The organism is Oribacterium sp. KHPX15 (assembly GCF_900107835.1).
GTDB lineage: Bacteria > Bacillota > Clostridia > Lachnospirales > Lachnospiraceae > Oribacterium.
The window spans coordinates 21183-78853 of the sequence record NZ_FNRG01000011.1; the positions used below are offsets into that span (position 1 = coordinate 21183).

General features: G+C 45.4%; 41 protein-coding genes. 39 read left to right on the forward strand and 2 right to left on the reverse strand.

Annotation, left to right across the window (positions count from 1 at the left end):
• The first annotated feature begins 244 nt into the window (after window positions 1–244).
• The gene (locus BLV86_RS08405) at window positions 245–1681 is read left to right on the forward strand and encodes a hypothetical protein (RefSeq protein ID WP_090816270.1); all 1437 of its coding nucleotides are present in this window, start codon (window positions 245–247) and stop codon (window positions 1679–1681) included.
• A gap of 182 nt (window positions 1682–1863) precedes the next feature.
• Here BLV86_RS08405 and BLV86_RS08410 read toward each other — a convergent pair whose 3' ends face one another.
• The gene (locus tag BLV86_RS08410) at window positions 1864–2733 is read right to left on the reverse strand and encodes a hypothetical protein (RefSeq protein ID WP_090816272.1); all 870 of its coding nucleotides are present in this window, start codon (window positions 2731–2733) and stop codon (window positions 1864–1866) included.
• A 424-nt stretch (window positions 2734–3157) separates the two neighbouring features.
• The gene (locus BLV86_RS08415) at window positions 3158–4198 is read right to left on the reverse strand and encodes a diacylglycerol/lipid kinase family protein (RefSeq protein ID WP_090816275.1); all 1041 of its coding nucleotides are present in this window, start codon (window positions 4196–4198) and stop codon (window positions 3158–3160) included.
• 252 nt (window positions 4199–4450) lie between these two features.
• Between BLV86_RS08415 and BLV86_RS18255 the strand changes: the two genes are divergently transcribed.
• The 38 genes from BLV86_RS18255 to ftsZ all read left to right on the forward strand — a co-directional run bounded on the left by BLV86_RS18255 (window position 4451) and on the right by ftsZ (window position 57517).
• Window positions 4451–5722, forward strand: a complete 1272-nt coding sequence (locus BLV86_RS18255; protein WP_242873271.1) for a UDP-galactopyranose/dTDP-fucopyranose mutase family protein — start codon at window positions 4451–4453, stop codon at window positions 5720–5722.
• A gap of 123 nt (window positions 5723–5845) precedes the next feature.
• Window positions 5846–6814 carry a hypothetical protein gene (locus tag BLV86_RS08430; protein WP_090816277.1) on the forward strand — a complete coding sequence of 323 codons (969 nt, stop codon included), beginning with the start codon at window positions 5846–5848 and terminating at the stop codon, window positions 6812–6814.
• A gap of 262 nt (window positions 6815–7076) precedes the next feature.
• A complete protein-coding gene (locus BLV86_RS08435) occupies window positions 7077–7808 on the forward strand; it encodes a hypothetical protein (RefSeq protein ID WP_090816279.1) in 732 nt (243 codons plus the stop codon).
• Between the two features lie 593 nt (window positions 7809–8401).
• On the forward strand, window positions 8402–8698 hold the full coding sequence (gene yajC, locus BLV86_RS08440) for a preprotein translocase subunit YajC (RefSeq protein ID WP_031549054.1): 297 nt from the start codon (window positions 8402–8404) through the stop codon (window positions 8696–8698).
• Between the two features lie 188 nt (window positions 8699–8886).
• Window positions 8887–10350 carry a helix-turn-helix domain-containing protein gene (locus BLV86_RS08445; RefSeq protein WP_090816281.1) on the forward strand — a complete coding sequence of 488 codons (1464 nt, stop codon included), beginning with the start codon at window positions 8887–8889 and terminating at the stop codon, window positions 10348–10350.
• A 294-nt stretch (window positions 10351–10644) separates the two neighbouring features.
• Entirely contained in the window at window positions 10645–11724 is a 1080-nt protein-coding gene (locus BLV86_RS08450; protein WP_090816325.1) for a D-alanine--D-alanine ligase family protein, read from the forward strand.
• Window positions 11725–12017: 293 nt separating this feature from the next.
• Window positions 12018–12428 carry a DUF1934 family protein gene (locus tag BLV86_RS08455; RefSeq protein WP_090816283.1) on the forward strand — a complete coding sequence of 137 codons (411 nt, stop codon included), beginning with the start codon at window positions 12018–12020 and terminating at the stop codon, window positions 12426–12428.
• Between the two features lie 541 nt (window positions 12429–12969).
• Window positions 12970–13473, forward strand: a complete 504-nt coding sequence (locus BLV86_RS08460) for a hypothetical protein (RefSeq protein ID WP_044916077.1) — start codon at window positions 12970–12972, stop codon at window positions 13471–13473.
• A gap of 518 nt (window positions 13474–13991) precedes the next feature.
• Window positions 13992–18119, forward strand: a complete 4128-nt coding sequence (gene rpoB, locus BLV86_RS08465) for a DNA-directed RNA polymerase subunit beta (protein ID WP_090816285.1) — start codon at window positions 13992–13994, stop codon at window positions 18117–18119.
• A gap of 12 nt (window positions 18120–18131) precedes the next feature.
• On the forward strand, window positions 18132–21812 hold the full coding sequence (gene rpoC, locus BLV86_RS08470; protein ID WP_044916078.1) for a DNA-directed RNA polymerase subunit beta': 3681 nt from the start codon (window positions 18132–18134) through the stop codon (window positions 21810–21812).
• Between the two features lie 661 nt (window positions 21813–22473).
• Window positions 22474–22893, forward strand: a complete 420-nt coding sequence (gene rpsL, locus BLV86_RS08475) for a 30S ribosomal protein S12 (RefSeq protein WP_029200263.1) — start codon at window positions 22474–22476, stop codon at window positions 22891–22893.
• A 176-nt stretch (window positions 22894–23069) separates the two neighbouring features.
• Window positions 23070–23540, forward strand: a complete 471-nt coding sequence (gene rpsG / locus BLV86_RS08480) for a 30S ribosomal protein S7 (RefSeq protein ID WP_029200262.1) — start codon at window positions 23070–23072, stop codon at window positions 23538–23540.
• A gap of 15 nt (window positions 23541–23555) precedes the next feature.
• Window positions 23556–25676, forward strand: coding sequence for an elongation factor G (gene fusA, locus BLV86_RS08485; RefSeq protein ID WP_031549076.1), 2121 nt, complete (start codon window positions 23556–23558; stop codon window positions 25674–25676).
• Between the two features lie 218 nt (window positions 25677–25894).
• Window positions 25895–27088 carry an elongation factor Tu gene (tuf, locus tag BLV86_RS08490; protein ID WP_031549079.1) on the forward strand — a complete coding sequence of 398 codons (1194 nt, stop codon included), beginning with the start codon at window positions 25895–25897 and terminating at the stop codon, window positions 27086–27088.
• Window positions 27089–27523: 435 nt separating this feature from the next.
• Entirely contained in the window at window positions 27524–28573 is a 1050-nt protein-coding gene (locus tag BLV86_RS08495) for a PspC-like choline-binding domain-containing protein (protein WP_090816286.1), read from the forward strand.
• Complete coding sequence (locus BLV86_RS08500; RefSeq protein WP_090816287.1) at window positions 28566–29543, forward strand: hypothetical protein; 978 nt, start codon at window positions 28566–28568, stop codon at window positions 29541–29543. Before BLV86_RS08495 ends, BLV86_RS08500 begins: the two co-directional genes overlap by 8 nt.
• A gap of 264 nt (window positions 29544–29807) precedes the next feature.
• Entirely contained in the window at window positions 29808–30851 is a 1044-nt protein-coding gene (gene queA / locus BLV86_RS08505) for a tRNA preQ1(34) S-adenosylmethionine ribosyltransferase-isomerase QueA (protein ID WP_090816288.1), read from the forward strand.
• Window positions 30852–30937: 86 nt separating this feature from the next.
• Complete coding sequence (locus BLV86_RS08510; RefSeq protein ID WP_090816289.1) at window positions 30938–31771, forward strand: pseudouridine synthase; 834 nt, start codon at window positions 30938–30940, stop codon at window positions 31769–31771.
• A gap of 12 nt (window positions 31772–31783) precedes the next feature.
• A complete protein-coding gene (gene ligA / locus BLV86_RS08515) occupies window positions 31784–33760 on the forward strand; it encodes an NAD-dependent DNA ligase LigA (protein ID WP_090816290.1) in 1977 nt (658 codons plus the stop codon).
• An 85-nt stretch (window positions 33761–33845) separates the two neighbouring features.
• Window positions 33846–35423 carry an MBOAT family O-acyltransferase gene (locus BLV86_RS08520; RefSeq protein ID WP_090816291.1) on the forward strand — a complete coding sequence of 526 codons (1578 nt, stop codon included), beginning with the start codon at window positions 33846–33848 and terminating at the stop codon, window positions 35421–35423.
• A gap of 171 nt (window positions 35424–35594) precedes the next feature.
• Window positions 35595–37223, forward strand: a complete 1629-nt coding sequence (locus BLV86_RS08525; RefSeq protein WP_090816292.1) for a hypothetical protein — start codon at window positions 35595–35597, stop codon at window positions 37221–37223.
• 11 nt (window positions 37224–37234) lie between these two features.
• The gene (lgt, locus tag BLV86_RS08530) at window positions 37235–38173 is read left to right on the forward strand and encodes a prolipoprotein diacylglyceryl transferase (RefSeq protein ID WP_081828043.1); all 939 of its coding nucleotides are present in this window, start codon (window positions 37235–37237) and stop codon (window positions 38171–38173) included.
• A 129-nt stretch (window positions 38174–38302) separates the two neighbouring features.
• Window positions 38303–41437, forward strand: a complete 3135-nt coding sequence (locus BLV86_RS08535) for a response regulator (RefSeq protein WP_090816293.1) — start codon at window positions 38303–38305, stop codon at window positions 41435–41437.
• 597 nt (window positions 41438–42034) lie between these two features.
• Window positions 42035–43474 carry an RNA-binding domain-containing protein gene (locus BLV86_RS08540; protein ID WP_242840058.1) on the forward strand — a complete coding sequence of 480 codons (1440 nt, stop codon included), beginning with the start codon at window positions 42035–42037 and terminating at the stop codon, window positions 43472–43474.
• 64 nt (window positions 43475–43538) lie between these two features.
• Window positions 43539–43769, forward strand: a complete 231-nt coding sequence (locus BLV86_RS08545) for a hypothetical protein (protein WP_090816294.1) — start codon at window positions 43539–43541, stop codon at window positions 43767–43769.
• A 162-nt stretch (window positions 43770–43931) separates the two neighbouring features.
• Window positions 43932–44162, forward strand: coding sequence for a hypothetical protein (locus BLV86_RS08550; protein WP_090816295.1), 231 nt, complete (start codon window positions 43932–43934; stop codon window positions 44160–44162).
• On the forward strand, window positions 44138–44257 hold the full coding sequence (locus BLV86_RS18760; protein ID WP_139297899.1) for a hypothetical protein: 120 nt from the start codon (window positions 44138–44140) through the stop codon (window positions 44255–44257). The genes BLV86_RS08550 and BLV86_RS18760 overlap by 25 nt, the downstream gene beginning before the upstream one ends.
• 61 nt (window positions 44258–44318) lie before the next feature.
• A complete protein-coding gene (locus BLV86_RS08555) occupies window positions 44319–45044 on the forward strand; it encodes a tyrosine-type recombinase/integrase (protein ID WP_049962260.1) in 726 nt (241 codons plus the stop codon).
• Window positions 45044–46141 (forward strand): redox-regulated ATPase YchF, encoded by a 1098-nt coding sequence (ychF, locus tag BLV86_RS08560; RefSeq protein ID WP_031549117.1) that lies wholly within the window; start codon window positions 45044–45046, stop codon window positions 46139–46141. The genes BLV86_RS08555 and ychF overlap by 1 nt, the downstream gene beginning before the upstream one ends.
• A gap of 738 nt (window positions 46142–46879) precedes the next feature.
• Entirely contained in the window at window positions 46880–47308 is a 429-nt protein-coding gene (mraZ, locus tag BLV86_RS08565) for a division/cell wall cluster transcriptional repressor MraZ (protein ID WP_090816296.1), read from the forward strand.
• Window positions 47305–48249 carry a 16S rRNA (cytosine(1402)-N(4))-methyltransferase RsmH gene (gene rsmH / locus BLV86_RS08570; protein WP_031549122.1) on the forward strand — a complete coding sequence of 315 codons (945 nt, stop codon included), beginning with the start codon at window positions 47305–47307 and terminating at the stop codon, window positions 48247–48249. Before mraZ ends, rsmH begins: the two co-directional genes overlap by 4 nt.
• Window positions 48250–48420: 171 nt before the next feature.
• Window positions 48421–48951 carry a hypothetical protein gene (locus BLV86_RS08575; RefSeq protein ID WP_031549125.1) on the forward strand — a complete coding sequence of 177 codons (531 nt, stop codon included), beginning with the start codon at window positions 48421–48423 and terminating at the stop codon, window positions 48949–48951.
• A 79-nt stretch (window positions 48952–49030) separates the two neighbouring features.
• On the forward strand, window positions 49031–51199 hold the full coding sequence (locus BLV86_RS08580; protein ID WP_242873272.1) for a peptidoglycan D,D-transpeptidase FtsI family protein: 2169 nt from the start codon (window positions 49031–49033) through the stop codon (window positions 51197–51199).
• Between the two features lie 141 nt (window positions 51200–51340).
• Window positions 51341–52297 (forward strand): phospho-N-acetylmuramoyl-pentapeptide-transferase, encoded by a 957-nt coding sequence (gene mraY, locus BLV86_RS08585; protein ID WP_090816298.1) that lies wholly within the window; start codon window positions 51341–51343, stop codon window positions 52295–52297.
• A 22-nt stretch (window positions 52298–52319) separates the two neighbouring features.
• On the forward strand, window positions 52320–53768 hold the full coding sequence (gene murD, locus BLV86_RS08590; protein ID WP_139297900.1) for a UDP-N-acetylmuramoyl-L-alanine--D-glutamate ligase: 1449 nt from the start codon (window positions 52320–52322) through the stop codon (window positions 53766–53768).
• A 131-nt stretch (window positions 53769–53899) separates the two neighbouring features.
• Window positions 53900–55027 (forward strand): FtsW/RodA/SpoVE family cell cycle protein, encoded by a 1128-nt coding sequence (locus tag BLV86_RS08595; RefSeq protein ID WP_090816299.1) that lies wholly within the window; start codon window positions 53900–53902, stop codon window positions 55025–55027.
• Window positions 55028–55192: 165 nt separating this feature from the next.
• Window positions 55193–56011, forward strand: coding sequence for a cell division protein FtsQ/DivIB (locus BLV86_RS08600; protein WP_242840060.1), 819 nt, complete (start codon window positions 55193–55195; stop codon window positions 56009–56011).
• Window positions 56012–56233: 222 nt separating this feature from the next.
• A complete protein-coding gene (gene ftsZ / locus BLV86_RS08605; RefSeq protein WP_031549140.1) occupies window positions 56234–57517 on the forward strand; it encodes a cell division protein FtsZ in 1284 nt (427 codons plus the stop codon).
• The last annotated feature ends 154 nt before the right edge of the window (window positions 57518–57671 follow it).

Sequence of the window (57671 nt, forward strand, 5' to 3'; positions counted from 1 at the left end):
GTCATCCTGAATGGCAGGTCACATTGACTTATATTCTGAATTCTGAGTTTTAAGGTCAATCTGTGGTTCCAATAACTCCGGATGGTGGGGGAAAGAGCCGACCACGGTCTTCGCGAACCATTGCCGGCTGAACTGTCACCAGAGGTTTCTTCCCTTTACAGAAAAGTAAAGAATTATCTGTAGATTTATGAGCCCCAACTGTGTTAATCTTATTAGGTTAGAGAAATAAAAGGAGCATTAACATATGGAAATGGAAATGAGAGACGAAGATGAGATCGATCTTCTTCAGTTATGTTTTTTATGTTTGAGAAAATGGAAGACCATCCTTCTCGCAGGAGTGGTACTTGCACTGGCCCTTGGAGGTTACAAGGGAGCAAGAGAACTCAGTAAGGTGGGAACGGAAGTTGCTGTCGAGGCAGAGGAAACCGCCGAGGAAAAGGTGACTCAGTATGACGCAACATTAGCCTCATATAAGGCACAGTTTGACCGCCTGAGCGAGACCTTTGAGAAGAATCAGGTTTATGAGCAGGAATCCATAATCATGAACATGAACCCCAACAATTACTTCTCAGGCTCAAGCACCTACTATATAAGTACAGATTACAAGATCATGCCTGACATGACCTATCAGGACGTGGACTATTCAGCGGATATCGCGCAGGCTTACCTTTCCTATCTTACAAGCAGCGAATGTCTAGCCTATGTGCAGTCAAAGCTCACCGAAAAGATTTCTGCAAAGTATCTTTCAGAGCTTATAAGGGTTAATGTCACCGGCCGCGTGCTCAACGTCAAAGTTGTGGGAGACACCTCCGGGAGAACTACAGAGATTCTTAATGCTATAAGTGAGGCCATTGATAACTACAAGAAAGAGGTCGACACCAAGATACATGAGCATAAGCTTGATCTCATGGAGTATTCCGAAGTAGAAAACACTTCTTCGACCGACGGCTCTGAGTCCGGCTCCGGAAATGATAACTATGTAGCTGATGTTCAGAAGCAGTTTTCCGACAGCCAGATCAATCTTACAAACCAGATTTCAACCTTCTACGATAAATACACAAAACTTGCGGATACAAAGGTAAGTACAGACAGCAGCGGCAGTGGCATCACAAAATCCCAGGCTGTTAAATCCGGTGTCAAGTTCGGAATCATCGGTCTGATCCTGGGATTTTTCGTAGCAGCAGGCTTTATCGTATTTAAGGCCATAATCGAAGACAAGATCGTAAATGCCGGCGAGATTTCTTATCTGTTCGGCCTTCGTATCTTCGGAGACTACAAGTCCGGTGCCGGGTCAGGAGCATTTGACAAACTTCTTTACAAGCTGTCCTATGGAGATGCATTACCGGATAAAGAGAAGTTCTATGAAGTAGCTGCCGCCAATGTCAAGACCTTCGCCACAGCCTTCAAGGATGAGGATATCAAGGACATCTCCCTTATCGGAAGAATCGATTCCGAAGCCCTTCAGAGCATCGTGAAGTCCATCAACGATATAAACGGCGACGACACCGTTAAGCTGGCCGGCGACATCATCACCGATGCTTCCGCCATCAACGCCATCCGCGATGCAAAGTACACCCTGATCGCCGTTGACCGTACCACCTCCAAAAAGGACCTCCGCACCCAGCTCGAAAAGCTGAAAGGCCTCAAAAAGCACGTCGCCGGAGTCCTCCTGTTCGACTAATTATCATAGATTAATACACCAAGCGCCCAACTTTTGATATGTACCCAGAATCCTGGACACATATCAAAAGTCGGGCGCTTTTTAGTTAAGGCGTTTAAGGCGTGAGCCTGACTTCCAAAACGCCCCCCGATCCGGGTCGACCGGGACAGGGGGCGTCAATTATCACTTGGCTTTTTTTATTATCACTCATCTTCCTCGTCATCACTTTGGTCGTCGTCCTCATACCCGTCACGCTCTACAACGTTGCTTGTCGGGGCATACTCCCTGAGATCTGCGGTAGGAGAGACTGTCTGAGAGGAATAGCTCTTAGGAATATTTCCTCCCGGTCCATAAGAATCATCACTTGTGTTATCAACATCAGGTTCTGAATAGGAACTTGATTTTGTACTGCTTGTGTCCGTTGTGGCGTCTTCTGAATCTGAGTCAGATGAGCTGCTGGATTTACCTGTTCTGTATATCGTTGTGACAATTTCCGATGATGCAACACCGCTGACTTTAGTTGACTTCGAACTGCTTGAGCTTGAACTCTTGCTTGAGTTACTCTTTTTAGAACTCGAGCTATTTGAGGATTTTGAAGTTGTTGAATCCGAATCATCATCCGAGTTGCCTGACGTCTTCTTTTTAGGAGTCGTATACCTTTGTGTGACAAGCTGCATTCCATCAGCTGAATAAACGTAGGAATCATTACCGGTGTTGACATTTGCCCCCATAGGCGTCGGAGCGATGGAAGCCCCATGGATAAATGCTCTCGTCATTGGGACGATACCTTCGTACCAGGAACCGTCCGGCCCCACTACATAGCCGTCCGGCGTCACAGTATTCGTGTAGAGGTAGCCCCTCTCGTCGAAGGCGTAGCACATATAGATCCCGTCGCCGTCATTATCTATCCATTCCCATGCATTTGCGGGATATGTGCCATCGTCGTGAACATACCAGTACCCGGTTTCATTCGCCATCCAGTACCCCGCAAGCCCTGTAAATGCACAGGCAGCGCTCAATGTGATGCACGCCAGTCCGGTCTTTATTAATCTCAATAAACATTGCTTTCTCATTTTTTCTCCCTCACTTGGGGGTCAGACCCCGTTACAAACCCCTTACGACTCAATACGAAATCGTTACATTTAAGCTTGCGCTAAATCTTTCTTCTTTGTGCATACAGCAAGCTTACTTTTTAACTTTATGTTATATAGACTCTGAAACAGGTATCATACTTCTTTGAATCGGCTGATTACAGTGACAAAAAATCTTTGCCTGTGAGTCGTCTCACTGCTTCTGCTTTCTATATATTATTTCGCTTTTTTTCAGACCAAATATAACATTTTCGCCCTTGAAATAAGATGAAATTTAGTTTTCAAAGTCTTAAGGTTTTTGTAGGGCGTTTTAGACTTTTTTTAGGTTTGTATGCGGCTTCATGGGACGATCCTGCAATAAAAAACAACGAAGCCTCGTTGTTTGAGTACTTCGTTGTTTTAGGTTTCAATCCTCCGCATATATCCTTATCGCCTGCGGAATGACCGAAACTGTAACTTCCTTCTTTGCTCCGCCATATTCCCCGTCAATAGTCCAGTCGATATCATTATCCGATCTGAATGTCACTTCACTTGTGCGGAAAATCTTTATATGAGGATTGTCAAAACTGCCGTCCCCGGCCGCCATCAGAATCTCACCGATTTCCTGAAGCGCATCCGGCGCCTTAATGAGGATGACCTCGAAGAGACCGTCGCTGAGGGAAGCATTGGCAAGGGCAGGAGTCTTGAAGCCGCCAACCGATGTTGCGTTGGAAACCGCTCCGAAGACATAATCCCCCTCCTCGGTTATGCCGTCATGGCTCACCTCCAGATGATAACGGGTCTGCAGAGAAACCGGCGCCGAAGCCAGCCCGTTTACGAGATATGCCAGATACCCGAGAAGATTTTTCTGATCCTGAGGTGTGGCGTAGCTGACATTTGTAAAGGCCCCGAAAGCAGCCACATAATTAAAATATTTATCCGAAAAGGTGCCAATGTCCAGACGGTAAACCCGGCTGTGCTCCACCCCGTGAATAACCTTTTCAACATCCCCGCTGAGCCCGAGAGTCTTTGCATAATCATTGGTGGTCCCGCTGGGAATGTAAAGCACCGGCAGACTCGCCTTTTCCTTGTCGGTTGCCGCCATAAGAGCATTGACCACATGATTCAGAGTCCCGTCGCCGCCGACGCAGGCCACCAGCTTCACCCGATTCTTGTACGCCTCAATGATATTCTCTGAAGTGATATTCATCTTCGGAATGATTGGATAAGTAATGACCTCATACCCAAGCTTCACAAGCCCGCTGATGAGTCTGAATACCTTCCCCTTCGCATTCCCCGTCCCCGCATTCTGATTCACCAGAAGGAGAGCCTTCTTGAGAGGCTTCTTCCATTCCTTTTCCTCAGTGCGCGGGTTTTTGGTCAGATTTGTTGAATTGGTTTCATTTGTTCTTGGATTAACGTCAATTTTTTTTGAATTGCTTTCTTTTGCTCCTGCTTCATTATCCATTTTTGCACCTCACAAATCCGGTGGTTCTGTTAGCCAGAGTTGTTTCAACTGTTCAGCTGCTATTATTAATATTCAGCTATTATTATAGATGTTCTATATTTCAAAAAGCAACGTTCTTCGCAGGTGTGATTTTCCCTCCCATTGTGCTATACTACCCTCATCTATAAACGTAGTTTTTTCGCCATTTATTTCTGATACAAATTTGTAGATTTAATTGGCTGTAAAACAACGTAAACTAAGGAGAAAAGAAACATGTCAAAATATGATTATCTCGTAGTCGGATCCGGCCTTTACGGCGCAGTATTCGCTCACGAAGCCGCAGCCGCCGGCAAAAAAGTTCTGGTTATCGACCGCCGTCCGAACATAGCGGGTAATGTCTACACCGAAGACGTAGAGAAAATCCACGTCCACAAGTACGGCGCCCACATCTTCCACACAAATGACGGAAGAGTCTGGGACTACGTTCAAAAATTCGCCACCTTCAACCGCTTCACCAACTCCCCGGTTGCCAATTTCCACGGCGAGCTCTACTCCCTCCCCTTCAACATGTACACTTTCAACAAGATGTGGGGCGTGGTAACTCCCGAGGAAGCCGCCGAGAAGATCGAGTCCCAGCGCCGCGAGGCCGGCATTACCGAGCCGAAGAACCTCGAGGAGCAGGCCATCTCCCTGGTGGGCACAGACATTTACGAGAAGCTCATCAAAGGCTACACCGAGAAGCAGTGGGGCCGCCCCTGCACCGAACTTCCGGCCTTTATCATTAAGCGCCTCCCCGTTCGCCTCACCTTCGACAACAATTATTTTAATGCTCTCTACCAGGGCATCCCCGTTGGCGGCTACACAAAGATGGTTGCCGCAATGCTTGGCGGTGCCGCAGTCCAGTCCGGCGAGGATTTCGGCAAGAACGCAGTTGCAGTTAGCGCCAATGCTCAGCCCGGCAGTGATGCGGCTTCAGTCGCTGCTGATGCCCAGACCTGCGAGAACGAAACAAATGTTGGCTGCGGAAGCATCGAAGTTCACGTCGGCGTTGACTTCTTCGACGAGTCCGGTGCTCCCCGAAAGGACCTCATCGCCCTCGCCGACAAAGTGGTTTACACCGGCGCCATCGACGCATACTTCGGCTACAAGCTCGGCTACCTCGAGTACCGCTCAGTAAGATTCGAGAACGAACTCCTTGACAAGCCGAACTTCCAGGGTAATGCTGCCGTCAACTACACTGACCGTGAGACTCCCTGGACCAGAATCATTGAGCACAAATGGTTTGAGTTCGGAAAGGACGACGAGGGCAATGATATCCCGAAGACTGTCATCTCCCGCGAGTACTCCAGCGAGTGGAAGCCCGGCGACGAACCTTATTACCCCGTTAATGACGAGAAAAACGGAAAGCTTTACGAGGAGTACAAGAAGCTTGCGGATGCCGAAACCGGCGTGATCTTTGGCGGCCGCCTCGGCGAGTACAAGTACTACGACATGGACAAGGTTATCGCTTCCGCTCTTGACATGTGCGAGAGGGAACTGAAGTAGTATTGTGAGCTATGGGGGACAGTATTGTGGGTCAATGTTTAATAGAAAAATCAGTGAGATATGGTGATATTTCCGATCAGCTTATGATTAAAGTAGAAAACATTGAGAAATGGAGATAGTACTGTGAGGTTAGTTGTTAAAAGAAAAGTTTTGAGAATAATTTGTGTTGCATCACTCATCGCGGCCGCCATCCTTCTCCCCGCCTGCGGAAAATCAAACAAAAAAGGAAAAACCGCCAAAAAGCCTTCCTCATCAGCAACCGCTGCATCCCGGGAACGCCGTGTTGAAGTAATAACCGGCACACTTCAGGGTGAAGAGGACGGCTCGGACATGTTGAAGGACAGTTTGGCCGAAAACGGCGGCCTTGACATGTCGGGAAAGACCGGAGGTGCTATCGCCACAGCCGGAAACATTAAAAAAGGAGATAATGCTTCCGACGAAACAGGTGATGGAAAGTCGCACGGTGGCACTGAGGAATCAGCTTCTCCCGAGGAGATTCTTCCCATCAACCCCGACGACATGATTGAGTTCACCACGGATTACGGCGACGTGCAGCTCATCCACGACGAAGGCGCCATCAACAACCTGACGGGTGAAGTCGGCGAGGAAAGATACCACGACGGGGACTTGGGATTTTATTACAATGCAAAAGCCGGGATAAAGGCATTGGTCCCCGGGTACTACAATTACTACCAGACAGACGAGCTGGGCTACGATCACTTCTACGTTTTCAGCAATTCCTCCTACCCGCAGATTTCCTTCATGAGCTTCACCGAAGGGGACGGCGAAGAGCTGACGGCCGGTAATTACAAGAGCTATCAGGACAAAATCCTTGACGCCTGCCAAAAGGAGCTGGAGGGCTTCTATCAGGAACGGGCCCGCACCAGCTTCACTATCGGCGATTTCAAGCTGCGTGAATCCGTGTTCAGGGGCCAACGCGACGGAAAAGCTGTCACCGCCTGCTTGGAACTTTTGTGGAATGCTGACGACCGGTCCATCCTCGGAATCAGCTTTTTCGAATACGATACCGACGGCCAGGCCTACATGGATGACTTCGTAACCATGATTACGGACCATCTGTCTAAAGCTTAAAAATGATGGGCTTTTTGCTGCTTTTTAAAAGAATGGATAGAGTTTCGTTATTTTATATTAATTTTGATTTTGCAAATATCGCTGAATGACGCGGTAATATACGCTCAGATTTCCAAAAATCTAAATTTGCTATAAAATTAAATACAAAGAATTTTAATATTTTCACAATTGAAAATGTCATACTCTTTTGAAAAAAAGGTGGTATAGTATGTCTACGTAAAGGTTATTTGCTAAAACAAAACCGAATTTATGGAGAGAAAAAATGAAGAAAATGAACTTAATCAAAAAAATAGTAGCAACCGCAACCATAGCAGCACTCAGTGTTTCAATGTTCGCAGGAACAGTTATTGCAGGACAGTTTAAAACAACTGAAAAGGGAATCTGGTATGAGAATGATGACGGATCATGGCCTGCAAGTGTTTGGAAGTGGATCGACGAAGATGGAGACGGAAAGTTCCTTTGCTATGCTTTTGATGAGAACGGTTACGTTTATTCAGGCACAACAACACCTGATGGTTTCACAACCGCAGCAGATGGTTCATGGATTAAGGACGGTGTCGCTGTAGTTCGTGATAAATTAGAGAACCTTGATACTACTGCTATAGCAAGTGCAGCTGCACAGACAGCTCAGATGCTTGCAAACGGTGATTCAAAGGCAAGCCAGGAAGAAATTGACAAGCTTAATGGTATACAGACAATTCAGACTTCAGAGACTAAGCAGCTTAGTCTGACTCGCCTTACTGCAACAAATGTTGATTCAAGCGAGATTGTTAAGACAAAGTATATTTCAAAGAAAACAACTGTAGGTGCAACAGGTGCAACAACAAGCACAGAGGACGACGGTCCTGATATGAGCCAGACAAGCTTTGATACAAACGGTCCAAGCGTTCCTGAAGGAGCAGCAGTAAGCTCAGCAGCACCTCTTACAGACACTTCAACTATCAACTTCCCTGGTCCTGACGGAAAGTATTCAGATGGTTCTGACGAAGAGTGATAGAATACGCAAATTAGTCTTTACAAGGAAAATTAAATAGGTATTTTGAGTCCATCAACCATCTGCGACAGCACAGAAATGGTTGATGGACTTTTTTGGGTCAGAAGGGATAAAACCATAGATAAACAATGATAATCATATGCATGTACAGAGAAAACAAAGCATCTATATCGAACAAAACTCCCATGATAAAAAGAAGATTATATTGATGCAAAGGAAAACAAAGCATCTATATCGAACAAAACTCCCATGATTTAAAGAAGATTATATACATGTAGTTGGAAACAGTTTTTCTGTAAAATCAAATAGCAGGATGACCGACACCGGTCAACCTGCTATTCGGAAGGGAGTTAATTACTAATGAAGGGAATTGAGGCCGGGATTGATGGGTTCCCGCCTCTTAATTAATAGTATTCACAAGTATCTTTGAAATAAGAAGTTGGCGTCATTCTTATTTCCATTTCTCTTTTGTTGACTTAAATATAACTCATCAATCATCACAAAAGTGTCACAGATTTTACTGGATATTTGCTTATCTCTATGTTAGAATTTCTCCTTGTGAGTTATATATTTGAAACTACGGAGGATGTTTTATGAACGCAGTGGGCTGGATAATCTATGTTGTTGCAATCGTTGCAATGTTTTATTTTATTGGTGTCAGACCTTCACAGCAGGAACGTAAAAAGCAGCAGGAGCTTCTTGCATCTGTAGCTGTAGGAGATACAGTTCTTACAAGCTCAGGTTTTTACGGAGTTATCATTGACATGACAGATGATACAGTTATCGTAGAGTTCGGTAACAATAAGAACTGCCGTATCCCTATGCAGAAGGTTGCTATCGTTCAGATAGAGAAGCCAAATTCAGGTTCTTCAAGCGACGACAAGAAATAAGAATCGGCTACAATTGAATAATAAAGAAATGAAGGCGAGCAGCACACGGATCGATCCGTCAGCTGCCCGCCTTTTTGCCGTCATGACCGAAATTCGTAATAAATACGTAAAACGTAATTGATTGTTACTATACGTCAAATAGCGTAACATAGGACTTAGATAGATTTAGTGATTTTGAGGCGGTGGTGATGAATCTTAAGACTCTTAGAGAGCTGAAGGGAATAAGTCGAAAAGAGCTTGCGGATATGACGGGGATATCTTTCCGCTCGATACAGGATTATGAGCAGGGACATAAAGAGCTTAGTTCGGCAAAGGCGGATACGATCCTGAAAATGGCAGGGGCACTGGGCTGCACCATGGAGGATCTTATCTCGGATTTTGACCTCAGTTCCTTAAAGCCAAGCGAGCTTAAAGAGATGGTATCAGACGAGAATCAGAAATCCAGAGTACTGAGTGCACAGGGTGAAGGTTCATACATTCTAATGCATAAAGACCGGGAAGTAGCCGGCCTTGTACTCGAGTCTGAGACGGGTTCGATCGTTTCGGTGACCCGTGTTATGGATGAAACCCGTATGCCTATAGGAACGGTCGGGGAGGACCGCTTCCTAAAGGCATGGTGGTACCACAGAGCCGCACCGGTTACCCAGGGAAATCTGGCGTCAACATTGGAAAAACTCGGATTCCTGTCGCCTCAGGCATATCTTCTCAGGAACCTGGGACTGTCCCTCAACGACGACTACTGGCTGAAACCCCAGGGCAGCAGTCTTACATGGGACGATGTGAACCTTTATAACAATGAATTCGACGATGTTGTTGGTGCAAGCCATTTCACCGGTCTCCCCGTTGATGAGGATTTTGCTATTACGAAGGAGCTTTTTCCAAGCGGGTCAACCAAGGGTAATGTTCCCAAATCCTGGGTTTGCGTGGAAGGGAAGAGATATCTCGTCAAGGGTACCGAGGGCAACAAAACCCAGCAGATCTTCAACGAAGTCGTAGGTGCCTACATTCACAGAAAGCAGCAGAAGTTTGATTTCGTGGATTATGAGTTCTACACCATAGATTACGGTCATGGCAAGAGACTTGGTGTGAGTGCCGAAGCATTCACCTCCGCGGATCTCGAGTTCGTATCTGCACGTGAACTTATCCGGGCAGGAAGAAGGATGCACAAAGGCGCATCGGATTATGACATTTTTGTTAATGCTTGCGAAGATGGCGGAATCCCTAAATCTGATGTGGAAGCATTTCTGGATTATCAGATCCTGACGGACTTCATCATTTCCAATACTGACAGAAACTATGACAATTTCGGAGTGCTGAGAGATGCGGAGACTCTCAAGTTTGTAAAATTAGCACCCATATTTGATTCGGGAAACTCCATGTTCTACGATCTTGACATGAACCATGGAACCCTCGAACTCAACAATATCCCGGTGGACAGTTTCGCCGAGAATGAATTCGGCCTGTTGAGACTGGTCAAGGATCCTTCCATAGTTGAAGTGGATAAGCTCCTTACCAATGACGAGCTCAGCAAGGTTCTGGCGAGCTCCAATCGTACCCCCGAGCAGGTGCGAGTGCTTCTTTCCATCTACGACCGAAAGAAGGACATGCTTTTCAAATTAAAGCGCGGCGAGCTTGGCTGGCTGAAGAAGTAACTTTGAGCTTTTCGACCGAAAACAGACATGCAAGAACATACCTAAAACCTCTTTTTCTCCAAGCGCTGAGATCTGAGCCTTTCTCCTACATGATCTCAGCGCACTTTTTTTGTTTAGTGTTAGTCTTTAAATAGGTCTCTTTTTTTATATTTAGCCAAGATGTGATTTGATGAAAGCCTACGGCTGAAACTCCGTCTTGCATTAACGCTCCAATGTAGTAAAATCTCTTTAAACATTACCCTTTAGAAAGGAAAGCTCCGGTCGCAACCCTGCGTCCGGATGGCATCTGAAAATATGAAGCAGACATTAATGGCGGTTTTCGGAGGAAGATCAACAGAACATGAAGTTTCCTGCAAATCCGTAGTAAACATTGTAAAAAATATAAATAAGGAAAAATACGACGTGCTCCTGGTGGGTATCACCAAAGAAGGAGAGTGGCTCCTTGCTGAGTCTCTCGATCAGATCATCGACGAAAGTTGGTACAAATCCGGCATCAAGGCCTGCCTTCTTCCCGACGCAAAGCTTCAGTCACTTCTTATAAAGGACAAGTCCGGAGCCATTTCCCTCAGAAAGATCGACGTGATCTTCCCGGCTCTTCACGGCAAAAACGGTGAGGATGGCACCATTCAGGGACTTTTCGAGCTGGCTAAGATTCCTTACGTTGGCTGCGGCGTTCTCGCCAGCGCGGTTTCCATGGACAAGCTTTACACCAAGATCATTTGCAACGAGCCTCTCAGGAAGGTTGGCGTTCGCCAGGCGGAGTATGTTTCCGTTGTCGGCAACGAGATCAAAGATATGGACGAATGCGTTCGCCGCGTTGAGAAGGCATTTGAATATCCCGTTTTCGTCAAGCCCTCCAGCGCCGGCTCCAGCTGCGGCGTGACCAAGGCTTACAACCGCGAGCAGCTCATCGAGGGCATCAAAAAAGCCTACGAGGTTGACTACAAGGTTCTCATCGAAGAGACCATCATTGGCCGCGAAGTTGAGTGCGCCGTGTTCAGAGACATTGACGGCAACATCAAGGCCAGCGGCGTCGGCGAGATCAAGGCAGCCGCCGATTTCTATGATTACGATGCGAAGTACAACAATCCGCAGTCCGAAACCGACACTGACCCTGATATTAATGAAGATGACCGGGAACTCATCCGCAAAGCCGCAAAGGTGGTTTTCGATGCAGTTGACGGATTCTCACTTGCCAGAATCGACTTCTTCCTTACGGTGAACGGCCCGGTTTTCAACGAGCTAAACACTCTTCCCGGCTTCACCGCCATCTCCATGTATCCGATGCTTTGGGGCGTAAAGGGAATCGATAAACCGAGACTGGTGCAGGCGCTTATAGATACTGCTTTTACCCGACCGACTACGCAGGGTTAACGACCCTAAGAAATTCTTAACTTTTACTTTTGGATTCCTTCAAACACTTTCGTGCAGCCGGTGCTATATTATCTACATAATAAATGTACGAAATACACAATCCTTTATCCTTTTAAATGTTTAAGATTTCAGATAGCCCCGGTCGTTGACCGGGGTTTCTTGTTACCCATAGACCGTAAGAATTCTGCAAGGGGGTCTACCCCCCTTACAGACTCCTCACGGGGGCGGCTCTTGCCGTAAGATTTTTGTAAAGGGGTCTGCCCCCTTGCATTGTGAATAATTCTGGAGGAAAAATGCGGGTCAGAATAGAGATGAAATCCCGCCAGACAGTGGATGGCGATACAGATATTTTTGATACAGTTTCCGATGGCATCTTGAGAGAAGTCGGCGACGGCACACAGATCCTGACCTATTTCCAGGACGGAGTCCACAATGAAATGCGGGTGGATACAGCCGGAAAGGAAGTGACAGTGGTCAGAAACTGGAAGCATGACAACGCTTTCCGTTACAAGGAAAACACCAAGCATGTCATGAATTACGAAACCCCCATGGGCTACATGGAGCTAGGTTTCGATACAAAACGCGTCGAAATCGACCGTGTCCATGCAGAACTTGTGATGAACATCTTCCTTTCCTACAGCATCACCCAGTTCGGAAATCAGGTTTCGGAAAATGAGATAGAGATAAGGATCGCTAAGGCGTAGGCGGTGTAGTCCTAAGAATCATAATTGCTAGAACAGTACCGACTCTTGCATAAAGCTAAAATGGACAAAACCATGACTCGGATAGATAAAAATCCGGTTTAGGTCATATAAAGAAACCCACGGGGATGACTCATATTGAAAAATACATGATTTAGGTCATATAAGAAGCCCACTGGAATGACTCATATCGAAAAATACATGATTTGGGTCATATAAAGAAACCCACTGGAATGACTCATATCGAAAAATACATGATTTAGGTCATATAAAGAAACCCACGGGGATGACTCATATCGAAAAAATACTTGATTTAGGTCATATAAAGAAGCCTACGGGAATGACTCATATCGGATAAATATTCAATTGAGGTCATGTAAAAGAACTTTCGAGTATGACTCGCATTAGAAAAAAGCTGAATGCGGTCAAACGATTGCGGTCAAACAGATGGTTTTTTCCTTGCATTTTAACAGCTCAAATAGTAATATTAGGTTCGGCGGTTTATCCGCCACCATGTATTTTTTGAAAGTCGAGGATTTAATATATGTTTTTAATGGCTATATCAATAGGTACCGTAGGAAAGGTACTTCTCATCATACTTCTGATTCTTCTTGTTATTCTTGGAGTTCTTTACTATTTTGGACGTAAGATGAGTCAGCAGCAGGCAGAACAGCAGCCTATGATCGAAGCCAATACTCAGAACGTTACAATTCTGGTTATAGATAAAAAGAAGATGTCTATAAAGGAAGCTGTAGCAGCAGGACTTCCCAAGCAGGTTGAGGAGCAGACTCCTATGTACTTAAAGCTCAGCAAGCTTCCGGTAGTGAAGGCAAAGGTTGGCCCTCAGATCATGACACTTATGGCTGATCCAAGCGTATTTGACCAGATTCCTTTACACAAAGAGTGTAAGGTGGCTGTTGCCGGAATCTATATCCGTAAGATCCTTTCAGTTCGCGGCGGCGCAATTCCCAAGGCACCTGAGAAAAAGGGCTTCATGGCGGGCCTCAGAAAAAAGGCTGAGCAGCAGCTCAATGAATCAAAGAAATAAATAAAATCATACAAAGCGGTTCACTTTCCGGTGAGCCGCTTTTTTTTAGCCCCTTCTCGACACAATGAAAAACCTCCAACCCATTGCAGTGGGTCGGAGGCTTTCATAAGGAAGTAATTATGAGATTTGTTTATGAAAAATGCTATGCATCTATCTGGCTAAGGTTAGTACATTGCTTTTTCTTTCTTACATGTATAAGTTATCACGAGTAATGTCACAAAAGTGTCACAGATTTTGTATATTTATGAGAAAATTATTTTTTTAAATGCACCCCTTGACTTGAGTCCGCTTCCTGCGATAATATGTATGATACCTATTTTGGGGCCCTAGGCGTATTGCGCCCATTTTTCGGCTTTCAAAATACATGTAACTATTAGGAAACATTTAACCAGATTCATTGAAATGTTGATACATCGAAATACAATGCTCGTAACGATGAATGCACATTTTGAGAACATCCACATCTTTCTATGAATCACAAAGATCAAGCGGGTTTCCCGCAATGGGGTGAACGGTCAATGGAAAAAAGCAAGATGCGTGTCGTTAAAAACGGCAAAAACGTCAGAATGACATTTGCGCAGCATGAAGAAGTGCTGGAGATGCCAAACCTGATTGAAGTCCAGAAGGATTCCTACGAGTGGTTCCTTTCAGACGGCCTCCGCGAGGCATTTGATGACATCTCTCCGATCCAGGATTTTGCTGGACACCTTTCCCTTGAGTTCGTAGGCTACAAGCTCTGCGAGAACGAGAAGAAGTACAACATTGAAGAGTGCAAGGAGCGTGATGCAACTTACGCAGCACCTCTCAAGGTAAAAGTACGTCTTATCAACAAGGATAAGGAAGAGATCAACGAACATGAGATATTTATGGGCGATCTGCCTCTTATGACAGATACCGGCTCATTTGTTATTAACGGTGCAGAGCGAGTTATCGTTTCACAGCTCGTTCGTTCTCCGGGCATTTACTATGGTGAAGATCACGATAAGATTGGTAAAGAGCTTTACTCATGTACAGTTATCCCTAATCGTGGTGCATGGATCGAGTATGAAACAGATTCCAATGACGTATTTTTTGTACGTGTAGACAGAACCCGTAAGGTTCCTGTATCTGTATTTATCCGTGCCCTTGGTGTCAGCTCCAATGCCGAGATCATTGACCTCTTCGGTGAAGAGCCTAAGCTCATGGCTTCTTTCGAGAAGGAGTCACCTGAGGCTCAGAACTACGAAGGCGGTCTTCTTGAACTTTACAGAAAGATAAGACCGGGTGAGCCGCTTTCAGTTGATTCAGCAAGCTCACTTCTTAATGGCATGTTCTTTGATCCACGCCGTTATGATCTTGCAAAGGTAGGACGTTATAAATTCAATAAGAAGCTTCACTTCAAGAATCGTATCAAGGGACATACTCTTGCTGAGGATGTTATCGATGAGACAACAGGTGAAGTTATCGCACAGGCAGGAGAGGAGATTTCCCGCGATAAGGCTATCGAGATCCAGGATGCAGCAGTTCCTTATGTTTGGATCGATGGTCCTACACGTAAGGTGAAGGTTCTTTCTGCAATGCAGGTAGACCTTAACAAGTACGTTACTTTCGACGCTTCAGAGATCGATTACGATGAGGCTAAGGAGTACGAGCACGTTAAGGAGTACTTTGAAAAGCAGGCTGACCGCACACATGCATCATTAAGCGAAGAGGCTGAGAAGAAGCTTTGGGATGCCCTTACTCTCGAGGAGAAGCAGGCACTTATCGACCAGGATAAGCCTGAGGAACTCGTTTACTATCCTGAGCTTGCAAGACTTATGGAGGAGAATGCTGACGATCAGAGAGCTCTCCGTATAGCCATCATGAAGGATATGCATGAGCTTGTTCCGAAGCACATCACTAAGGAAGATATCTTTGCTTCCATTAACTACTGCATGCATCTTGAGGAAGAGATCGGAACCAAGGATGATATCGATCACCTCGGAAACCGTCGTATCCGTGCTGTGGGAGAACTTCTCCAGAACCAGTACCGTATCGGTCTTTCCCGTATGGAGCGTGTTGTCCGCGAGCGTATGGCAACACAGGACATCGAGGAGATCACACCTCAGAGCCTCATAAACATTAAGCCAGTAACAGCTTCTGTTAAGGAGTTCTTCGGTTCATCACAGCTGTCACAGTTCATGGACCAGAACAACCCGCTTTCAGAGCTTACACATAAGCGTAGACTTTCAGCCCTCGGACCGGGCGGTCTTTCAAGAGATCGTGCAGGATTTGAGGTTCGAGACGTACACTATACTCACTATGGACGTATGTGCCCTATCGAGACACCTGAAGGACCTAACATCGGTCTTATCAACTCTCTCGCATCCTATGCACGTATCAATGAGTACGGATTCATTGAGGCTCCATATCGTATGGTAGATAAGTCTGATCCACAGAACCCTAAGGTTACCAGAGACGTTGTTTACCTTGCTGCAGACGAAGAGGATAACTACGTAGTTGCACAGGCAAACGAGCCCCTTGATGCAGACGGACATTTCCTTCATGACAATGTTTCCGGCCGTTTCAAAGAGGCTACCCAGGCATTCCCTAAGGCCTCTATCGATATGATGGACGTATCACCTAAGATGGTATTCTCAGTTGCTACTTCCATGATTCCGTTCCTCCAGAACGATGACGCTAACCGTGCCCTCATGGGATCAAACATGCAGCGTCAGGCCGTACCTCTTATGGTTACCGAGAGAGCCGCAGTTGATACAGGTATCTCTGCCAAGGCTGCCGTTGACTCGGGTGTTTGCTGTGTTGCAAAGTCTGATGGTGTAGTTGAGATCTCTGCTTCAAACAAGATCATCATTCGCCGTGACTCCGATGGAACTCTTGATGAGTATAAGCTTACAAAGTTCATGAGATCCAACCAGTCCAACTGCTACAACCAGAAGCCTATCGTATTTGCAGGTGACCATGTAAAGAAAGGTGATGTTATCGCCGATGGTCCTTCAACCTGTCAGGGTGAGATCGCTCTCGGTAAGAATCCTCTTATCGGATTCATGACATGGGAAGGTTACAACTACGAGGATGCGGTTCTCCTTTCAGAGAAGCTCATCCAGAATGATGTTTATACATCTATTCATATTGAAGAGTACGAATGTGAAGCCCGTGACACCAAGCTCGGACCTGAGGAGATCACTTCCGATGTTCCCGGCGTAGGTGACGATGCATTAAAGAACCTTGACGAGCGTGGAATCATCCGCATCGGTGCTGAGGTTCGTGCCGGTGACATTCTTGTTGGTAAGGTAACTCCTAAGGGAGAGACAGAGCTTACCGCTGAAGAGAGACTTCTTCGTGCTATCTTCGGTGAAAAGGCAAGAGAAGTTCGTGATACTTCATTAAAGGTACCTCACGGCGCATACGGCGTTGTTGTGGATGCCAAGGTATTTACAAGAGAAAATTCAGACGAACTCGCTCCGGGAGTTTCAGAGTCGGTTCGTATTTATATCGCACAGAAGAGAAAGATAGGTGTAGGTGATAAGATGGCCGGCCGTCACGGAAACAAGGGTGTATGTTCAAGAGTTCTCCCTGTTGAGGATCTTCCATACCTTCCTAACGGACGCCCTCTCGATATCGTGCTTAACCCTCTCGGCGTGCCTTCACGAATGAACATCGGACAGGTGCTTGAGTTACACCTTTCTCTCGCTGCAAAGGTTCTCGGCGTAGATGTTTCTACACCTATCTTTGATGGCGCTACAGAGCCGGATATCAGACAGACTCTCATCCTTGCTAACGATTACGCTAACAAGTCATGGGAAGAGTTTACAGAATTACACAAGGAAGAGCTTGATCCTGAGGTTTATGAGTATCTCGGTGCTCATCTCGATCACAGAGAGGAGTGGAAGGGTGTACCTATCGGAACCGATGGTAAGGTACAGCTCCGCGATGGACGTACAGGACTTCCGTTCGATGGCAAGACATCTATCGGATTCATGCATTACCTTAAGCTCCACCACCTTGTAGATGATAAGATCCACGCACGTTCAACCGGTCCGTACTCACTGGTTACACAGCAGCCACTTGGTGGTAAGGCACAGTTCGGTGGACAGCGTTTCGGAGAGATGGAAGTTTGGGCCCTCGAGGCTTACGGTGCTGCATACACACTTCAGGAGATCCTTACCATGAAGTCCGATGACGTTGCAGGACGTGTTAAGACCTATGAGGCTATCATAAAGGGACAGAATATCCCTGCTCCGGGTGTACCTGAGTCCTTTAAGGTTATGCTTAAGGAACTTGAGGCACTCTGCCTTGACGTTCGTGTACTTGACGATCAGCAGAATGAAATCGAGATCACAGAGGATCTCTACGATGCTAACCAGGATATGCACCGTCTGCTTTCAGGCGGAGACAACCGTTATGATAAGAATGAGAACCTCGGCCAGTATGGCTTCGCAGCTCAGGAATTCAAGAACGGTGAGCTTGTTGACGCTGATGAAAATATGTCTGCACAGGGTGTAGAGATGTTCTCGGATGGTGACGATGAGCTTGTGTCAGCATTAGGCGCAGATCTCATGGATGATGGTTTCGGGGATGATTCTTCAGAGGAAGATGATTTCTTTGAGGATAGTGAAGATATCGTTTCGGAGTCTGACGATTTCTCAGACGACGATGAAGTATAATAGGAGGAATACATGGCACAGCTTGATAAAATAAATGAGCCTGTTCAGTTTGATTCGATCAAGATCGGCCTTGCCTCTCCGGAGAAGATCCTGGAGTGGTCTCATGGTGAAGTTAAGAAGCCTGAGACGATCAACTACAGAACTCTGAAGCCTGAGAAGGATGGACTTTTCTGTGAGCGTATCTTTGGACCGGTTAAAGACTGGGAGTGCCACTGCGGAAAGTACAAGAAGATCCGTTATAAGGGTGTTGTTTGTGACCGCTGCGGTGTTGAGGTAACAAAGTCCTCCGTAAGACGTGAGAGAATGGGACACATAGCTCTTGCAGCACCTGTTTCTCATATCTGGTATTTCAAGGGTATTCCTTCAAGGATGGGTCTGATACTTGATATCAGCCCCCGTGTCCTTGAGAGAGTTCTCTATTTCGCAAGCTATATAGTACTTGATAAGGGTGAGACACAGCTTGAATACAAGCAGGTTCTTTCCGAGAAGGAGTACAGAGATGCGGTTGAACAGTACGGCTATGGTTCCTTCCGTGCAGGAATGGGTGCTGAGTCTGTACTTGAACTTCTTAAGAGCATTGACCTCGAAAGAGAGTATACAGAATTAAGACAGGAGCTTGATGACGCTTCCGGTCAGAAGAGAGCAAGAATCGTAAAGAGACTTGAGGTTGTTGAGGCATTCCGCTCATCAGGAAACCTTCCTGAGTGGATGATCCTTACACAGCTTCCTGTCATCCCGCCTGATCTTCGTCCTATGGTACAGCTTGACGGCGGACGTTTTGCAACATCTGATCTTAATGACCTTTACAGAAGAATCATTAACAGAAACAACCGTCTCGCCCGTCTCCTCGAGCTTGGCGCACCTGAGATCATCGTACGTAACGAGAAGCGTATGCTTCAGGAGGCTGTTGATGCTCTTATCGATAACGGTCGTCGCGGACGTCCTGTAACAGGTCCCGGAAACAGAGCTCTGAAGTCACTTTCAGATATGTTAAAGGGTAAGCAGGGACGTTTCAGACAGAACCTTCTCGGTAAGCGTGTTGACTACTCAGGACGTTCTGTTATCGTCGTAGGACCTGACCTTAAGATCTACCAGTGCGGTGTTCCTAAGGAGATGGCTCTCGAGCTTTTCAAGCCTTTCGTAATGAAGGAGCTTGTAAATACAGGTAAGGCACACAACATTAAGAATGCCAAGAAGATGGTCGAGAGACTCGATCCTATGGTTTGGGATATCCTTGAAGGCGTTATCAAGGGACACCCGGTTATGCTTAACCGTGCTCCGACCCTTCACAGACTTGGTATCCAGGCATTCGAGCCAACCCTCGTAGAAGGCAAGGCTATCAGACTTCATCCGCTCGTTTGTGCAGCGTTCAATGCTGACTTCGATGGTGACCAGATGGCTATCCACCTTCCGCTTACACAGGAAGCTCAGGCAGAGTGCAGATTCATGCTTCTCGCACCTAACAACCTGCTTAAGCCTTCAGACGGTGGTGTTGTTGCGGTTCCTTCACAGGATATGGTACTTGGTATCTACTACATCACACAGGAGAGACCCGGTGAGCCTAACGAGGGAATGTTCTTCAAGAGCATTAACGAGGCTATCCTTGCAAAGGAAAACGGCTACATTACCATGCACACAAGGATCAAGGTACGTATCAAGAAGAACCTCAAGAACGAGGACGGTACCGAGAGAACTGTTGAGGGCGTTATCAATACAACTGTAGGTCGTCTCATATTTAATGAGATCATCCCTCAGGATCTCGGATTTGTTGACCGTACAATTCCGGGCAATGAGATCCTTCCTGAGATCGATGAGATAGTTAAGAAGAAGAACCTCAAGAAGATTCTTGAAAAGATAATGGACGTTCACGGTGCTACACAGACAGCACTAAGCCTTGACGACATCAAGTCTATGGGTTACAAGCAGTCTACAATTGCAGCCATGACCGTTTCCATTTCAGATATGACAGTGCCTGCATCAAAGCAGCAGCTCCTTGATGAAGCTCAGAAGACTGTAGACAAGATCGCACGTAACTACCGTCGTGGTCTCGTAACAGAGGAAGAGAGATATCAGGAAGTTATCGATACATGGAAGAAGACCGATGATCAGCTTACTCATGACCTTCTCAGTGGTCTTGATAAGTACAACAACATCTTTATGATGGCTGACTCCGGAGCCCGTGGATCCGATAAGCAGATCAAGCAGCTTGCAGGTATGCGTGGACTCATGGCAGATACAACCGGACGTACCATCGAGCTCCCTATCAAGTCAAACTTCCGTGAAGGTCTTGACGTACTGGAGTACTTCATTTCCGCACACGGTGCTCGTAAGGGACTTTCCGATACTGCGCTCCGTACAGCCGATTCCGGATACCTTACCCGTCGAATGGTTGACGTTACACAGGATCTCATCATCCGTGAGCTTGACTGTTCAGCAAATAAGGACAAGATCCCGTTCCTTGAGATTTCAGAGCTTTCTGACGGACAGGAGAAGATCGAGTCACTTCAGGATCGTATCACAGGACGTTACATCGCTGAGGATATAGTAGATCCTGAGACAGGCAAGACTGTTGTTAAGGCTGACCACATGGTTACACCTAAGCGTGCACCGCGTGTTATCAAGGCTCTTAACAATATGGGCAGAAAGACCATCAAGATCAGAACCGTACTTACCTGCCGTTCAAAGAATGGTGTATGTGCTAAGTGCTACGGTTCAAACCTTGCAACAGGTCAGCCGGTTCAGATCGGTGAGGCAGTAGGTATCATCGCTGCTCAGTCAATCGGTGAGCCGGGTACACAGCTTACCATGAGAACCTTCCACACCGGTGGTGTTGCCGGTGGTGATATCACACAGGGTCTTCCCAGAGTTGAGGAGCTTTTCGAAGCTCGTAAACCTAAGGGACTTGCAATTCTTACAGAGATCCCGGGTGTGGTTGAGATCAAGGAAACCGCTAAGAAGAGAGAAGTTGTTGTTACTGATGATGCTAATGCTCAGTCAAAGACATACCTTATTCCATACGGTTCCAGACTTAAGGTACAGAACGGTCAGGTTCTTGAGGCCGGTGATGTACTTACAGAAGGTTCCATTAACCCTCATGATCTCCTGAAGATCAAGGGCACCAAGGCAGTACAGGATTACATGATCTCTGAAGTTCAGAGAGTATACCGTCTCCAGGGTGTTGAGATTCAGGACAGACATATCGAGATGATCGTTCATCAGATGATGAAGAAGGAACGTATCAACGAAGCAGGTGATTCACACTTCATTCCTGGTACAACTGTTGATCGTCTTGATTTCGAGGATGAGAACGAGAGGCTTATCGCAGAAGGCAAAAAGCCGGCAGAGGGAACAAGAATCATGCTTGGTATCACCAAGGCATCTCTTGCAACAGACTCCTTCCTGTCAGCAGCATCCTTCCAGGAGACAACCAAGGTTCTTACCGAGGCTGCCATCAACGGAAAGAGAGACAACCTTGTGGGACTTAAGGAGAACGTTATCATCGGTAAGCTCATTCCTGCCGGTACCGGCATGAAGCGTTACAGAAATGTAGAGCTTTCACAGGATATTGAGGATATCGAGGACGAGACAGAGCAGCTCTTCACACCTGATGAGGCATTCGACATCGATGCTGAAGGCGTTGAGAGAATCGCAGCCCGTCACAGAATCGAGAACCAGAAGAATAATGTGCTGTAAATAGTTCTGACTGATGAAGTGTTTAACACTAAACAGTCCGTAACCAAACAGTAATAATAGAAGAAAGGGATCGCGGCTTGCTGCGGTTCCTTTTCACCTATATTCACAAAAAAAGAATATGGGTCAAGTAATCCCCGATACTCAAATGACCTATATCAGCAAAAACGCAATATGAGTCAAGCCCTGACTCAATACTCAATGACCTTAATCTTTAAATACGGAATATGAGTCAAGCCCTTTCCTGATACTCAATGACTTAAATCCTCAAAAACGTAATATGGGTCAAGACTATACCTGAAGCTTAATGACCTAAATCTCCAAAATTGAAATTAGAGTCAATACTTTACCCGGTTTTTAATGACCTATATCCTAAAAAAGGATAAATGAGTCAAGATTTGGACTGATTTTTTATGACCTATATATTTTAAAATGTGATTATGAGTCATGTAGTCTCAGGTTTCACAATGACTCATATCACAAAAAACAGATTATGAGTCAGTTAATAGTGTGGTTTCTTTTGTTATATGAAAATTATATAAATTTGATTGACAATAAAATGTGGTTGAAGTATAGTACTTAGGCGTGCGTGAAAAAACACGCCCTGTTTGGTATTTCAGGTTAAAAAATATACATATTATAAATCTATTGAAAGGAGAACCAAATGCCTACATTTAACCAGTTAGTAAGAAAGGGCAGAACTTCTCAGAAGAAGAAGTCTACCGCACCTGCACTTCAGAAAGGATTCAACTCTTTAAAGAAGGTGGCAACTAACATTTCCGCTCCTCAGAAGCGTGGTGTATGTACAGCTGTTAAGACAGCTACACCTAAGAAGCCTAACTCAGCTCTTCGTAAGATCGCCAGAGTAAGACTTTCAAACGGTTTCGAAGTTACATCATACATTCCGGGAGAGGGACATAACCTTCAGGAGCACTCTGTTGTTATGATCCGTGGTGGCCGTGTTAAGGATCTTCCTGGTACAAGATACCATATCATCCGTGGAACACTGGACACAGCCGGCGTTGCAAACAGAATGCAGGCCCGTTCAAAGTACGGCGCAAAGAGACCTAAGGCTAAGAAGTAATTTAGATTACCTTAGTAAGATTCAGTAATTAAGACATGGTTAAAATGACGGATAATGGAACTCATTATTTATATAAGGTGTGTCCTTGTCCGCATGAACTCGCAAAACACTACAATTAAGTAGCAGTTGCGTAGAGTACCGATGATCTAAAACAAATTTTTAAGGAGGGAAGTAACGTGCCACGTAAAGGACATACTCTGCACAGAGACGTTCTCGCAGACCCAATCTACAATTCAAAGATTGTAACAAAGCTTGTTAATTCCATCATGCTTGATGGTAAGAAGGGTGTTGCACAGAAGATCGTTTATGGTGCATTCGACATCGTCGCAGAGAAGAGCGGCAAGGAAGCTACAGAAGTATTTGAAGAGGCTATGAACAACATCATGCCTGTTCTTGAAGTTAAGGCTAAGCGTATCGGTGGTGCCACATATCAGGTACCTATGGAGGTTAAGCCTGAGAGACGTCAGACACTTGGCCTTCGTTGGCTTACAGAGTTCTCACGTAAGAGATCTGAGAAGACTCAGGCTGAGAGACTCGCTAACGAGATCATGGACGCTGCAAACAATACCGGTGCAGCTGTTAAGCGTAAGGAAGAGATGCATAGAATGGCTGAGGCTAACAAGGCATTCGCGCACTACAGATTCTGATAGGAGGAAAACACTTTGGCTACCAGAGAATATTCACTTGAGCATACAAGAAATATTGGTATCATGGCACATATCGATGCCGGTAAGACTACACTGACAGAGCGTATCCTCTTCTACACAGGTGTTAACCACAAGATCGGTGACACACACGAAGGAACAGCAACCATGGACTGGATGGCACAGGAGCAGGAGCGTGGTATCACTATCACATCCGCTGCTACCACATGTCACTGGACACAGGAGTTCGAGCACAAGAAGATTGAAGGTGCTCCTGAGCACAGAATCAACATTATCGATACTCCGGGTCACGTAGACTTCACAGTTGAGGTTGAGCGTTCCCTTAGAGTACTTGACGGTGCTGTAGGTGTGTTCGACGCTAAGTCCGGCGTTGAGCCACAGTCTGAGAACGTTTGGAGACAGGCTGATACATATCACGTACCAAGACTGGCATTCATCAACAAGATGGATATCGTAGGTGCTGATTTCTTCCATTCTGTTCAGACTATCGTTGATCGTCTTGGTAAGAACTGCGTTATGGTTCAGCTTCCTATCGGACGTGAGGACACATATGTAGGTCTCATCGACCTTATGGAGATGAAGGCTTACTACTATAGAGATGACAAGGGCGAAGACATCGAGATCACAGCTGTTCCCGATGATATGAAGGATCAGGCTGAAGAGTACCACACAAAGATGGTAGAGCAGATCGCTGAGCTCGATGAGGAACTCATGGAGAAGTACCTTGAGGGTGAGGAGCTTACTATCGAAGAGATGAAGAAGGCTCTTCGTAAGGCTACAATTGCAGGTGATGCAATTCCTTGCCTCTGCGGTACAGCTTACAGAAACAAGGGCGTACAGAAGCTTCTTGATGCTGTTATCGATTATCTCCCGGCTCCTACAGATGTTCCTGATGTTACAGGTACAGATATGGACGGAAATGAGGACACAAGACCTTCATCAGATGATGCTCCGTTCGCAGCTCTTGCATTCAAGATCATGACTGACCCGTTTGTAGGTAAGCTTGCATATTTCCGTGTATATTCAGGTACACTTAAGACCGGTTCTTACTGCCTGAACTCTACAAAGGATAAGAAGGAGAGAGTTGGTCGTCTTCTTCAGATGCATGCTAACAAGAGACAGGAACTTGATGAAGTATTCTCAGGTGATATCGCAGCTGCAGTAGGATTCAAGATCACTACAACAGGTGACACAATCTGTGACGAGCAGCACCCTATCATTCTTGAGTCTATGGAATTCCCTGAGCCTGTTATCTCTGTTGCTATCGAGCCTAAGACCAAGGCTTCACAGGGTAAGATGACAGATGCTCTTGCAAAGCTTGCTGAAGAGGATCCTACATTCCGCGTAAGAACTGATGAAGAGACAGGACAGACAATCATTTCAGGTATGGGTGAGCTTCACCTTGAGATCATTGTTGACCGTCTTCTCCGTGAGTTCCACGTAGAGGCTAATGTTGGTGCTCCTCAGGTTGCTTACAAGGAGACATTTACAAAGGCTGTTGATGTACAGGGCCGTTATGTTCACCAGTCCGGTGGTTCAGGTATGTACGGTGATTGTAAGGTTAAGTTCGAGCCGATGGATGCAAACGCTGAAGAGACCTTCAAGTTTGAGTCTACTGTTGTCGGTGGTTCTATCCCTAAGGAGTACATTCCTGCTATCGAGAAGGGTATCAGAAACGCAGCTCAGTCAGGTATTCTTGCCGGCTATCCTGTACTTGGTATCCATGCTAATGTTTATGATGGATCATACCATGATGTCGATTCTAACGAGCGTGCATTCGAGTTCGCCGGTTCAATCGCATTCAAGACAGCTATGGAGAAGGCAGATCCAGTTCTTCTTGAGCCTATCATGAAGGTTGAGATCGTAACTCCTGAAGAGTACATGGGTAACGTTATCGGCGATGTAAACTCTCGTCGTGGACGTATCGAGAGCATGGAGGACATCCCTTCAGGCAAGCAGGTTAACAGCTTTGTACCTCTTGCAGAGATGTTCGGTTATGCAACAGACCTTCGTTCAAAGACACAGGGTCGTGCAAACTACTCAATGTTCTTCGATCACTATGAGAAGTGCCCTAAGAACGTTCAGGATGCTGTTCTCAAAGAGAAAAAAGGCAAATAATTAAAAATATTTAAAAAAAGTCAGTATTTTTGGGCTAAGATAAGCATCTGAATGCCCAAAAATACTTGATAAAATAAACTAACAATGATAAAATCATGTTTGCTGATTGCAAGGAGATACTTTGCGATTGGCTTAATGTACTGCACGGAGCATGCGAGCGCATGCATGGTGCTTGACATGATATTCGTTGTATTACATTTTCCAGGAGGAATTGAAAAATGGCAAAGGCACATTTCGAAAGAACTAAGCCACATGTTAACATCGGTACCATCGGTCACGTAGACCACGGTAAAACAACTCTTACAGCTGCTATCACAGCAGTTCTCGCTGACAGACTTGGACTTGATCCAGCTGTTCCTTTCGATCAGATCGATAAGGCTCCGGAAGAGAGAGAAAGAGGAATCACTATCAACTCTGCACACGTTGAGTATGAGACAGAGAACCGTCACTATGCTCACGTTGACTGCCCGGGCCACGCTGACTATGTAAAGAACATGATCACTGGTGCTGCTCAGATGGATGGTGCTATCCTCGTTGTTGCTGCAACTGATGGTGTTATGGCTCAGACAAGAGAGCATATCCTTCTTGCTCGTCAGGTAGGTGTTCCTGCTATCGTTGTATTCCTTAACAAGTGCGATATGGTTGACGATCCTGAGCTTCTTGAGCTCGTAGAGATGGAGGTTAGAGACCTTCTTAACGAGTATGAGTTCCCAGGCGATGAGATTCCTGTAGTTCAGGGTTCAGCTCTTAAGGCTCTTGAGGATCCTAAGAGTGAGTGGGGCGACAAGATTCTTGAGCTTATGAAGCAGGTTGATGAGTACATTCCTGCTCCTGCACGTGAGACAGATAAGCCTTTCCTTATGCCTGTTGAGGACGTATTCACAATCACAGGTCGTGGAACTGTTGCTACAGGCCGTGTAGAGCGTGGTGTTCTTCACCTTAACGATGAAGTTGAGGTTGTAGGTATTTCTGAGGAGACTCAGAAGACTGTTGTAACCGGTATCGAGATGTTCCGTAAGACTCTTGATGATGCTCAGGCTGGTGATAACGTAGGTCTTCTCCTTCGTGGTATCAACCGTGATCAGATCGAGAGAGGTCAGGTTCTCTGCAAGCCGGGTTCAGTAAAGTGCCACAGCAAGTTCACTGCTCAGGTATACGTACTTACAAAGGATGAAGGTGGACGTCATACTCCTTTCTTCACAAACTACAGACCTCAGTTCTATTTCAGAACAACAGACGTTACAGGTGTTTGCCACCTTCCAGAGGGTACAGAGATGTGCATGCCTGGTGATAACACAGAGATGAGTGTAGAGCTCATCCACCCTGTAGCTATGGAAGAGGGTCTTCGTTTCGCTATCCGTGAGGGTGGTAGAACAGTAGGATCTGGAAGAGTTGTTTCTATCACAGAGTAATTCTTCGATTCCTAGTTTCACTAGATGAATTTTCAAAAGAGCGTAGAGATTTTCTCTACGCTCTTTTTTTGAACAATATTATTCGTAAACATCAATTATTGTTTTCTCATTTGACTTATCTTGAGGAAATGGAGTTTAGAGTCATAATAATAAAACCTGACATATTGTAGTCAACCCAAGAATCGTCATACGTTAGATTAATAAATTAATAAGGGGAAAGTAAAGAAAGCGACATGACTTTAGCCTTTTTTCTTATAGTGGGATATTGTAAACTATATGTGTAAAACTATGTATATTTGTAGTTTGTCTCATATATCAATACTGTTAAATCCTGCTGGTTTTGATAGGCAGACTGGTATAGGATAAAGCCGGAGGTATTGACAGCGGTATGTCATAATATAACGGCGAAATACCTTTTTTACAGAGGAGTAGCGTATGAAATTAATGAAGAGGGCTTTAATTGTGGCAGCAGCTATGAGTGCCATGTTTTCATTTTTGGCCTTTGCGGGAGATACCCCAACAGGCGTTACCATCGATAAAAGCGGAAGTGATCTTACAATTTCATGGAATGCACCTGATTTTGATGGAATTGATAAGTACCAGGTTCAGCTGTATAAAGTGAAAAATTCTGAAAATTTGAATAGTAATGATTCAAAATCAGGATCTGCAAAAACTGTAGATGGTGATGACACAAGCGTAGAAATAAGTGTTAGCAGTAAGGGATATTACTATGCGAAAGTCAGAATGAAGGATGTAAATAATAAATGGCATTCATGGTCTTCTGCAAGTGATCATGTTACTGTTACAAGTGATGATATAGGAAATTCAGGATCTCACCCTGGTGGAGGCTCAGGATATACTTCCAATGTCAGTCCCAGCGGCACAGGCACCGTTATCTATACAACAAATTATACCGGTGGAAATACTGCTTATAACAGCGAAGGAACCTTATACAATACAGCAACTTATGGTCCCATGGCAGGCAACCTTGCGGCAACAGGTCTGACAAAACTCGGTGATCCGAATGCCATGAACCCAACAACCAATAATGTTTACAGTTCTTCATCAACTGTTGCCAACACTAAGTATGTGTCAGCATTTACATATCTTAAAACCGGGTGGCAGTTCGATCAGGCGGGCATGTGGTATCTTTATGATGACGGTACTTATCCCGTTAGCTGTTGGAGACTAATAGACGGAGCTTACTATCATTTTAATCCTTCAGGATATCTCGAGGTTAATACCTGGGTGCTTGAGGCCAATGGATGGAGATATGTTGGCGCTGATGGAAAGATGTGTACCGGATGGTACATGATGAATAATAAGTGGTATTATTTCAATACAAATGATGGCGTTTTACAGGGACCTGGAATCATTGCAGTTGATAACAAATTCTATTATATCCAGCAGGACGGTTCCAGAGTTCAGAACAACTGGGTAAACGGATATTACTACGGAGCAGATGGAGCATTAACAAATGGATAAGAAGCTTAGAGACCTTAACGATGTCGATAAGGTGCTTAAAGAAAAATCGGATGATGAAAATATTGAGCCAAGAAAAGGACGTCGACATACGGCTATGCACAATGATGTTTTTGACATCGATGAGCTGAAGGGAATGCTTGTTATTCCGGCTATCGTGATCGTTTTGATGATCATCATAGTGATACTTGACAGAGATCCGTCCACAGAGGTAAAGGCAGATAATACTCCAAAACCACAAACTGAAACAGCAGCTGTTCCCGAGACTACAGTGGAGGAGACTGAAGATCCGACAATAGTTCGTGAATATCATGATGAATATCTGACTGCATTTTTTGAAAAGTTTTTCGATGCACGCCTGAATTCGGACGTAGATACTCTTTACGAATTGACGGGAGTCACCAATCAGACTCCTGAACAGAGTGAGCTTCTGAAATCCCAGCTTCAGACTCAGGCAGGCTACATTGAATCCTACTCAAACATAAGGCAGTATGCCGTAAATGCTCTTGAAGAAAATTCACGACTTGTATTCGTGACCTATGATGTGAAATTCAGAAGAGTCGATACATTGGCACCGGGAATCATGTACTGCTATGTTAAAGTAAATGATTCCAACCAGTTCGAGATTATCGAGAACCTGAGCCCGGATCAGACAAAGTTTGTAAATGAATATATTACAAGTCATGAAGAAGTTCAGGAGCTGATCAATACAACAAACTCAAATCTCCTTCAGGCAATAACAAGCGATGAGCGTCTGGCAGTAATCTATGACGCTTTCCAGAGCGGTCGTATCTACACCGACAGCCAGGAAGCCATCGACAGCCAGGTTTCCCTCATTGCCATCGACGGCAACGAAGTAGTCACCGAACCCGCAACAGAAGCCGCCGAGGAAACTGAAGCGGAGAATGAGGCTGGTACAGAGACTGGCGCAGTAATTGAGAATACTTCTGAAACAGAAAGCCAGAGTCAATAACAGAAGGGATTACAAGAGTTTAGCTGGGTTTTCAAAGTTATTTAGCTTTAGACATTAAACTGACCACCCTGGAGTTAGTCCGAAATCTAACGATAGGGTGGTCGGTTTTTTAGTGGCAAGATGCCGCCATGTAGTATATAATATATTGAATTTGTCGTGAGACTGTTGTGGCAAGTTTCCGGAGGAAACTTGGCATGTAGCGTCAGCCGTCGACGAAGTCGAATTTAAATCGGCTGACGTTCCCATAACAAAGGAGATTTAGAAATGGATACAAAAGATTTTTACTATGACCTGCCGGAAGAGCTCATCGCTCAGGACCCGCTTGAGAAGCGTTCAGACTCAAGGCTACTGGTGATGGACAAGAATACCGGAGACATTGAACATAAACACTTTTACGATATAATCGATTACCTTCAGCCGGGAGACTGCCTTGTCATCAATGATACAAAGGTTATCCCCGCAAGACTTCACGGTGTCAAGGAGGAGACCGGAGCTCATGTTGAGGTACTGCTTTTACAGAGAAAGTCTGCCACAGACTGGGAGTGCCTCGTAAAGCCGGGAAAGAAAATGAGAAACGGTGCCAGAGTTTCCTTCGGTGATGGACTCCTGAGAGGTGAAGTCATTGAAACGATAGATGACGGAAACAGAATCATTCGCTTTGAGTTTGACGGAATCTGGGAAGAGGTTTTGGACAAGCTTGGGGAAATGCCTATACCGCCATATATTCACCATCAGTTAAAGGAAAGAGAAAGATACAATACCGTTTACGCAAAAAATGACGGATCAGCAGCTGCACCTACAGCAGGTCTGCATTGGACCAAAGAGCTGTTGGATGCGGTGAAGGATAAAGGCGTGGAGATTGCCCACGTTACTTTGCATGTGGGTCTCGGAACCTTCAGACCGGTCAAGGCCGAGAAGATCGAGGAGCACCACATGCACAGCGAGTTCTACATTGTGGAGCAGTCTGAGGCTGACAAGATCAACAAGGCCCACGCCGGGGGACACAGAGTCATATGCACTGGGACCACTTCCTGCAGAACCGTTGAGTCTGCGGCACTTCCCGACGGGACCATGCCCGCAACTTCCGGATGGACCAATATCTTCATCTACCCGGGCTACAAGTTCAAGTGCATGGATGCCCTTATCACAAACTTCCATTTGCCGGAGTCTACGCTTGTGATGCTGGTGTCAGCATTTGCCGGAAGGGAGCATGTGCTTAATGCTTACAATACCGCTGTGAAGGAGAAGTACAGGTTCTTCAGCTTCGGCGACGCTTGCTTCTTCGCTGATCTTAGAGATAAACATTAAGGTGTATGACACGCAAAAGAACGATAGAAGGTAGTCTGCGTGTCTAAACAGAGTTGTTTAAAAAAACAAGCAAAATAGGAAATAAAATGAGAATAAATAAACGATTATCGGAGCTTGGCGTTTGCTCCAGAAGAGAGGCAGACCGTTTGGTGGAGGCCGGACGTATCACCGTGAATGGAAAGCCGGTGGAGATGGGACAGCAGGTTACGGAGGCGGATTCCATCGAGCTTGACGGAACCTGCGTGAATCCCCATGCCTTAAATGCCAATGCCAAAAATCCGGAGGAGCGTTTCCTTCTGGCCACTGAATCTACAAAGATGATGGAGAGATACGGGGAGCAGATTTCCAGGGACGGCAAGGACTATGACAAGCCTGAGCCGGTGCTCCTTGCCTACTATAAGCCTCGCGGGGTTGTCTGCACAACCTCCGACAAGGATAAGGCCACCAATATTATAGAAGCCATCAACTATCACACCCGTGTTTACCCTATAGGAAGACTTGATAAGGAGTCCGAGGGACTTATCCTTCTGACCAATCAGGGGGATCTGGTGAACCGCATTAACCGTGCCCGGAATTATCACGAAAAGGAGTACGTGGTTACCACCGACAAGGCTCTTACAAAGGAATTCCTGGACAAGCTTGCGGACGGAGTTTATCTTAAGGAGCTTAATGTTACCACCCGGCCCTGTGAGGTTTGGCAGGACATGACATTGGCACCGAAGGTAAGACAGCATGAGTTCCACATCGTCATAACCCAGGGGCTGAACCGCCAGATCAGAAGGATGTGCGCGGCCTACGGCTATAAAGTTAAGAAGCTTAAGAGGATCCGTATCATGGATCTCACTTTGCACGGCTTAAAGCCCGGGCAGTACAGGGAGATCGAGCTCAGTGAAGTGACGGATGATCTTGAGAATTTGTGATGGAGGAAAGGTATGGCTGATTCAAACCAAAGAATGAAGGACCTCATCAAAACCCTGAACGAAGCAGCAAGAGTCTACTATGTTGAGGGAAATGAGATAATGTCCAATTTCGAGTACGACCGTCTTTATGACGAGCTTCAGGCTCTTGAAGAAGAGACCGGAGTTGTGCTCAGCGGTTCCCCGACTCAGAGGGTAGGATACGAGGTTCTTTCGGAGCTTCCAAAGGAGGCCCACAAAAGCCCCATGCTTTCTCTCGATAAAACAAAATCCGTGGAGGACCTTGCGGCATGGCTTCAGGACAAGGAAGGTCTTCTCAGTTGGAAGATGGACGGACTTACCGTAGTTCTTACCTATAGAAATGGTGAGCTTGAGAAGGCTGTCACCAGAGGAAACGGCGAGATAGGTGAGGTGGTTACTCAGAATGCAAAAGCATTTGACAATGTCCCCACCAGGATAAGCTTCAAGGGAGAGCTGGTTCTGAGAGGCGAAGCAATCATCAGCTACTCTCATTTTAATGAAATAAACGAGACCATTTCCGAAGCGGACGCAAAGTACAAGAACCCGCGAAATCTCTGCTCGGGATCGGTACGTCAGCTTGACGCAAGAGTAACGAAGAGCCGCCATGTGGAGCTGATGGCATTTGCACTGGTAAGCGCTGTGGAGGCGGATGGCTCAGAGGTGGATTTTGGAAACTCAAGGGAAGCCCAGTATCTGTTTTTGAAGAAACTCGGATTCGATGTGGTGGACTATAAAAAGGTTACTAAGGATAATATTTCGGAAACAGTGCAGTGGTTCTCCGAGGAGATAAAGACCAATGACTTCCCCTCCGACGGCCTGGTTCTGATTTACGAGGATATCGCCTACGGCCTCAGTCTCGGCCGCACAGCCAAGTTCCCAAGAAATGCCATTGCCTTCAAATGGAGCGACGAGCAGGCGGAAACCACCCTTCGTGAGGTGGAGTGGTCCCCAAGCCGTACGGGACTTATCAATCCTGTGGCAATCTTTGACCCGGTGGAACTGGAGGGTACAACTGTTACGAGAGCCAGCCTTCACAACATTTCCTATTGTGAGGACATGGACCTGGGAATCGGCGACAGGGTGACTGTTTATAAAGCAAACATGATCATCCCTCAGATTGCGGATAACCTTACAAAAACCGGAGGTCTGGAGCCGCCGAAGATGTGCCCGGCCTGCGGTCACGAAACCGAGATCCGCATGGACAATGAGGCGAAGTTCCTGTATTGCCGGAACCCCGAGTGCCCTGCCAAGAAGATAAAGAATTTCTCCCTGTTTGTGAGCCGGGATGCTCTTAATGTTGACGGCCTCAGCGAGCAGACATTGGAAAAATTCATCGGCCACGGATTCATTCACACCTACAGCGACGTTTTCCATCTCGACAGATACCGTGACGACATCGTTTCCATGGAAGGCTTCGGCGAGAAGAGCTATGAGAATCTCACAAAGGCCGTTGATAACTCAAGGAATACCGAGCTTTACAGACTGATTTACGGTCTCGGCATCGCAGGTATCGGTCTTGCCAATGCTAAGGTCCTGTGCAGATTCTTCGGGAATGACATTGACAGACTCCGGAAGGCTACGGTGGAGGAGTTACTCGAGATCGAGGGCATCGGACAGGTTCTTGCGGAGAACATTGTAAAGTACTTTGGAGATGAGAAGAAGACTTCGGAGCTTCAGGGGCTTTTACAGGAGCTGACTATCCAAAAGCAGGATGAGAGTGATGATACCCCTAAGACTCTTGAAGGAATGTCTGTGGTTATCACCGGGTCACTCACACATTTCTCGAACCGTAAGGAGCTTCAGGACTTGATAGAGAAGGCAGGCGGCAGAGCAGCAGGTTCAGTTTCCGCAAAAACCGCATATCTTGTGAATAACGATATAACCTCAACCTCCGGCAAGAACAAGAAGGCGAAGGAGCTGGGGGTTCCGATTGTTACTGAGGAGGAATTCCTGAAGATACTCGGAATATAATAGTTGATAAGAAGGATGCTGTAACAGAAAAGCAGTTCCCGTAGGTATTCGGTAAACAGTAAAAGATGTGTAACGGGAGATTCACATGGTTTTTAACTCACTGGGATTTCTGGTATTTTTCCCAATTGTGCTGATCATATATTATATAGTGCCCAAGGGGGTTCAGAATTTCTGGCTGCTTCTTTCGAGCTACTGGTTTTACATGAGCTGGAATCCGCGGTACGGTCTTTTGCTTTTGATCTTCACCATCTTCACCTATATATGCGGGCTTGTCTTGGGGAAAGATTCAGGAGCAGCCCGGGCTAATCCGGGAGAGATCGGAGTGACAGAGGTCGGCCACGGTATGAAGGGTGTGAATTCGAAACGGAAGCGGATCCTGGCATTTTCCTTGTTTGTGGTTTTCGGCCTCCTTGCATTCTTCAAGTACACGAATTTCCTGTTGGATAATGTCTCCGGCCTGCTTGCAAGGCTTTCCGTCAACCTGTCTGTGAACCATCTCAGCATCGTGATGCCCGTTGGCATTTCCTTCTTTCTGTTTCAGTCGGCGGGGTATCTCATTGACGTTTACAGGAAAGAAATACCGGCTGAGAAGAATTTCATCAACTACGCCCTTTTCGTAAGCTTTTTCCCTTCCATTCTTTCGGGTCCCATCGGACGGGCGCCGGCTTTGCTGCCCCAGTACCTTAAGCCCAGGAGCTTTGACTGGGACAGTGTCTCGGAAGGTTTCCTTCTCATGCTTTGGGGATTTTTCCTGAAGCTGGTGATTGCGGACCGTGCAGCAATCCTGGTGAATAATGTTTACGCCGGGTATCATAACATTTACGGCTCAGCCATAGTGGCAGCCACAGTGATATATGGAATCGAGATTTACTGCGATTTCTGCGGTTACTCCACCATAGCAACAGGCGCTGCAAAGATGCTTGGCGTCCGGCTTATGGATAATTTCAACTGTCCTTACTTCAGCGTTTCGGTTCAGGATTTCTGGCGCCGCTGGCATATATCCTTATCAAGCTGGTTCAGGGATTATCTGTATTTTCCCCTGGGAGGAAGCCGCTGCAATATTTTCAGACGCTACTTCAATATCATGGTGGTGTTCATCGTCAGCGGTCTCTGGCACGGAAGCCAGTGGAGCTACATTGTCTGGGGAGCTTTAAACGGAATTTACCAGATCATCGGAAGCCTTCTTCTTCCTATAAGAATTAAAGTTTTGGGTTTATTCGGCTTTGATAAAGATGTTCTTGATCCAAATAAAAACCCTGCTTTTATTGATTTCAAGATGACTTTGCTGAAGCTTATCAGAATCCTCATCACCTTCTGCCTCATCGATTTTGCCTGGCTCTTTTTCAGGGCAGCAGGACTTAGGGATGCTGTTATGATGCTTCAACAGATACGCTGCAATTTCGGAGCATCTCAGTTCAGCCTTCAGTACCTTTACTCTCTGGGACTTGACATGAAGAATTTCCTGCTTCTGATTTTCGCCACGGTTATCCTTTTCATCGGAGATTTTGTGAAATATCGCGGAGGCTCCGTAGGAAAGTGGGTTCTTCAGAGGCCAATGATTCTGCGGGAGCTTATCATTGCCCTGTTCATACTTTTTATTCTGATCTTCGGAATATGGGGTAATGCCTACAATGCGTCAAGCTTTATTTATTTTCAGTACTGATACAAGATTTGAATGCTGGTCCTGTTTTAGAGCCGAAAAGAATTACGGCTATTTGTAAGAAATTACGGTTGGAAAACAGCTAACTAATTGTGCTATACAGATGGGGAGAGGACACCTTGGAACTATCAGGTATCTGTTTGTATTTGGGATTATAATGCCAAAGGTGACGGAATGGGTATTAATATGAAATATTTCAAACGGGTTCTTTCCGTTATTTTGGTGGTGGTTCTGGTCTTCGGAGGCATTTTCCTTGCAGACAAGGTAACCGAAAGATCGGTGAGCCGGAAAAAATATAGTAAGTTTTTTTCTGAACAAAAAGAATATGATGTACTGTTTTATGGCTCCAGTCATGTGCTGAGCGGTATACAGCCCATGGAGATATGGGATAAGTACGGCATAACCAGCTATAATCTGGCGGGACATGCGGCATCCCTTGGGATGTCTTACTGGGTGCTTCGGGAGAGTCTTCAGTACCATAAGCCTAAACTTGTGGTTCTGGATATTTACGATATGTATGCATTTGACCAGCCATACATGGATGTGAGTTTTATGCATTATTCATTGGATGCCTATCCCATGAACAGGATTAAGTTTGAGGCGGTTCGGGATCTTTTGAAGGGAAGATCCACAGGGGAAATGACGGAGCTGTTTTTTCCGTTTTCCGTTTATCACAGCAGATGGAATGAGGTTAACGAACAGTCCCTTAAAGAATCCTTCAGTGATGATTATTTCAATACCAACTACGGCTCCGAAGCAAGATATGGTGTGGCCGTTCCCCTGGACATCGACAGAGTCCCGGTTTCAGATGTGACAGAAGGATCCGTGGGAGCTGACGATTACATCAGAGGCTTTGTAAAGATATGTGAATACGCGGGGGTTCAGGTTTGTTTCATGAGGATGCCTTATCCGGCATCGGTTGAAAACCAGCGTGCTGAAAACAGAGTTATGAAGCTGGCGGAAGAACTGGGGGTTGAGGTTATTGACATGATGTACGATGTGGAGGGACTCTCCGGCGATTCAACAGGCATCGGCAAAGAGCAACTGACAGTGGATAATTTATTTGGAACCGGAAATGAATCCGTTCAGGTTGAAAGTGCAGGTGTAATACAGCGTAATACAGATTCAGCCGGAATCGAAGCTGAGGTAAACAGCAGGAAACTCAGTTCCATCGTGGTTGACTGGGACACTGATCTGGTGGACCCCAATGCTCATCTTAATGCTTATGGCGCATACAAGGTAAGCATGTTCATGGGGGAATGGCTGAAGAGATGTTACGACTTCTCAGACAAGAGAGAGGACCCCGAATACGCGAACTGGAATGAAGATTTTTCAAAGTTTTATCTTCCGGCTCTCAATATGGATCTGGCGCTTCAATCGGATTTCAAGACCTGCCTGATGCTCTCGGCCTATCCTGAATATGAAACAGAGTTGCAGGTGACAGAGCATTATAAGCCTGATGAGGTTTGCGAGAAACTCATAAAGGAACATGGCGACCTCATAACCATAGGTACCTTTAGGAAAACGAACTGCGAGGATGGTGCTGAAGCAGAAGAAACAGATTCCACTGAAATCGGTGAAGCTGTTTCCGATAAACCAGAGGAAGCCGACGTCACCGGAACAGGAGAAACATTCGAAGGCTTTATATTAGAACCCGGGCAGACGGCATGTTTCTATGATCTGGACGGGCAGACCCTGGGAACAGAACCGGACGCATCAACCCTTACAACCCCTGTGGCAAGGATTTTTGTAAAGCTTCGTGACACCGGCGAAGTGGTGGCTGATAAAGTATTTCTTCAATAGAAAGGACATCAATGAATACTGACAACTTTGACATATTTTTTCCTCACCTTGGGGTGGGAATCGAGCATCTGAAAAATGACATTCACATCTTTGGGTTCCGTATAGCTTTCTATGGAATGATCATTGGCTTCGGAATGATTCTGGGATTTCTTATTGCAAGCATTGATTACAAGCGACGGGGCCTCAAAGTGGATGACATTCAGGACATGGGACTTTACACTATCGTTTTTGCTATCCTGGGTGCGAGAGCCTACTATGTTGCCTTTGAGTGGAAGTATTATTCACAGCATATTAATGAGATTCTGAACATCCGTCAGGGTGGACTTGCCATATATGGCGGAATCATTGTAGGCATTATCGGCTGCACACTTTTCTGCAAGCTAAAAAAGATCAATGTCCTCTCCATGATGGATTCAGCGGTTCTCGGACTTCTGGTGGGCCAGAGTGTGGGAAGATGGGGCAATTTCTTCAACACCGAGGCCTTCGGCGGATACACAGATTCTCTCTTTGCCATGAGGATAAAGGAGTCTATCGTAAACTCCAATATGCTGAATCAGGATGTGCTGGAGCATGCAGTAAAAATCGGAAACGAACTGTTCATCCAGGTTCACCCCACATTCTTCTACGAGTCAATGTGGAACCTTTGTACAGTTATCATCTTCTTCCTGATGGCACCCAAAAAGAAGTTTACCGGACAGATCATATTCCAGTACCTTCTCACCTATGGGATCGGACGATTCTGGATCGAAGGACTTCGCACGGATTCCCTCTACCTCTGGGGAACCAACATCGCAGTATCCCAGGCATTGTCCGCCTTCATCGCCATCCTGGGCGCCGGCCTCCTGATTTACAACTTCGCAAAAGTCAAAAAGCAGGGCCCCGACAAAGTGCTCCTGGCCGAACGTGCAGCCCTTGCAGCAGGCGAAGTAAAACCCGAACAGAGATCTTAGTCAGAGAAGTTCTCGGCTGCTTTTTTTATCCTCATACAGCATTATATCATCACCCAAAACGCCGACATTTAATGTAGATAAGCTGCATTATGTCCGGCGTTTTTTGCCGCCCTCGAATACGGAGAAACCATGATCCAGAAGACCTTCATCGTACATGACGAAAGTGAGACCTTTGAATTACTTGCAAGCGCAAAGCTGTATTCCCTTTACCAGAATGCCAGGAGTACCTTTGCCTTTTTAAGCTGCTCCAACGCGACGCACATCCAGATTCAGCAGGTAGGCAGAGTGCTGAAAAGCGCCTACCCGGGAATCAAACTGATAGCGGGATCCCAGGCAGTAAATGATGGCATAAATGGAAGGTGTACAGTAAGGATAAGCTTCTTTTATTTTGATGAAGCCGAAGTGGAAACCTGTACCCTTGACTATAACAGCTTAAGTCGGGAGGAAGCCATAAGCCGTGCGGTGGAGTTTCTTAACTTACATGAAAACCTAAAGGGTGTCTGCGTCATGTCTATAGGCGGAGACATAGGAAGCAGATATTTTTTGGAGAAGGTTTCCGCACCCTTCCCGGGGGTGCCCTTCTTCGGAGGCCTTGCGGGAGAACCGGTGGAGTCTAAGCTTCCGGAGGATCAGTCAGGCTTTATCATGACAGATCATATGACAGACAGAGGCATTGCTCTGGCTGCATTTTTCGGTGAGAACCTTCATATCATGATGAACCAGCAGCTGCCATGGAAGGCGGTAGGTCGTGAGCTTACCGCAAAGATAGACAAAACCAAAAAGAATAAACTTGCGGATATCTGCCTTACAAGTCTTGATGATCAATCTCCGGTTGATATTTACAAGCATTACCTCGGGGTGGAGCTTAATGATTATTTCCTTCAGAACGTGAGGGAATTTCCACTTATCGCAAACCATAATGAGGAAAAGAATATATTCATCCCTATGGATTTCAATGACTCCGGAGAATTGTTTTACAACGGCGGCATACGTGATGGTGACAAGCTGAGGCTTGGTTACGGAAACCCGGAGGACTTTCTCAGAAAAGCAGATGCCGGCAGTAAGATAATTGATTCCTTCGGTGCGGAGGGGCTTCTTATTTTCGTGTGCTATATCCATAAGATGATACTTAAGGATAAGAGTGGTGAAGAAATAAAATGTTATCTCAGAAACTGTGTGGGACTTAATTATTATTATGCAATGGGTGAGATCTGCGGTTTTGCAGGGAACGGAGAGATCCAGAACGGAACACTGGTGGCAGTTGCCATGAGAGAGGGAGAAAAGAATGCGGAGGTTAAGAATGATCTTTTCAAGCTCCAAAGTGACTATGGCAAACGGGACATAGTCCCCCTTAATGAGCGACTTCTGAATTTCCTGGAGGTCACCACCAACGAGTACGACGAGATGGCCCATATTGCAGAGCAGGCCAACAAGGCAAAGTCGGATTTCCTGTCCAACATGTCTCATGAGATTCGCACCCCTATCAATGCTGTCCTGGGAATGGATGAGATGATCCTCAGGGATACCGAGGAGCCAAAGACCCGTAAGTATGCCGAGAACATCCAGGATGCCGGCAATATCCTTCTGTCTCTGGTGAATGACATACTTGATTTCTCGAAGATCGAAGCCGGAAAGATGAACATCATCCCGGTGGAATATGATTCCAGATCCGCTCTGAATGATCTTCTCAACATGGTGAAAAAGCGTGCCCAGGACAAGGGCCTCGACCTGAGAGTCCAGGTGGATCCCAGAATTCCCTGCATCATGCGCGGCGATGTCATCAGGCTGAAGCAGATCGTTCTCAATATAATTAACAATGCAATTAAGTATACAAACTATGGCTCAATCCTGATTCGCGCGGTTCTCCTCAATATGGATCATGATGCCGGCACAGTTATCCTTAGGTGTAATGTTATCGACAGCGGCGTAGGCATCAAGCGGGAGGATATCCCCAGGCTTTTCAATGCCTTTGACCGCATCGAGGAGAAAAGAAACCGGGGCGTGGAGGGAACGGGCCTCGGCATAAACATTACCCAGAAACTCCTTCAGGCCATGGACAGCCATCTGGAGGTGGAAAGTATCTATGGCATCGGGTCAATCTTTAGCTTCAATCTGAAGCAGGAGGTTGTGGACTGGTCACCGGTGGGTAACTTTGCGCTTCTTATCAGTAAGGACAGACGCCAGAATCAGGTTTACAAGCCGGGCTTCACTGCGCCCAAGGCCAGGATTCTGGTGGTGGATGATGCCCCCATGAATCTTCATGTGGTGGAAGGGCTTCTGGACGGAACGGAGATTCAACTCGACACGGCGGTCAGCGGGGCGGACTGTCTCATCTGGATACAGCAGAACCGCTATGACCTGATACTGCTGGACTACCGCATGCCGGAGATGGACGGCATCGAAACCCTGCATGAGATTCGGAAGCTCGGGGACTGGAGGGCTACGGTTCCGGTTATCTGCCTTACGGCCAATGCCATGACCGGCGCCCGTGAGCAGTACCTGAAGGCAGGTTTCGACGACTATGTGACGAAGCCTATCAAGCCTCAGCTTCTTGAAGAGGCCATAATCCAGTATCTTCCCAGGGAGCTTGTGAACCTTAAGGATGCTCCGGCAAAACCTGTGGACGAAGAGGGCAGATCTGCCGAGATCAGAACGGATGGTCAGGGTAATGTTTCCGGCCCGCCGTATCCGGCCTCCCTTTTCATGAATGAGGAGCTGGACATTTACCATGCTCTCAATGCCTGCGCCGGCCCCAAGATGTTTGTGAGGAGCCTCAAGGAGTACATCAAGAGATTCCCCGCTGCTGTGGAAGAGATACAGGCACTTTATGACAGCCGGGACATCAAGGGCTTCACCATCAAGGTTCACGCTCTCAAGAGCTCTTCCTTCCTGGTTGGCTTTGTGAGACTGAGCCGTCTCTGTGCCCTTCTCGAGAAGGATGGGGACGCGGGAGACATTGCCGACATCGACGAAAAGGTACCGGAGCTCTTCCTTCTTGCAAAGAAGATAATGTCCTATGAGTATGACTTTGAAGAAGGAAAGACCGGAGGCATGGGAGAAATCGATCCCGCAGGTCTTCAAAAAGCCTATGGCGCCATAAAGGAAGCTATAGAGGAGTACGATTTTAACAAGCTCACCGGCATACTTGAATCCTTATCCAGATATAACCTGCCGGAAAAGGAAAGAGACAGAGTAAAGCGACTCTCTGATGCAGCAGACGAGTTCGAGTGGGAACAGATGAGCGAAATACTAAACGAATCGTAATGGGGTCAGCCCCCCATTACTGTTACCACAAGACAGCTCGTCGACGACGGCGTCTACCACAAACATATTTTGAGTCATATAGGACTCTAAGATGTACAAATTAGCTCTGACATGGTACACTAGGTGCGCTGTATCAGGGCTTCTTTGAATTAGAGAAGCTTGGATTATATGGAAATTCAACACTTTTTAAGGAGATATAAATTATGAAGCTTGGAATCGGCGTCAGTGCCTGATTTCACGTATCTCTCCATAAGTTCTTAAGCCTTATTATTTCGGAATTCCCAAATATCATAAATTTCACATAAATTCCCATATCTTCATAAAAAATATAAAATATTAGCGTAGCGATAGCGTAAGTACTGGCGTAGTTCGGTAGACTTGGCCATGATGATAAGTAAGTGATAATAATAGTTACTTCCCAAAATGAGCCTTAGTGCATACGCGCTTATTCATGAGCGCCTTGATAAATACAAAACAAACCCTTCCGGGTATGTCATTAGATGGATAATTACTTCTGCTATTTGACATGAACTGCGGAGGGTTTGTTTTTTTAGATCTAACCGATTTATTTACCAACTTATTTACCAATGTGATATAATGAATCTGGTTGGTAAATACATTGGTAAAAAGGTTGGTAAATCTATGAGTTTGACAGATAAGATTATCGAGCTATGTTCTTATGACGATGAACAAGAATGGTTTGAATTTAAAGAGAACTGGTTTCAGCCGGAAGAGCTTGGAGAATATGTTTCTGCGTTGTCGAATGCAGCAGCATTTCATTATCAGGAAATGGCGTATTTTATTTGGGGTGTTAATGATGATACTCATGAGATAGTTGGAACCAATTTTAATCAGTACTGTGACTATAACAAAGAACCGTATCAAAATTACTTGGCTAGAAATCTTTCTCCAAGTATTAATTTTTCTTTTGAAGAGGTAGAAATCAACGGTAAAAGAGTAGTTGCATTACTTATTCCACCGGCAACGGAAATCCCCACATCTTTCCGTGAAACTCGTTTTATCAGAATTGGATCTTCAAAAAATAATATAAAGAAATATCCAAAACGTGAAATCCAGCTTTTTAAAATTTTGGACGGGCGTATAGAAACTATAGAGACTATTCCAGCAAAATATCAGGACTTAACCTTTAACAAACTGTTTGGATATTATGGCTCAAAAGGGATAGTTCTTAAAGAAGAAACGTTTGAGAAAAACTTAAAACTTAGAAATAAAGACGGTGAGTATAATATGCTTGCCCAGCTTCTATCAGATAATTCTCATATACCGCTCAGAGTTTCAATATTTGAGGGGAAAACGAAGAGTGCGCCTTTGTTTTCTGTTCGAGAATTTGGCAATAATTGTATTCTTTATTCGTTGGATAGTTTGCTCCAGTATGGAGATGTTTTGAATATTATACAAGCGGATGAAACAGACAGAGTCGTTGAACGCAAAGAAGTACCTTTGTTTGATAACAAAGCATTTCGCGAGGCTATTATTAATGCAGTACTTCATAATTATTGGGTGTCCGGAAATGAACCGATGATTTCAGTTTATTCTGATAGAATCGAAATATTATCCAGAGGGACCTTGGCACCGGCACAGACAATGGAAGGGTTTTATCTTGGTGAGTCTGTTCCGGTTAATGAGAAATTATCGGAGATATTCTTGCAACTGCATATTAGTGAAAAGTCTGGAAGAGGAGTTCCTACCATTATTGACACATATGGCAAGGATGCTATTACCTTTAGAGAAAATTCAATTGTGGTTACGATTCCGTTTAACAGGCTTAATGAAGTTGGTAAAAAGATTGGTAAAAAAGTTGGTAATTCCGATGTGGATAGACCTATATTAAATCCCAGAAGGCAGACAATCCTGTTAGAAATCAAGCAGAATCCATATGTAACAAAACACGAACTTTCAGAAATAATAGGTATAAGTACTACAGCCATTGATAATAATATTGCTTATTTGAGAAATAATGGTTTTATTGAGAGAGTTGGTAAAACTAAAGGTGGATATTGGGAGGTTATTGAGTGATTAAACCAGATTAGAAATTAAAAAATACTAAATGGTAAGGAAAGTGGAAAAAAGGAGTGCTATTATGACAGAACAATTCAAATGGGTAGATTATTACGAGGAGTTTGCATCAAAGCTTCTTGAGTATAGGAACAACAGAAAAGAACTTATAGATAAAATTGTAAAAGTTTATGATATCCTGTTATTTTTTTTGATGCAAAATGCGCAGATGTTCTGCAAGCGCAATTATTTTGCAGAAACGCATATATACAGACTTTATGCTTCTAGAATGCATCGCAGGAAATCTGCATGGTAAAAAAGCCGAAAAGCCATACCTGTTTTCATGCCGCAGACTATCTGCGGTTTTATTTTGCACTTTTTTATTTTCTTGTTTCGGATTAGCCAATATCTTGTCCCACATACAAGATGAAAGGCAAAGAAGCTTCAGCCAATATTAATGCAGGACAGGAGGATTGCAATGAGTGATTACACTGATGAGAAATTTGTGAAGATATTGAGGCATCTGGCATCACAATTGCCGGCGTACTGGGTTGTGAGTTGTGAAGGGGGAGTGAATTCCAAAAAACTTAAGGAAGAGCTGATGGATGAATTTAAAATGCCTGAGTCCAGTGCCAGAGCGTGTGTGAATGTGGCAAAAAGTAATAGTATCGGACTGATTTTGTATTGTATGTTGGGAAGAAAACTTTAATCAAAAGAGTGCCCTTCGAAGAGTACATAAACCGCGCTACAGAGGTGCGATTCGCCTTTTTGACTTTACGCCAATATATTGATAAAAGAGCCTGATTGTGGTAATGTATTGCTTGCACTTAGGCTCTTTTTCGGAAGAAGGAAAGGAGCTGATCGTATGGGTAGAGATCTGAAAGGTAAAGAACTTGGACCTGGGGTCATGCAAAGGAAAGACGGAAAATATTCCGCCAGATATACAGGTGCAGATGGTAAGCGACATGAGAAATACTTTGATAAAGTATCAGAAGCAAAGAAATATGTCGCTTTGGGAAAACTGAATAATGATGAGGATGTGGACGGCAGAGTAGAGACTCTTACTGTTGATCAGTGGTATCGGTACTGGATGAGGACTTTTAAATCCTCATTGGCGCCAAACACACAAAGGAACTATCGTGACAGGTATGAACGTGATATCAAGCCTCGTATAGGTAAGATGAAGATTACGGATGTCAAAGCTATGCATTGTCAGCAGATCATAAATGCGATGTCTGGTAGATATGCCACAAGCACAATCTATCAGACTTATATTTGCATGGGTTCAATGCTGAAAAGTGCTATGATGAATGACATTATTCCCAAGCAGCCGATTAATGGTGTTGTGATGCCTAAGGATAAAAAGAGAGGTGTGATACACTTCCTTACTATCGATGAGCAGGACCGTTTTGTTGAAGCTGCTAAGAAGACAAGGAATGCGCCGCAGTTCCTGCTTGTTTTACAGACAGGCTTGAGAACGGGAGAGCTTATTGGATTGACATGGGTTTGCGCCAGTTGGCGTAAAATTGGCGTAAACCTCCGAAATAAAATACAAGAAAAGCCCGTAAATTCGGGCATGGAGGAAATATAATGAAATTAGGAATCGTGGGATTACCGAACGTTGGTAAGTCAACACTTTTTAACGCAATAACAAAGGCAGGAGCTGAGTCTGCAAACTATCCTTTCTGTACCATCGAACCGAATGTCGGCGTAGTAGCAGTACCGGATGAGCGCCTCGACAAGCTGGCTGCTCTTTACAACTCACAGAAGATCACACCGGCGGTTATCCAGTTCGTGGATATCGCAGGACTTGTAAAGGGAGCATCAAAGGGTGAAGGTCTCGGCAACCAGTTCCTTTCAAACATCAGAGAGACAGATGCCATCGTTCACGTAGTCCGCTGCTTCGATGACGGCAATATAGTACACGTAGACGGTTCCGTTGATCCTATCAGAGACATCGAAACCATCAACCTTGAGCTCATCTTCTCCGATCTTGACCTCCTTGACAGACGTATGGCAAAGACCAAGAAGCTAGCCAACAACGACAAGGATGCCAAGGCCGAGTACGCCCTCCTCGAGGAGCTTCACGCACACCTCGAGTCAGACAAGCTCGCCATCTCCTACGACGCCGGTGACGACGACAAAAACGCCTTCGTAGATTCCCTCGACCTCCTCACCAGAAAGCCTGTAATCTATGCGGCAAATGTTGACGAAGATTCCGTTGCTGACGATGGCGCTTCCAATGCCTACGTCCAGAAGGTTCGCGAGTATGCGAAAACCAACAACTCCGGAGTATTTGTTATCAGTGCCAGAATCGAAGAGGAAATCGCAGAGCTTGAAGACGACGAAAAGGCAGAGTACCTCGAAAGCCTCGGCATGACAGAGTCCGGTCTCGACAAGATCGTCCGTGCCTCCTACAGCCTTCTTGGCCTCATGTCCTTCCTGACAGCCGGCGAAAAGGAAACCAGAGCCTGGACCATCAAAGTGGGAACCAAAGCTCCTCAGGCCGCCGGCAAGATCCACTCCGACTTCGAAAGAGGCTTCATCAAAGCCGAAGTCATAAACTATCAGGACCTTCTCGATTGCGGCTCCACCTCCGCCGCCCGCGAAAAAGGCCTTGTAAGAATGGAAGGTAAGGAGTACGTCATGCAGGACGGCGATGTTGTAGAATTCAGGTTCAACGTATAAAGCGCATTGCAAACTCCCGAACTTCCTGTAGTTTTAAAAAAGTGAGATTAGAAGCAGTAAAGTGTACAAAGCACTTTGCTGCTTCTTGTATTTTTCGCATTTGTATGCAAAAAAGGTGATTTTAGTAGAGAAACTAATGTTTAAGAATATGCTACTATCGCCTTATACAAAGTGAGGAAAATGGAAGGGATGTGTGGCTAGGCTTGCGAACTGAAAGAACATCTCGAGTGGTTTGTCCGAATGGGGCGCACGTCAGTGCGATCCAGGCGGACAAACCACTCGAGATGTTCTTTCAACTTCGTGAGCCGTCACGCGTCCCTTCCATTTTCCGTACCATTTCAAAAAAACGGTGGAGAAAAATCCCAAAATCCTGGGATTTCCCTCCACCTTATTTTTTTGCGATTTTTACCCCGAAAAAAGATACTATTCTTACATCCCCCACTATCCACCACCAAAGAACCGGTCGCACTGTTCAAGGGCCGGCACGTCAACCGTGCCACTCAAAAACCCACGCAATTCCGCCAAAATTCTGTAAAAATTTCGAAAACTCCATATTAAAATAATTAAAAATCCCGGAGAAAAAACCCTAAAATAATATAAAAATATCCTAAAAATTTATTATAAAATTCAGGAGCTTTACCCCCATTATTACGGTATCTTAGCTTGACACCGATGGTAAAAAATTGCATTATATTTATAGAAGTGGTAGAAAGTGGTAGAAAGTGGTAGGAAAGGGATATGTCATTTACAGGAGAATATCACCACAACCTAGATGCCAAGGGCAGACTTATCATTCCCGCCAAGTTCAGAGACCAGCTCGGAACGGAGTTCACGGTTACAAGAAGCTTGGATGGATGTCTTGCTATGTATGCGTCTAATGAGTGGGAAATCCTTGAAAACAAGTTAAATGCTCTTCCTATGACAAATGAGAAGGCCAGAGGCCTTAAGAGATTTCTCCTCGGTTCTGCCAACACCTGCGAGTTAGACAAGCAGGGAAGAATCCTTATCCCACCGGTTCTCAGGGATAAAGCGAACCTTGATAAGGATATTACATTACTCGGTGTGGGAGATCACATAGAGATATGGAATGCTGATCTTTACAACGAAAAGTACAATTTTGATGATGAGGAAGCTCTTGAAGCCGACTGGGAAGGTCTTGGTATCTGATGTTTAAACATTATTCCGTTCTTTTACATGAAACAGTAGATGGACTCAACATTAAACCGGACGGAATCTATGTAGACGGAACCCTGGGGGGCGGCGGACATGCATCACTTGTATGCGAAAGGTTATCATCGGAAGGAAGACTCATCGGTATAGATCAGGATAAGGATGCCATAGCGGCAGCCACAGAAAGACTGAAGGACCACAAGGACAAGGTCACCATAGTCAGAAGCAACTATGAAGCCATCGACAAGGTGCTTCAGGATCTTTCAATCAGCAAGGTCAATGGCATTTACCTAGACCTCGGAGTTTCAAGTTATCAGCTTGACACCGCAGAGAGAGGCTTCAGCTACAGGGCGGATGCGCCCCTTGATATGAGGATGGACGACAGGAATCCCATAACTGCAGCTGATATCGTTAATGATTACACCGAGTCTCAGCTCTTTCACATGATCAAAAACTATGGGGAGGATAGATTTGCACAGAATATCGCTAAGCATATCTGTCAGTATCGTGAGAAAAAGCGCATAGAGACAACCTTTGAACTGTCAGAGATCATTTCGGGAGCAATTCCCGCAAGGATCAGAGCGACCTCGGGACATCCCGCAAAAAGAACCTTTCAGGCGATACGAATCGAGCTGAACCGGGAACTGGATGTTCTTGAGGACTCCATCGACAAGATGATCGATGCCCTGGAGGAAGACGGAAGACTTTGCATCATCACCTTCCATTCCTTAGAGGACAGGATAGTAAAAAACAAATTCCGCACAGCCGAGAAGCCGTGCGTTTGCCCGCCGGAGTTTCCGATCTGCACCTGCGGAAGGAAATCAAAAGGCAGGGTTATCACAAGGAAGCCGATACTTCCGAGTGAACAGGAGCTTTTGGAGAATTCCAGATCCAAGAGCGCAAAGCTCAGAATTTTCGAGAAACACACAGACTTATAAAACGGACAGCAGAGTCACAACATGTAGACATTAGCATCAGACAGAAACACGAGGCACCGGCCGAAGGGCAGCCTTTGGCCATGGATTGGTCGCACAGCCAGGGATGGCTTTTACATAGTTCCTGTTATATGCGGTAAGAGGGACCGTTAGGAATTCAGGGGAGGAGTAGTTATGGCACGAGTACGTAAGGGTGCAGCGACAACATCTAGAATAGCCAGAACTTATGTAGATGGAAATACTGTACGTAAGGTACAGGACAGACGTCAGGAGGCGCTGCGTCAAAAGCAGAAAAAACAGAAGGCGCTTGAGCGCGAAAAGATATTACAGGATCGTGAGAAACAGTACAGAGCTCAGCAGGAGAGACTCAGAAACAAGACAGTGGAGATGGATGCGCCATTTATCGCAACTCTTGCTATAGCCCTTACATGCACACTTTTAATGTGCTTTTCTTACATTCGCCTGCAGACAAATATTAATACGAGGATTCATTCCATAGAGCTTATGAAGCAGGAGCTTGACAAGCTTAAGTCCGAGAACGACGCTCTTCAGAACAGTATCGACACTTCACTGGATCTTGACAGGATCTACCGTGTTGCAACTCAGGAGTTAGGTATGGTTTATGCTGATGACAGTCAGACCATCTTATATGATAAGACTGAAAGCGAGTACGTAAGACAATATGAGAACATCCCAAAATACTGATAATGAAAGAAAAGTCAAAAGGGGAAAGATTCTTTCCCCTTTTATGCAGAGAAAGCTAGCCGTCACACTTGGTGTGATAATGCTAGCTTTAATTGCCCTTATCGTGGCGATATACATGCTGGTAAAAAATAACAGTGAGGAGTACAACAAGATAGTTCTGTCCCAGAGACAGGCTTCCTATGACTCCCGAACCATTCCTTTCCGTCGTGGAGACATCATGGACAGGAACGGCACTGTGCTTGCCACCAGCCAGAAAGTATATAATCTTATACTGGATCCCAAGGTCATCCATTCCGGTGAGGGAGACAGATATGTGGAGCCTACTATTCAGGCTCTGGTATCCTACTTTAGTTATGATGAAAGTGAACTCCGGACACTCATCAAAGAGAAAGCCGACAAGTCTTATGTTAAGTATAAGAAAGAGCTTTCCTATGATGAAAAGTCGGGGTTTGAAGAGTATATCAAAAATCAGAACGCGGTATATGTGAAAAAGGGTGATAAGGCCCGTATCCGCGGCATATGGTTTGAGGATGAGTACAAGCGAATGTATCCCTACGGCTCACTCGCCTGCAATGTCATCGGTTTCTCCAGTGCTGACGGTTCAGTGGGAACCGGCGGTGTGGAACAGTTCTATAATGATACCCTCATGGGCGTTAATGGCCGTGAGTATGGTTATCTTGACAACGATACAAAGCTTAAGTCTGTTCTTAAGGAGCCGACAGATGGTGATACTGTGGTTACCACCATCAATACAAACATTCAGATGTCCCTTGAGAAATATCTCAATGAGTGGCAGCATGATGATGTAGGTTCCAAGGTGGCAGGCGCCATCGTTATGGACCCGAAGACCGGCGAGATCCTGGCTATGGGTTCCACCAACCAGTTTGATCTTAATAATCCGAGAGAACTGGATGAATCACAGTACACAAACTCTGAGCTTATGGAGCTTGGAAGAAAAGAAGCGGTGGGAGTTTACAAGAGACAGAATCCCGATGCCGAAAAGATTTCCGTGGATGAGGTCGGAAAGTACTTTTCGGAGGATGAAATACTTTCTTTCGGTAAACAGGTTGCCTGGAACCAGGTTTGGAGAAATGTTGTCATCTCCGACACATATGAGCCGGGTTCAACAGCCAAGTCCATTACCCTTGCGGCAGCCCTTGAAGAGAGAGCCATTACCCCTTCAACAACCTTTGACTGTGAAGGTTTCATCGCTCTCAGCGACGGCATCCACACATGGAGGATCCGCTGCCACAATCATGACGGTGACGGTGTTATCGACGCACAGACAGGTCTTATGAGATCCTGTAATGTCTACCTCATGAACACAGCATTTGCACTTGGAGCTGAAAATTTCGTTAAGTACCAGCATATTTTCGGTTTTGGAGAGAAGACAGGTATCGATCTTCCGGCTGAAGCTGATACTTCAACTCTTGTTTATCCGGCAGAGAGTCTCGGACGTACGACTCTTGCTACAAACTCTTTCGGTCAGAACTACAACGTTACCATGGTTCAGATGGCTGCGGCTTACTGCAGTATCGTGAACGGCGGTAATTATTATAAGCCTCATGTGGTTAAGCAGATCCTGAACGGAAACGGCACAGTGATCCAGGATGTGAAGCCTGAGCTGCTCAGAACCACCTGCTCAAAGTCCACCAGTGATTTCCTCAGGGAAGCTCTGTACCAGACTGTTGAAGGCGGAACCGGTACCAAGGCGAAGATCCAGGGCTACCATGTAGGCGGAAAGACCGGAACAGCCGAGAAGATCCCCCGTTCCGCAAAGAACTATCTTGTTTCCTTTATTGGCTTTGCGCCGGTTGAGGATCCACAGGTTGTAGTATATGTTATAGTAGATACTCCGAATCTTGTGGGAGAGGCACAGGCAACAGCATCCTTCGCGATTTATATTGAAAGAAAAATCATGAATGATGCTCTTCAGTTCCTGAATATTCCTCCGGTTAGTGATACTGATCCGGAAGATAACATTAACAAGAAGCTTTCCGGAGGTTCTGAAGGTATCAACGATGAAGCCATGGGTGAACAGGTAACCTCAGGTTCAGATAACGAGAATGGCGAGTCTGAGACAGTTGAAACTGACGATGAGGGTAATGCTGTCGTTCGTACTCAGACACCGCCCGTTACTGATGAGGTAATCTCAGGTGATGATGAAGGCTTTGAACTTCCGGATGCGGTTCCCAACAGCGGTGAAGGTTTGGAAGAACAGCCGGAAGAAGCTGAAGAAGAGGACTGAATCTGAGCCGGGTCCGATGAACCTGTTGCGTGGCGTCAACCTTTCGTGCAGAGTATTAAAACAGGCCGGAATTGCCGGCAGCTGTAGCGCAAATCGGTCGGACCTCGAATTTTTGACATTATATATTTTGTGGAGAGTAAAATGTATCTTGATCTGGTTATTTCAGTAATACTGGGCTTTGTGATAGTTGCGGCTGTCATGCCCTTTGCCATACCCGAACTTCACAAGCTGAAGTTCGGACAGCAGGTTCGTGACGACGGACCTGAGTCACATCTTAAAAAGCAGGGTACTCCAACCATGGGAGGCCTGGTTTTTGTGCTGGCCATCATTATCGTAAGTGTGTTTTTCGTAGGGCGATATCCAAAGATAATCCCTGTGCTGCTCCTTACAGTGGGCTTTGCCATCGTTGGATTTATAGATGATTATTTAAAGGTAGTTAAGCACCAGTCTGAAGGATTCAATCCGAAACAGAAATTTGCCTGTCAGTTTGTATTCACGCTGATCTTCGGCATTTATCTTTATATTTCTCCGGATTATGAAAATCTCATGAGGGTACCCTTTACGGATTTCTATCTTGACCTTGGGTGGTTTTATGTGCCGGCGCTTCTATTTATTGTGCTTGGAACCGATAACGGAGCCAATTTTACGGACGGCATCGACGGACTTGCAAGCTCTGTTACATCTGTGATAGCAATGTTTATTGCCTTTGTAAGTATGTTTAAGGGCGATGGTGAGCTTGTGCCCATCGCAGGTGCGGTTTGCGGCAGCCTTTTCGGCTTTTTGGTATACAACAGTCATCCGGCAAAGATATTCATGGGAGATACCGGTTCTCTCGCTTTAGGTGGTTTTGTGGCGGCGGCTGCATTTGAAATGGAAATCCCGCTTTTTATACCGTTTTTTGCACTGATTTATCTCGTGGAAGTACTGTCAGTCATTATTCAGGTGACTTATTTTAAGGCAACTCATGGCAAGCGTATCTTCCGAATGGCACCGATACATCACCATTTTGAGTTGGGCGGATGGTCTGAGACTAAGGTCGTGACAGTATTTACAATTATTACAATACTGCTTTGTCTTATTGCTGGACTTGGGATGTAAAGAGTGAGTGTATCAGGGTTTAATGCTGACTGCCTGCGGGCTGAAGGACGCCCTGAGGGATTCCTGTAAACAAAAAAATAAGATTAAGCGTATATTATTAGGCGGGGTGAGTGAAATGAAAAGTCGGAAGGTGCTCGTGCTGGGCACGGGAAAGAGCGGGATCTGTGCAACAAAGCAGATCCTTAGTCTGGGAGGAGAGGTTATCCTCTATGACTCAAATGCGGAGCTTGATAAGCTGCAGCTCCTGAAAAATTTTGATAAAAAGGCACAGGTTACGGTGATTGCGGGGGAGCTTAAACCTGCAGATCTCATACAGGTGGATCTTGCGGTTATAAGTCCGGGAATACCTCTGGACAAGCCCTTTGTAAAGATGCTTGATACAGCAAAGATTCCTATCTGGGGTGAGATAGAGCTGGCATATCAGTCAAGCAAAGGAAAGCTTTGCGCGGTAACCGGAACCAACGGAAAGACAACTACAGTATCTCTTATCGGAGAGATACTTCAGGAAGAGTACGAAGATACTCATATATGCGGAAACATTGGCAACCCTTATACGGCGGAGGCGCTGGAAACAAAGGATGATTCTGCCACCGTTCTTGAGGTGAGCTCCTTCCAGCTTGAGACCATAATGGATTTCCATCCACATGTTTCCTGCATTACCAACATTACCCCGGATCATCTTGACAGGCATAAGACTATGAAGAATTATGCAAGAGTCAAGGAGGATATAGCCCTCAATCAGACAGAGGAGGACTATATCGTTTTAAACTATGACGATCCTGAGCTTAAGAAGTTTGGAAAGAGAAAGTCTTTAAAGCCGAAGGTAATCTGGTTCAGTACTTCACATATTCTGAAACAGGGATTATATTATAAAGAACCGAATATCCATTATGTTAATGATGGAAAAGATGAGGTTCTTCTGGATGTCCATGAGACAAATCTTCTGGGAGCGCATAACTATGAGAATATCATGTGTGCCATTGCCGTATGCATGCATATGGATGTTCCCATGAAGAAGATTCTGAAGGCGGTTAAGAATTTCAAGCCGGTTGAGCATCGAATTGAATTTGTGAGAGAAAGAAACGGAGTAAGATATTATAATGACTCCAAGGGCACAAATCCTGATGCTGCAATCAAGGCACTGCTTGCCATGCCGGGACCTACGATCCTTATCGGAGGAGGCTATGACAAGGAGATACCGTTTGATGACTGGTGCAAACTTTTCGAAGGAAGAGTTAAGTATCTTATACTTATAGGTCAGACCAGAAACATTATCGCAGACTGCGCTAAAAAATACGGTTTTACCAATGTTGTATTTGCAGAGGATATGGAAGAGGCAGTGAAGGCCAGTGCGGCTTATGCCGAGGCCGGTGACTACGTGCTTCTGAGTCCTGCCTGCGCATCCTGGGGAATGTTCAAGAATTTCGAGGAGAGAGGACGCATCTTTAAGGAATGTGTAAATGCACTCTGAAATGAGTGATGACTCAGGAATAGAAATTGGAGTATAAGAGAAGGCGAGATGCAGATTCGAGAGACTGGTGTCACTGAATAGCATCTTTGAATAGAAAGATCAGACTCAATTAGTCAGAGGGGGAATAATATTTGGGAAAGAAAAAGAAAATTAAACACTTCTTTGACTTCAGTTTGATGTCTACCATCATATTTGTCACGGGTTTCGGACTGCTTCTGATGTACTCGGCATCGGGTTACAGTGCACAGAATTCCATGAATGATGCAATGTATTTCCTGAAGAGACAGGCGATATTTGCGGTGGGCGGCGTGGTATTTATGCTGCTGGTATCCTTTATAGACTATCACCTGTATGCCAAATTCAGTGCCATTATCTTCGCAGCTGCCTGCTTCCTTCAGGTTGCAACCCTGGGTATCGGAGTTGCTTCCCATGGATCCGCAAGATGGCTTAGCCTCGGCGGCATGAGATTTCAGCCTTCGGAGGTTACAAAGGTAGCGGTTATCATCATGCTGTCTACATTGATAACGAAGAAGATCTACCATATGGATGAATGGAAAACCATATTTCAGGTTGCTGCAGTGGGAGTCCTGCCCGGAGTTTTCATTGCCATATCAAACCTTTCAACGGCTATGATCATCCTGGGAATAACCTTTTTCATGATCTGGATATCAAGTAAAAAAGTGGTTCCTTTTGTTGCGGTAGGTGCAGCGGGAACCGCGGTTTATATATTTGCCTATCCGGTGGCGAGACTCCTGCAGAGATTAAACATACTTCAGGAGTACCAGCTTACGAGAATTTTTGCCTGGAAAGACCCTTCGAGCTATGCGGATGAAACCTTCCAGACATTGCAGGGGCTTTATGCCATAGGTTCCGGAGGAATCTTTGGAAAGGGTCTCGGTGAATCGGTTCAGAAGTTCCTTATGCCTGAGGCACAGAATGATATGATATTTACCATCATCTGTGAGGAGCTGGGACTTTTCGGAGCGGTGTCCATCATCCTGATCTATGCATTCATCATCTACAGACTTTACGATGATGCAAGAAATGCAAGAGACCTTTTAGGGTCAATGCTTACAATCGGAATCATGTGCCATGTTGCACTTCAGGTAATCCTCAATATCGCGGTTGCCACAAATACGATTCCGAATACCGGTGTTACACTTCCTTTCATAAGTTATGGAGGTACTTCACTTTTTATTCTGATGGCAGAGATGGGAATCGCACTTTCGGTATCAAGACAGATAAGGCTGGAAACGTAAGATGCCGGTTGGGTATGCATTACCCTGACAGACTGCATTGCAGTGAGGGTGTAATGTAGAGACTGATATGCGTGAGTCATAGCTTTAGCTTAAAACATTAATATCAAACTAAGAAATAAACGCGATGTTATTGAAATGACATCGCGTTTTTGTATAATTTAACGTATGAAAAAAGATAAGTTTAATAATGACGATTATTTTTACGAAGATGAATATGATGATGACGAATATGATGATGTCTACGAAGACGAAGACCGTTACGAACGGGAAAAGAAAGCAAGACGTATGCTTCTCGGAGGATTTGCCATCATCATTCTTCTTGTGGCTGTGATACTTGCCAGCGCCAGGATAAAGAACATTAAGGTTTTAGGGAATAACAGATACACCAGTGAGGAGATGGTGTCGAAGATCTTTTCCGATTACTGGGATACAAATGCATTTTACTGTTTCTGGAAAGACAAGACCAAGCCGCATAAGCAGATTCCTTTTGTACAGAGATATGATATCAACTGGGAAGGACCCCTTTCCGTAAGCATCACCGTGTACGAAAAAAATATAGTTGGTTATGTTGATTACATGTCAAGCCATATGTATTTTGATAAGGACGGTATAGTTGTGGAGTCCACAAGGGAGAATCTGGCGGGCATTCCCAGGATCACAGGACTTACCTTCGGATCCATAATTCTGTATAAAGAGCTGCCGGTTCAGAATATGCATGTCTTTAATGACATATTGAATCTTACGGGTTCTCTCAGTGATAATGAGATCAAATGTGACGAGATCGCATATGATGAGCTTCTGAATGCTACCTTAAAGATGGGTGACATCCAGGTATATCTCGGAAGCAACAAGGACATGGAAATGAAGATATATACCCTTAAGGATATACTTCCGAACCTTGAAGGCTTGAAGGGTACGCTTAATCTGTCAGATTACAATGAAAGTACCGATCATGAGAGCTACATTTTCAGATCGTCGACTTAAGAAATAATGTCATAAAAATGTAAGAAATAAGTGAAAAAACCTTAGGTTTAAAACGCTTATCTGCGTGCTAAAATCTGTTAAGCTATTGATAATAGTTAAATAAATATGTATATTTAATTAGGGTGTGTGACCGGACTAGATGAGATTTGGAAAAATAAGCGTATGTGGTCATGCAAATTCAAGCTACATTATGGGATGATATAGTGTTGAAGGAGGAAGATTATGCTTGAGATTAAACTTCCTGAGTCAGAGGCAGCTGCAAGAATTATCGTTGTTGGTGTTGGTGGCGCAGGTAATAACGCGGTGAATCGCATGGTGACTGATGGCATTGTCGGCGTTGAGTTCATCGGCGTTAATACAGATAAGCAGGCCTTACAGTTCAGTCAGGCACCAACTACTATGCAGATTGGTGAAAAGCTTACAAAGGGACTTGGTTGCGGAGGCAGACCTGAGGTTGGTGCCAAGGCAGCTGAGGAAAGTTCAGAGGATATTACTGCAGCTTTACAGGGCGCAGATATGGTATTTGTAACCTGCGGTATGGGAGGCGGAACCGGAACAGGTGCAGCTCCTATCATTGCAAAGATTGCAAAGGATATGGGTATCCTTACTGTTGGTGTAGTAACAAAGCCTTTCCGTTTTGAAGCTCGTCAGCGTATGCAGAATGCTATAAAGGGTATCGAGCAGCTTAAGGAATCTGTAGATACACTTATCGTTATTCCTAATGACAGACTTCTTGAGATCGTTGACAGAAGAACTACCATGCCGGATGCACTTAAGAAGGCAGACGAAGTTCTTCAGCAGGCTGTTCAGGGTATCACAGACCTTATCAATGTTCCCGGTCTTATCAATCTTGACTTCGCCGATGTATCTTCAGTTATGAAGGACAAGGGTATCGCTCATGTAGGTATCGGCGCAGCTAAGGGTGATGAGAAGGCAACAGAGGCTGTTAAGATGGCTATTTCATCTCCGCTCCTTGAGACAACTATCCAGGGCGCAACAGATGTTATCATTAATATTTCAGGTGATATCTCTCTCGTTGAAGCAAACGAGGCAGCTTCTTATGTAGAGGAGCTTGCAGGTGAGAATGCAAATATCATCTTCGGTGCTATGTATGATGAGAGCGCACAGGATGAGTGCAAGATCACAGTTATCGCTACAGGCATTCAGGATGAGCAAGCAACACAGTCTGTTTTTGATGCTCCTGAGAAGAAGACTGTTGCACCACAGGCAGCACCACGTCAGGCAGTTCCTGTTCGTGAGCCACAGCCGGTACAGACTCAGAGACAGCCTATTCCAAGCTTTCTCAACACACCGTCTCAGTCTGTAGGATATACAATGCAGAACCAGGCAGCACCTTCAGTTCAGACTCCTTCAGTTGCACCTCAGGTTCATGAGACACATATGCCGAGCATGGAGCCGGCTCCTTCAGTTCAGCCAAGCTACCGTCCTCAGCAGAACAAGGATCTGTCAATCAACATTCCTGAGTTCCTGAGAAACAAGAGATAAAGAGTATATATTTGGAAAATAAGAGACTATGTCTTTACGGCATAGTCTCTTTTATGTTAAGATGCAACGCGGAATAAAAAAGTTTGATGTATAAATATTGGAAATCAAAGGTGGAGAGGAATATATGATCCACCCGGGATACCTAAGGATACAT

Excerpts from the sequence above, each read along its gene's own strand:
- ligA (WP_090816290.1), top strand. The coding sequence starts at position 31,784 with ATGGCTGATTCAAACCAAAGAATGAAGGACCTCATCAAAACCCTGAAC.
- BLV86_RS08455 (WP_090816283.1), top strand. The coding sequence starts at position 12,018 with ATGCGGGTCAGAATAGAGATGAAATCCCGCCAGACAGTGGATGGCGAT.
- BLV86_RS08495 (WP_090816286.1), top strand. The coding sequence starts at position 27,524 with ATGAAATTAATGAAGAGGGCTTTAATTGTGGCAGCAGCTATGAGTGCC.
- BLV86_RS08415 (WP_090816275.1), bottom strand. The coding sequence starts at position 4,198 with ATGGATAATGAAGCAGGAGCAAAAGAAAGCAATTCAAAAAAAATTGAC.
- BLV86_RS08600 (WP_242840060.1), top strand. The coding sequence starts at position 55,193 with ATGAAAAAAGATAAGTTTAATAATGACGATTATTTTTACGAAGATGAA.
- BLV86_RS08540 (WP_242840058.1), top strand. The coding sequence starts at position 42,035 with ATGAATCTGGTTGGTAAATACATTGGTAAAAAGGTTGGTAAATCTATG.
- rpoC (WP_044916078.1), top strand. The coding sequence starts at position 18,132 with ATGGCACAGCTTGATAAAATAAATGAGCCTGTTCAGTTTGATTCGATC.
- mraY (WP_090816298.1), top strand. The coding sequence starts at position 51,341 with ATGTATCTTGATCTGGTTATTTCAGTAATACTGGGCTTTGTGATAGTT.
- BLV86_RS08410 (WP_090816272.1), bottom strand. The coding sequence starts at position 2,733 with ATGAGAAAGCAATGTTTATTGAGATTAATAAAGACCGGACTGGCGTGC.
- rpoB (WP_090816285.1), top strand. The coding sequence starts at position 13,992 with ATGGAAAAAAGCAAGATGCGTGTCGTTAAAAACGGCAAAAACGTCAGA.
- BLV86_RS08450 (WP_090816325.1), top strand. The coding sequence starts at position 10,645 with ATGAAGCAGACATTAATGGCGGTTTTCGGAGGAAGATCAACAGAACAT.
- BLV86_RS08525 (WP_090816292.1), top strand. The coding sequence starts at position 35,595 with ATGGGTATTAATATGAAATATTTCAAACGGGTTCTTTCCGTTATTTTG.
- BLV86_RS08500 (WP_090816287.1), top strand. The coding sequence starts at position 28,566 with ATGGATAAGAAGCTTAGAGACCTTAACGATGTCGATAAGGTGCTTAAA.
- mraZ (WP_090816296.1), top strand. The coding sequence starts at position 46,880 with ATGTCATTTACAGGAGAATATCACCACAACCTAGATGCCAAGGGCAGA.
- murD (WP_139297900.1), top strand. The coding sequence starts at position 52,320 with ATGCTGACTGCCTGCGGGCTGAAGGACGCCCTGAGGGATTCCTGTAAA.
- BLV86_RS08510 (WP_090816289.1), top strand. The coding sequence starts at position 30,938 with ATGAGAATAAATAAACGATTATCGGAGCTTGGCGTTTGCTCCAGAAGA.
- BLV86_RS08405 (WP_090816270.1), top strand. The coding sequence starts at position 245 with ATGGAAATGGAAATGAGAGACGAAGATGAGATCGATCTTCTTCAGTTA.
- lgt (WP_081828043.1), top strand. The coding sequence starts at position 37,235 with ATGAATACTGACAACTTTGACATATTTTTTCCTCACCTTGGGGTGGGA.
- yajC (WP_031549054.1), top strand. The coding sequence starts at position 8,402 with ATGAACGCAGTGGGCTGGATAATCTATGTTGTTGCAATCGTTGCAATG.
- BLV86_RS18255 (WP_242873271.1), top strand. The coding sequence starts at position 4,451 with ATGTCAAAATATGATTATCTCGTAGTCGGATCCGGCCTTTACGGCGCA.
- BLV86_RS08555 (WP_049962260.1), top strand. The coding sequence starts at position 44,319 with ATGGGTAGAGATCTGAAAGGTAAAGAACTTGGACCTGGGGTCATGCAA.
- queA (WP_090816288.1), top strand. The coding sequence starts at position 29,808 with ATGGATACAAAAGATTTTTACTATGACCTGCCGGAAGAGCTCATCGCT.
- BLV86_RS08435 (WP_090816279.1), top strand. The coding sequence starts at position 7,077 with ATGAAGAAAATGAACTTAATCAAAAAAATAGTAGCAACCGCAACCATA.
- ftsZ (WP_031549140.1), top strand. The coding sequence starts at position 56,234 with ATGCTTGAGATTAAACTTCCTGAGTCAGAGGCAGCTGCAAGAATTATC.
- BLV86_RS08520 (WP_090816291.1), top strand. The coding sequence starts at position 33,846 with ATGGTTTTTAACTCACTGGGATTTCTGGTATTTTTCCCAATTGTGCTG.
- rpsL (WP_029200263.1), top strand. The coding sequence starts at position 22,474 with ATGCCTACATTTAACCAGTTAGTAAGAAAGGGCAGAACTTCTCAGAAG.
- BLV86_RS08545 (WP_090816294.1), top strand. The coding sequence starts at position 43,539 with ATGACAGAACAATTCAAATGGGTAGATTATTACGAGGAGTTTGCATCA.
- BLV86_RS08580 (WP_242873272.1), top strand. The coding sequence starts at position 49,031 with ATGCTAGCTTTAATTGCCCTTATCGTGGCGATATACATGCTGGTAAAA.
- BLV86_RS08445 (WP_090816281.1), top strand. The coding sequence starts at position 8,887 with ATGAATCTTAAGACTCTTAGAGAGCTGAAGGGAATAAGTCGAAAAGAG.
- tuf (WP_031549079.1), top strand. The coding sequence starts at position 25,895 with ATGGCAAAGGCACATTTCGAAAGAACTAAGCCACATGTTAACATCGGT.
- BLV86_RS08460 (WP_044916077.1), top strand. The coding sequence starts at position 12,970 with ATGTTTTTAATGGCTATATCAATAGGTACCGTAGGAAAGGTACTTCTC.
- BLV86_RS08535 (WP_090816293.1), top strand. The coding sequence starts at position 38,303 with ATGATCCAGAAGACCTTCATCGTACATGACGAAAGTGAGACCTTTGAA.
- BLV86_RS08550 (WP_090816295.1), top strand. The coding sequence starts at position 43,932 with ATGAGTGATTACACTGATGAGAAATTTGTGAAGATATTGAGGCATCTG.
- BLV86_RS08575 (WP_031549125.1), top strand. The coding sequence starts at position 48,421 with ATGGCACGAGTACGTAAGGGTGCAGCGACAACATCTAGAATAGCCAGA.
- ychF (WP_031549117.1), top strand. The coding sequence starts at position 45,044 with ATGAAATTAGGAATCGTGGGATTACCGAACGTTGGTAAGTCAACACTT.